General features: G+C 42.7%; 48 protein-coding genes and 4 tRNA genes (2 of these 52 only partly in view). 27 read left to right on the top strand and 25 right to left on the bottom strand.

Annotated features, from left to right (window positions below; translation table 11 throughout):
* From ppx to AK825_RS00995, 5 genes are all read left to right on the top strand, one after another.
* Positions 1–254, top strand: partial view of an exopolyphosphatase gene (gene ppx, locus AK825_RS00975; protein WP_068033936.1) — the 3' portion only. The gene continues 1285 nt to the left of window position 1, outside the view; the window shows 254 of its 1539 coding nt (coding positions 1286–1539); its start codon lies off the left edge, out of view; the stop codon is at positions 252–254.
* Between the two features lie 251 nt (positions 255–505).
* A complete protein-coding gene (locus AK825_RS00980) occupies positions 506–1309 on the top strand; it encodes an acetyl-CoA carboxylase carboxyltransferase subunit alpha (RefSeq protein ID WP_068033939.1) in 804 nt (267 codons plus the stop codon).
* A gap of 109 nt (positions 1310–1418) precedes the next feature.
* Positions 1419–2978, top strand: coding sequence for a tRNA lysidine(34) synthetase TilS (gene tilS / locus AK825_RS00985; RefSeq protein ID WP_068033941.1), 1560 nt, complete (start codon positions 1419–1421; stop codon positions 2976–2978).
* A 162-nt stretch (positions 2979–3140) separates the two neighbouring features.
* Complete coding sequence (proC, locus tag AK825_RS00990; protein ID WP_068033943.1) at positions 3141–3971, top strand: pyrroline-5-carboxylate reductase; 831 nt, start codon at positions 3141–3143, stop codon at positions 3969–3971.
* Between the two features lie 93 nt (positions 3972–4064).
* Positions 4065–4634 (top strand): YggT family protein, encoded by a 570-nt coding sequence (locus AK825_RS00995; protein WP_068033945.1) that lies wholly within the window; start codon positions 4065–4067, stop codon positions 4632–4634.
* A gap of 98 nt (positions 4635–4732) precedes the next feature.
* Here the strand turns inward: AK825_RS00995 and AK825_RS01000 are convergent, their stop codons facing one another.
* On the bottom strand, positions 4733–5533 hold the full coding sequence (locus AK825_RS01000; RefSeq protein ID WP_068033947.1) for a hydroxymethylpyrimidine/phosphomethylpyrimidine kinase: 801 nt from the start codon (positions 5531–5533) through the stop codon (positions 4733–4735).
* Between the two features lie 486 nt (positions 5534–6019).
* Here AK825_RS01000 and AK825_RS01005 point away from each other — a divergent pair.
* From AK825_RS01005 to AK825_RS01015, 3 genes are all read left to right on the top strand, one after another.
* Positions 6020–6109, top strand: a tRNA-Ser gene (locus tag AK825_RS01005).
* A 185-nt stretch (positions 6110–6294) separates the two neighbouring features.
* Positions 6295–6371: transfer RNA gene (locus AK825_RS01010), tRNA-Arg, on the top strand.
* A gap of 237 nt (positions 6372–6608) precedes the next feature.
* On the top strand, positions 6609–7262 hold the full coding sequence (locus AK825_RS01015; protein WP_068033949.1) for an RDD family protein: 654 nt from the start codon (positions 6609–6611) through the stop codon (positions 7260–7262).
* Between the two features lie 47 nt (positions 7263–7309).
* On the opposite strand, the gene AK825_RS01020 is transcribed toward AK825_RS01015, so the two are convergent.
* The 7 genes from AK825_RS01020 to AK825_RS01050 form a co-directional block, all read right to left on the bottom strand.
* Complete coding sequence (locus tag AK825_RS01020; protein ID WP_068033951.1) at positions 7310–8371, bottom strand: calcium/sodium antiporter; 1062 nt, start codon at positions 8369–8371, stop codon at positions 7310–7312.
* Between the two features lie 187 nt (positions 8372–8558).
* Positions 8559–8939, bottom strand: a complete 381-nt coding sequence (gene panD / locus AK825_RS01025) for an aspartate 1-decarboxylase (protein WP_025651868.1) — start codon at positions 8937–8939, stop codon at positions 8559–8561.
* Positions 8940–9182: 243 nt separating this feature from the next.
* Positions 9183–9764 carry an aminoacyl-tRNA hydrolase gene (gene pth, locus AK825_RS01030; RefSeq protein WP_068033953.1) on the bottom strand — a complete coding sequence of 194 codons (582 nt, stop codon included), beginning with the start codon at positions 9762–9764 and terminating at the stop codon, positions 9183–9185.
* Between the two features lie 216 nt (positions 9765–9980).
* Positions 9981–10667: a 50S ribosomal protein L25/general stress protein Ctc gene (locus AK825_RS01035; protein WP_068033955.1), complete on the bottom strand. Its 687-nt coding sequence runs from the start codon at positions 10665–10667 to the stop codon at positions 9981–9983.
* A 420-nt stretch (positions 10668–11087) separates the two neighbouring features.
* A complete protein-coding gene (locus AK825_RS01040) occupies positions 11088–12035 on the bottom strand; it encodes a ribose-phosphate pyrophosphokinase (protein ID WP_068033957.1) in 948 nt (315 codons plus the stop codon).
* A gap of 94 nt (positions 12036–12129) precedes the next feature.
* Positions 12130–12205: transfer RNA gene (locus AK825_RS01045), tRNA-Gln, on the bottom strand.
* Between the two features lie 210 nt (positions 12206–12415).
* Positions 12416–12491, bottom strand: a tRNA-Gln gene (locus tag AK825_RS01050).
* Positions 12492–12849: 358 nt separating this feature from the next.
* Here AK825_RS01050 and AK825_RS01055 point away from each other — a divergent pair.
* The gene (locus AK825_RS01055) at positions 12850–13251 is read left to right on the top strand and encodes an STAS/SEC14 domain-containing protein (protein ID WP_068033959.1); all 402 of its coding nucleotides are present in this window, start codon (positions 12850–12852) and stop codon (positions 13249–13251) included.
* Positions 13252–13348: 97 nt separating this feature from the next.
* Here AK825_RS01055 and ispE read toward each other — a convergent pair whose 3' ends face one another.
* From ispE to AK825_RS01070, 3 genes are all read right to left on the bottom strand, one after another.
* Positions 13349–14314, bottom strand: a complete 966-nt coding sequence (gene ispE, locus AK825_RS01060) for a 4-(cytidine 5'-diphospho)-2-C-methyl-D-erythritol kinase (protein ID WP_068033961.1) — start codon at positions 14312–14314, stop codon at positions 13349–13351.
* 28 nt (positions 14315–14342) lie between these two features.
* Complete coding sequence (gene lolB / locus AK825_RS01065) at positions 14343–14975, bottom strand: lipoprotein insertase outer membrane protein LolB (protein WP_068033963.1); 633 nt, start codon at positions 14973–14975, stop codon at positions 14343–14345.
* Positions 14976–15140: 165 nt separating this feature from the next.
* Positions 15141–17195 carry a tetratricopeptide repeat protein gene (locus AK825_RS01070; protein WP_227514093.1) on the bottom strand — a complete coding sequence of 685 codons (2055 nt, stop codon included), beginning with the start codon at positions 17193–17195 and terminating at the stop codon, positions 15141–15143.
* A gap of 605 nt (positions 17196–17800) precedes the next feature.
* Between AK825_RS01070 and hemA the strand changes: the two genes are divergently transcribed.
* The 4 genes from hemA (at position 17801) to AK825_RS01090 (ending at position 21985) form a co-directional block, all read left to right on the top strand.
* Positions 17801–19207, top strand: a complete 1407-nt coding sequence (gene hemA / locus AK825_RS01075; RefSeq protein ID WP_068033968.1) for a glutamyl-tRNA reductase — start codon at positions 17801–17803, stop codon at positions 19205–19207.
* A gap of 547 nt (positions 19208–19754) precedes the next feature.
* Positions 19755–20891, top strand: coding sequence for an aminotransferase class V-fold PLP-dependent enzyme (locus AK825_RS01080; protein ID WP_068033970.1), 1137 nt, complete (start codon positions 19755–19757; stop codon positions 20889–20891).
* A 159-nt stretch (positions 20892–21050) separates the two neighbouring features.
* The gene (locus tag AK825_RS01085; RefSeq protein WP_068033973.1) at positions 21051–21488 is read left to right on the top strand and encodes a YeeE/YedE family protein; all 438 of its coding nucleotides are present in this window, start codon (positions 21051–21053) and stop codon (positions 21486–21488) included.
* 77 nt (positions 21489–21565) lie between these two features.
* Complete coding sequence (locus AK825_RS01090; RefSeq protein WP_068033975.1) at positions 21566–21985, top strand: DUF6691 family protein; 420 nt, start codon at positions 21566–21568, stop codon at positions 21983–21985.
* A gap of 176 nt (positions 21986–22161) precedes the next feature.
* Here the strand turns inward: AK825_RS01090 and AK825_RS01095 are convergent, their stop codons facing one another.
* Entirely contained in the window at positions 22162–23826 is a 1665-nt protein-coding gene (locus tag AK825_RS01095; RefSeq protein ID WP_068033976.1) for an AMP-binding protein, read from the bottom strand.
* Positions 23827–24361: 535 nt separating this feature from the next.
* On the opposite strand from AK825_RS01095, the gene AK825_RS01100 reads away from it, so the two are divergent.
* Entirely contained in the window at positions 24362–26470 is a 2109-nt protein-coding gene (locus tag AK825_RS01100) for an NADPH-dependent 2,4-dienoyl-CoA reductase (protein ID WP_068038862.1), read from the top strand.
* 100 nt (positions 26471–26570) lie between these two features.
* Here the strand turns inward: AK825_RS01100 and AK825_RS01105 are convergent, their stop codons facing one another.
* The 5 genes from AK825_RS01105 to AK825_RS01130 form a co-directional block, all read right to left on the bottom strand.
* Positions 26571–27533 carry a hypothetical protein gene (locus AK825_RS01105; RefSeq protein ID WP_068033978.1) on the bottom strand — a complete coding sequence of 321 codons (963 nt, stop codon included), beginning with the start codon at positions 27531–27533 and terminating at the stop codon, positions 26571–26573.
* A 79-nt stretch (positions 27534–27612) separates the two neighbouring features.
* Complete coding sequence (locus AK825_RS14745) at positions 27613–27753, bottom strand: hypothetical protein (RefSeq protein WP_158511261.1); 141 nt, start codon at positions 27751–27753, stop codon at positions 27613–27615.
* 489 nt (positions 27754–28242) lie between these two features.
* Complete coding sequence (locus AK825_RS01120; protein WP_068033985.1) at positions 28243–28713, bottom strand: hypothetical protein; 471 nt, start codon at positions 28711–28713, stop codon at positions 28243–28245.
* A 39-nt stretch (positions 28714–28752) separates the two neighbouring features.
* Positions 28753–29253 carry a PAAR domain-containing protein gene (locus AK825_RS14935; RefSeq protein WP_082787126.1) on the bottom strand — a complete coding sequence of 167 codons (501 nt, stop codon included), beginning with the start codon at positions 29251–29253 and terminating at the stop codon, positions 28753–28755.
* A gap of 218 nt (positions 29254–29471) precedes the next feature.
* On the bottom strand, positions 29472–30491 hold the full coding sequence (locus AK825_RS01130; RefSeq protein ID WP_082787127.1) for a lipoate--protein ligase: 1020 nt from the start codon (positions 30489–30491) through the stop codon (positions 29472–29474).
* A gap of 444 nt (positions 30492–30935) precedes the next feature.
* On the opposite strand from AK825_RS01130, the gene AK825_RS01135 reads away from it, so the two are divergent.
* Positions 30936–31982, top strand: coding sequence for an ATP-binding protein (locus AK825_RS01135; RefSeq protein WP_068033989.1), 1047 nt, complete (start codon positions 30936–30938; stop codon positions 31980–31982).
* 138 nt (positions 31983–32120) lie between these two features.
* On the opposite strand, the gene AK825_RS01140 is transcribed toward AK825_RS01135, so the two are convergent.
* The gene (locus AK825_RS01140) at positions 32121–33719 is read right to left on the bottom strand and encodes a GMC oxidoreductase (protein WP_068033991.1); all 1599 of its coding nucleotides are present in this window, start codon (positions 33717–33719) and stop codon (positions 32121–32123) included.
* Between the two features lie 126 nt (positions 33720–33845).
* The gene (locus tag AK825_RS01145) at positions 33846–34157 is read right to left on the bottom strand and encodes a Trp family transcriptional regulator (protein ID WP_068033993.1); all 312 of its coding nucleotides are present in this window, start codon (positions 34155–34157) and stop codon (positions 33846–33848) included.
* Positions 34158–34400: 243 nt separating this feature from the next.
* On the opposite strand from AK825_RS01145, the gene trpB reads away from it, so the two are divergent.
* Both trpB and AK825_RS01155 read left to right on the top strand, forming a co-directional pair.
* Positions 34401–35627 carry a tryptophan synthase subunit beta gene (gene trpB / locus AK825_RS01150; protein WP_068033995.1) on the top strand — a complete coding sequence of 409 codons (1227 nt, stop codon included), beginning with the start codon at positions 34401–34403 and terminating at the stop codon, positions 35625–35627.
* A 270-nt stretch (positions 35628–35897) separates the two neighbouring features.
* Entirely contained in the window at positions 35898–36806 is a 909-nt protein-coding gene (locus AK825_RS01155) for a DMT family transporter (RefSeq protein ID WP_068033997.1), read from the top strand.
* Between the two features lie 31 nt (positions 36807–36837).
* Here the strand turns inward: AK825_RS01155 and AK825_RS01160 are convergent, their stop codons facing one another.
* Together AK825_RS01160 and AK825_RS01165 are read right to left on the bottom strand one after the other, a co-directional pair.
* Positions 36838–37401, bottom strand: coding sequence for a TIGR00730 family Rossman fold protein (locus AK825_RS01160; RefSeq protein ID WP_068033999.1), 564 nt, complete (start codon positions 37399–37401; stop codon positions 36838–36840).
* Positions 37402–37487: 86 nt separating this feature from the next.
* Positions 37488–38636: a hypothetical protein gene (locus AK825_RS01165; RefSeq protein ID WP_149038739.1), complete on the bottom strand. Its 1149-nt coding sequence runs from the start codon at positions 38634–38636 to the stop codon at positions 37488–37490.
* A gap of 481 nt (positions 38637–39117) precedes the next feature.
* Here AK825_RS01165 and AK825_RS01170 point away from each other — a divergent pair, with 481 nt between their 5' ends.
* The gene (locus AK825_RS01170; protein ID WP_068034005.1) at positions 39118–40230 is read left to right on the top strand and encodes an alkene reductase; all 1113 of its coding nucleotides are present in this window, start codon (positions 39118–39120) and stop codon (positions 40228–40230) included.
* 102 nt (positions 40231–40332) lie between these two features.
* Here the strand turns inward: AK825_RS01170 and AK825_RS01175 are convergent, their stop codons facing one another.
* Both AK825_RS01175 and AK825_RS01180 read right to left on the bottom strand, forming a co-directional pair.
* Positions 40333–41304, bottom strand: coding sequence for a pirin family protein (locus AK825_RS01175; protein ID WP_068034008.1), 972 nt, complete (start codon positions 41302–41304; stop codon positions 40333–40335).
* A gap of 320 nt (positions 41305–41624) precedes the next feature.
* Positions 41625–42905, bottom strand: coding sequence for an NAD(P)/FAD-dependent oxidoreductase (locus tag AK825_RS01180; protein ID WP_068034010.1), 1281 nt, complete (start codon positions 42903–42905; stop codon positions 41625–41627).
* A gap of 641 nt (positions 42906–43546) precedes the next feature.
* Between AK825_RS01180 and acs the strand changes: the two genes are divergently transcribed.
* The 8 genes from acs to pgsA all read left to right on the top strand — a co-directional run bounded on the left by acs (position 43547) and on the right by pgsA (position 52648).
* Positions 43547–45517 carry an acetate--CoA ligase gene (gene acs / locus AK825_RS01185; RefSeq protein WP_068034012.1) on the top strand — a complete coding sequence of 657 codons (1971 nt, stop codon included), beginning with the start codon at positions 43547–43549 and terminating at the stop codon, positions 45515–45517.
* A 227-nt stretch (positions 45518–45744) separates the two neighbouring features.
* Complete coding sequence (locus AK825_RS01190) at positions 45745–47013, top strand: NAD(P)-binding protein (RefSeq protein ID WP_082787128.1); 1269 nt, start codon at positions 45745–45747, stop codon at positions 47011–47013.
* A 99-nt stretch (positions 47014–47112) separates the two neighbouring features.
* Positions 47113–47538 carry an MgtC/SapB family protein gene (locus AK825_RS01195; RefSeq protein ID WP_068034014.1) on the top strand — a complete coding sequence of 142 codons (426 nt, stop codon included), beginning with the start codon at positions 47113–47115 and terminating at the stop codon, positions 47536–47538.
* A 206-nt stretch (positions 47539–47744) separates the two neighbouring features.
* Positions 47745–49130 carry an amidase family protein gene (locus AK825_RS01200; RefSeq protein ID WP_068034016.1) on the top strand — a complete coding sequence of 462 codons (1386 nt, stop codon included), beginning with the start codon at positions 47745–47747 and terminating at the stop codon, positions 49128–49130.
* Positions 49131–49207: 77 nt separating this feature from the next.
* Entirely contained in the window at positions 49208–50110 is a 903-nt protein-coding gene (locus AK825_RS01205) for a polysaccharide deacetylase (RefSeq protein ID WP_068034017.1), read from the top strand.
* An 85-nt stretch (positions 50111–50195) separates the two neighbouring features.
* Positions 50196–50483 carry a hypothetical protein gene (locus AK825_RS01210; protein WP_068034019.1) on the top strand — a complete coding sequence of 96 codons (288 nt, stop codon included), beginning with the start codon at positions 50196–50198 and terminating at the stop codon, positions 50481–50483.
* Positions 50484–50488: 5 nt separating this feature from the next.
* Positions 50489–51457 carry a GTP-binding protein gene (locus tag AK825_RS01215; protein ID WP_068034025.1) on the top strand — a complete coding sequence of 323 codons (969 nt, stop codon included), beginning with the start codon at positions 50489–50491 and terminating at the stop codon, positions 51455–51457.
* A gap of 510 nt (positions 51458–51967) precedes the next feature.
* Positions 51968–52648, top strand: a complete 681-nt coding sequence (gene pgsA / locus AK825_RS01220; RefSeq protein ID WP_068034027.1) for a CDP-diacylglycerol--glycerol-3-phosphate 3-phosphatidyltransferase — start codon at positions 51968–51970, stop codon at positions 52646–52648.
* Positions 52649–52752: 104 nt separating this feature from the next.
* Here the strand turns inward: pgsA and AK825_RS01225 are convergent, their stop codons facing one another.
* Positions 52753–53247, bottom strand: a complete 495-nt coding sequence (locus AK825_RS01225; protein ID WP_068034029.1) for a pyridoxamine 5'-phosphate oxidase family protein — start codon at positions 53245–53247, stop codon at positions 52753–52755.
* A 486-nt stretch (positions 53248–53733) separates the two neighbouring features.
* Positions 53734–54228 (bottom strand): pyridoxamine 5'-phosphate oxidase family protein, encoded by a 495-nt coding sequence (locus tag AK825_RS01230; protein ID WP_068034031.1) that lies wholly within the window; start codon positions 54226–54228, stop codon positions 53734–53736.
* 399 nt (positions 54229–54627) lie between these two features.
* Between AK825_RS01230 and purL the strand changes: the two genes are divergently transcribed.
* A protein-coding gene (purL, locus tag AK825_RS01235) for a phosphoribosylformylglycinamidine synthase (protein ID WP_068034034.1) crosses the window boundary here: on the top strand, positions 54628–57671 show its 5' portion. It continues 970 nt past the right edge of the window; only the first 3044 of its 4014 coding nucleotides appear in the window; it begins with the start codon at positions 54628–54630; the stop codon falls past the right edge of the window.

Raw genomic sequence — 57671 nt, forward strand, 5'->3', positions numbered from 1 at the left:
GCAACATTGGCGGTGATAATCTGGTCTATTTATGTCTATTTCTGAGGCTCGCAGTCTTGGCACACCATAGCCGTAGTGAATATGAGCTGCCGGATATACGGCTAGCAATAACTGCTCCCAACTGCTGGCAAATTACTGTCAGCACCGATAAAACACATTATGCTTTTTTGTTTTCAGACCTTTGCGTTGAAATTGAACAATTTGCAAGATGGGGTATTAAGCTTAGCGTTGTTGAAGCCACGTTACCAGCGTAGCCTGTATGTCTCAGGTAGCTAAATAAATACATTACAAAAGCGTTGTTAGCAGTAATGCCGCAGTATATAAATTGTGCTACTATAAGTTTTATTGAGTTTACAACTGTACCTTATTTCTAATTGCCAGTAACAGTTACTTATTGATAGCTTGTTAGGGTCATTTTAGTGAGTCATCAATTTAGCCTCAAATCAATTATTACATGTGATATTGCATCTTATAAATCAGATAAAACGACAAAAGGGAAACGTCTATGAGTACCGTCTGGGATAGCGTTCAGCTTGCACGGCATGCCAAACGTCCATTATTTATGGACTATGTTAATCAGCTGTTTACAGAGTTTGATGCATTGCACGGTGATCGTGCTTATGCTGATGACAAAGCAATTATTGGTGGATTGGCACGCTTTGATGGTATGCCAGTAATGGTCATCGGACAACATCGCGGTCGTAGTACGCGCGAGCGCATTGCTCATAACTTTGGTATGGCCAATCCTGAAGGTTATCGTAAAGTGATACGTCTGGTGAAAATGGCAGAGCGTTTTAACATTCCGGTCATGACTTTTGTAGATACGCAAGGTGCTTATCCAGGTATTGGTGCTGAAGAGCGCGGACAGGCGCAAGCAATTGCTGAGAGCATTGCGGTATTTTCAAGTCTAAAGGCGCCTATTATCGTCACCATTATCGGTGAAGGCGGTTCAGGCGGTGCGTTGGCAATTGGGGTTGGTGATAAAGTAAACATGCTGCAAAACAGTATTTACTCGGTTATTTCTCCAGAAGGCTGTGCCTCTATCTTATGGAAGACTGCTGAGAAAGCACAAGATGCCAGTGAAGCATTGAAGCTAAACGCCATCAATCTTTATCAAATGGGTTTGATAGATGCGGTCATCGAAGAGGGCGAAGGCGCACACCTTCATCCGCAGCCAGTGATGAATTCGCTAAAAGCGCTTCTTCTTGAGCAGCTAGATGAAATCAAAGATATGGACGCAGACGTTCGTTGTGAGCAGCGTTATGAAAAGCTAAAAACCTTTAACTCAGAAGTCATGTTGCCTTGCTGATTTAATATAAAGCTTTTCATATAAGATGCTTAACCTTAATGCTAAAATAAAAACGTGTCATTTTATGGCGCGTTTTTTTGTTTATAAATGTGAATAAATAAGACTGATTATGACTAGTAGTGCCATCTTGCAATATCCTATTGAGCCAGTAGCAGCGTTGCCAATTGATGATGATTTGGCCAAGGCCTTATTGGCCAGTATGGCTGAGTATAGAAGTCAGCTACACGGTCGGCGCATCTGGCTGGCATGTAGTGGTGGCCGTGATTCTTTGGCATTAGCAGCGCTATGTGTGCAGTTATATCGACAAGGTAAACTGCCGTTTTTGCCGCAATTATTGCATGTTAATCATGGGCTGCAAGCAGATAGCCGTCATTGGGCAGAGCATGTCGCTAAGTGGGCGCACATTCAGCAAGTACCTTGTCAGGTGTTAGTCGCCAAGGTAGACGGTCATGACGAACAAGCGGCGCGGCAAGCACGTTATCAAATTATGCGCGCCCATATCAATCAAGATGATGTTCTGCTCTTAGCCCATCATGCTGATGACCAAGCTGAGACGGTATTAATGCGCTTGATTCAAGGGGCAGGGGTCAATGGCTTGTCAGGTATGCAGGCGTGGCGAGTACAATCGCAAGGCACGCATCGCAATGTATTATGGCGACCTTGGTTGTCGGTACGTCGTGCCACCATCAGTCACTATGCTCAGCAGTTAAAGCTGCCTTATATCGATGATCCTACCAATGAGGCTGGCGATAATGTGCGTAGTGGCTTACGTCGCGAGGTACTTCCAGCGCTCACAGCTTACAACACTAATGCAATAGCCAATATTGCTCGTAGTGCACAGTTACTCGCGGACGCTCAGGCTATCGTGAGCGATCAAGCAAGGCAAGACTTGCAGCAAACGGCTATTGTTCCGCCCGCTACTGTTTCGAGTTATCCACCGTTTCAGCGTGTACTGAATATTGATGAGCTACATACATTGCCTGTTTATCGGCAACGGCAATTACTGCACACTTGGCTAACGCAAGATGAACCACTGCCACCGCCTAAGCAACTTGTAGATGATGTCTTAAGCTTAACTGAGCGTAATGATCACGACCATCAAACCCAATTAGACTGGCAAGGACGTACCCAACCATACAGCATCCGCCGTTATCGTCAGCAATTATATCGTCTTAGTAGCACTTGGCTCGAATGGCTAGCGTTACCACTTACTGGACAAACGCAAACTTTACCTCATTCAAGTTTGGCTCAAAACGTTTTTTCCAGAAATAGCTTGTCTCAAGATAAGTCAGCAACAGTTACATTGCGTACAGGGAAAGGTGTTGATTGGCAATTAGAGATTGCGCTCAATACCTTGATACAGTCTATAAGCGATAAGTTTATAAGCAATAAAGATGAGATTGATCTGAAGTTTGCGCCATTAGGTCGGCAACAGCGCGTTCAAACTGCTCTCGCCACGCGTCCGCAAGCAGGGAAAAAACTCTATCAAACGCTGGGAGTGCCTGTATGGCTGCGGGATAGCTTAGTGGTCGTTAGTGCTGCATCCGCTCAGAAAGATGAAGAGTTGCCGTTATTACTAGTATCGCCATTTGAAAGTTGGGTGCTAGGAGCTGATAAATCATTAGCGAACGCTACAAATGTTCTGAGCAAGCTATGCAAGAGTCTGTAACCATTAAGTGTTTGAACTGGTCCTAACATCACTGCTAGCGTCATCAATTTATCAAACAGCTCCCGTGGCAGTATGGTAGACTAAGTGTCATTTTAGATGTCACGATATACTTTAGAAAACTATACCTTTGAATAACTTGAGTTTTGTTAGTAGGGAATAATAATGTCAGTACTAGATAATAAAAAGATCAGTTTTATCGGTGGCGGCAACATGGCGCAAGCTTTGATCAGTGGGCTTATTGCCTGCGGTGTTAAGCCTGAGCTCATTACTGTATCAGCACCTAGCGTTGAGACCCGTCAGCAGTATGCCGATCAAAAAATGAACACGGTCGATGCCAGTGCAGATCCAAAGGCTGCTATCATTGGTGCTGACGTCGTCGTCCTAGCGGTAAAACCCCAAGTCATGAAAAAAGTCGTCAGTGAATTTGCTGATGCCCTAGATAGTCAACTAGTGATTTCAGTAGCAGCAGGACTATCGACTGATATCCTCTCTACCATGCTTGGTGGCTACCGCAATATTGTACGCGCGATGCCAAATACGCCTTCTAAAATACAAATGGGCGCAACTGGGTTATACGCGACTGATGATATCAACGAAGCACAGAAGCAGCTGGCAACAGCAGTTATGGAAGCTTCAGGTCTGGCCATGTGGGTAGATGATGAAGAGCATATGCATGCGGTGACCGCTGTTTCTGGTTCAGCACCGGCCTATGTGTTTTATTTTATCGAATCGATGATTGACGGAGCAGTTGCGTTAGGTCTGGATAAAGAGCAAGCATCCGCGTTAGCTATGCAGACTGTATTAGGCGCAGCCCAGATGACTATTGATAGTGATGACAGTCCAGCCGAGCTACGTCGTAAAGTCATGTCGCCGAATGGCACTACGCAAGCGGCTATCGAATCCATGCAGAGTAATGAGATTGGTCGCCTAATTGCTGAAGCAATGCAGGCCTGCTATGACCGTAGCCAAGCACTAAGTAAAGAAAATGAATAGTCTAATAAGAATTTAATTTAATAAAAAAATCCTTTAATATAAATAAGCCACGGCTGTAATGGCATTTAATAGTGGCACATTGAGTAGCGTTTCATGAACAACATGTTGTTGCAAATTTTTGATTTAGTCACCACTTTCGCCATGATGCTGGTGTTTATCCGCTTTATGCTGCAGTTTGCAGGGATGGATGCAAGCAATCCTATGATTGCCCCTGCTTATAAAGCCACGCGTATCGTAGACACGTTTGGACGCATTTTTCCGACGGTTGCTCAAGGTCGTATAAGCATTGCGGCGATTGTGCTGATGTTTTTAATCCGATTGATTGATATCTCTGGTAAAGCCGCGTTAACGCATAAAGGTATTGCGCCTGCACCGTTGTTTTTCGCTGGTACCACCAGTTTGATTTTAGACTTTTTACGTATGTGCCGCTATTTAGTTATTGGTTCTATTATTGTGAGCTGGATTGTGGTGTTTACCAAATCTGAGCATCCTATCATTGGTATCATCATTAATTTGGCTGAACCTATCTTAGCGCCGTTTCGCCGCATCACGCCAAACTTAGGCATGCTTGATTTATCGCCAATGGTTGCCTTTGTTGCTTTTCTTCTGCTCGAGATGTTTATCGGCGGCTTGGCAGCGAGCTTTATGCCAATGTTGGGCTAAGCAATATTTCGTATCCAATACTATTCTTAAAAATATTTACTATAAAAAAGACGCTCTCTTAATAGGGCGTCTTTTTTTATGCCTGTTCTCATTTAAGTTTACTTTTGAAAGGTGATAAAACGGTTCGGGATCAATTGTGCGCTGCTATCTTCAGGATGTGGACTATCTGCTGCAATCAGGGTTTGCGTAATCCAGCGGTCAGCAGCTTTGACCGCAGCAATCAGCTCGTCACCCATCGCTAAACGTCCAGCGATGAAGCTGGCTAGTGAACATCCAGAGCCATGAAATTCGCCTTCTAAGCGTGGCAAAGTACTTTGATGTACCATTTCACCGTGCACATACAAGTATTGCTCTATATCGCCACTATCAAAGTCGTGAGAGGTTTTAACCAATACAGCATGACTCCCTTGCGCACATAATTTTTGCGCAGCAATATGTAGATCTTGTTCACCGCTTAATGCGCGTAGTTCATGAGTATTTGGCGTGATTAGCGTAGCGTAGGGGAGCAGCTCTTTGAATGCTGTGACCAACGTTTGCTCATCGCCCAAGCTACCACCACTATTGGCAACTAACACAGGATCAAGGACAAAAGGCGTATCTTCATTGATAGTCTGCTGCGCAAATAAGCGCGTCAACATAGCAATGTTGTCTGTGGTGCCAAGCATACCCGATTTAATAGCGCGAACTGGTAAATCATTAAGTACCGTTGTTGCCTGATCCTTTACCAGTGTTGCAGCACAAGCGTCAAAGCCAAACACCTGTTGCGAGTTTTGCACAGTAATAGCAGTACAGGCGACTGCGGCATGTCCACCTGCTGCGCCGATTGCTTCAATATCTGCTTGTAGCCCTGCACCACCTGAAGGGTCTAATCCAGAAAAACATAACACCACTGGTCGCATAACGTTCCTTTTCGTATTTTATTATGATTATCAAATAAGACAGTCATTTGACTACTATCAAATGACTACTAAATAGTTAATGAGTATTTACCAATTATTATTAGTTGCTAATTACTATAGCTAGCCTAATCCTAAAAAGCCATAGTAGTAGGCTACATCTTCAATTACGAGTTCTTCGATTACGAATCCTTCAATTGCAGATGCTTTAGTTATAGGTGAGGTAGTTATAGATAAGCTACTTCAAAACCATTCAAAACACAGTTAAAAGCTTGAAATAAAGGCTTATAGACCCCTTAAAATGCCTATTATCCAAAATTAATCAGAAAGTGTCATGAAAATGACGGGTAACGCTTGCAATTCGTTTCGGCTTTGTTATAATACTCGCCCACGACATAAGACGTATCATTAGCATCGATACTATGTTTAGAAAGGATATTTGTTTAAAAGTATTTTTACAAATATCTTGATAAGTGTCTTAAATCGTTCGGTGAAGTGGGTGAGTGGCTGAAACCAGTTCCCTGCTAAGGAACCATACGTGTAAGCGTATCGAGGGTTCGAATCCCTCCTTCACCGCCATTTATTCGGTTTATTGTTAGATTATAATGCAGTATATCGATGTGAAATAGTTTTAAAAAACTGTAATAGAAAATACCCTATTTTAAGTAATAAAACATGTTGACATCAGCTGGATTATCTATATAATAGCCAACCTAATTTACTGTAAATGTTATTTAAAAAGCAGTGGATGATGTGCAAAATACGCGCCTGTAGCTCAGTTGGATAGAGCACTTGGCTACGAACTAAGGGGTCGGGAGTTCGAATCTCTCCAGGCGCACCATTTGCATACTAGCTTACTTGTTAATATAACTGCTAAGCTTAAAGAACATCTAAATCAATCGCCTGTCTTATGACAATTTGGCGATTTTTTTATGTCTGCTATTTTTATAAAAATACTATCTTTGTTTTCAACTAAAATTCTCTTTCTTTGTCGGTCTTCTCTTATCATAATGTACGATAAGTACCTGAATTACGGTACAATAGCAGCACTATTCATTGCTTGCTATGAGCTTGTATCATGTCAAAAAGTACGTCGAAAGCTGCCACTAAGTCAAAGTCTCAAAAAAATACTCCTCAACAACAGATGCCTCGTATTGAAGAGCCTACGATTGCCAAACCAATGGCACGTATCGTCGCTATTCTCTATGATGGGATGTTGATTTTGGCGTTATTGTTCTTAGTAGGGACAGTGCTAACGGTTATTGGGACGCTGCTCACCATGGAGACAGGGACGCAGTCTGAACAAGCACAATCGCTGCCGACATGGTATCAGAACTTTATTATGACACCATCCTTTATACTGACGCTAGTGGCCTTTTACGGTTTATTTTGGCGTCGAGGGGGTCAGACACTAGGCATGCAGACATGGCGACTGAAAACCGTCAATAACGCCGGACATCTGTTAACGTGGGGTCAGTCATTTAAACGTATTCTAGCGGCTGCTTTGATGCCGTTGATTTTTGGCATTATTGGTAGTCTGATAGGTGGCTCACGCGCTATTTTACTAACCAGCGCATTTTTGGGCCTAGTGTTTAACTACGTATTTTGCTTATTTAATCGCCGAGGCTTAGCGGTACAAGATATGTTGTCAAACACTATTACTTTAAAAATGCCAAAAGTAGCGCATGAAGGTTTGTGGCGCGGCTTTAGAAACCGTAAGCAAAATAAGTAGCTGAAAAATGTCATTGTTTGAGTAATAATTAATAAGTATACGATTGATTATATATTTGCTGTTTGGATTAGCCATACAGTATAGCCAACGAAGAATAGTATCATTGTGATGCCAGATGTACGGCCAAATTTGCGGTTGGAGATAAAGGCAAATACACACATTACAAAGAGCAGCGAAGTAATCAGCCCCATTACCAGTACATCACGAGATAAGATCATTGGATTGGTTGTAATCGGTGCAATAATTGCTGCTAGTCCTACTACCCCTAGCGTATTAAAAATATTAGAGCCGATAATATTACCAAGTGCCATATCGTGCTCACCATGACGAGCTGCGGCAAGACTTGCGACCAGCTCTGGCAAGGATGTGCCAATAGCAACGATAGTCAGCCCAATAATCAACTCACTCAATCCCCAAAATGTCGCTACCTCAACTGCGCCCCATACAATCGCACGTGAGCTCAAGACTAACATCAGCATACCTACGAACAAGCTCCCTAACCCGCGTGCTAAGCTTGGCTCTATATAGCCTGAGTCTGTAATTTTTGCTGTCGCGCCTTGTATTTCTGTTTCCGTACTTCTTATATCCTTGCTTTCTACTGCGACGTTGCCTTTGGCGAGATTGTTTTCTTCAGGGTTATCATTATATTCTAAGCTGCCCGTACGTAAGCTAAGCACGATTTGAACGCCTAAGACGATTACTAATAAGACTAATAACAATATGCCATCAGCTAGGCTTAGTACGCCGTCACGCAACTGCCATGCTGCTAGAGCAGTAATCAGCAGCAGCATGGGCATGTCGCGCGCTATGATGCTCTTATGGATGATGATAGGGCTTATGAGGACTGTCGCGCCTAATACCAGCGCAATATTAATAATATTTGAGCCATAAGCATTACCCAAGGCAAGCTCAGGACTACCGTCTAGTGCTGCCAATACCGATACCACCATTTCAGGTGCTGATGTCCCTAAACCTAAAATCAGAACCCCAATCAGAAAACTTGGTAGCCCCAGCTTTTTTGCTAATGCAGTTGCGCCATCAATAAAGACATCAGCGCTCCAAACGAGAATCGCTAAACCAACCAGTATTGCAATAACTGCCAACCACATGAGTACTTTCCTTTACGAATAATAAATGAGTAATTTGCTTTTAGTTGATATAAAAAAAGCCGAACCACCATTTGGATTCAGCTTTTATATAGAAATAAATATTTTTGACAGATCCAATACTAGAACACGCCCTAGCTATTGATAAAGATAAGTACTTTTGAGTACCAACTTTAACGACTATTAAGTATTAAGCCACTTGTACGGGGATAATATTGGCTGTGTCTTTGACCGTATTATCTTCATTGCAATAGACTAGTTTTGGCTGATAAGTCTCGGCTTCTACTTCATCAAAATGAGCATAGGCGCAGATAATGACGATATCGCCTAAGTCAGCCATATGGGCTGCAGCACCATTCAATGAGATGATACCAGAGCCAGCTTCAGCGCGAATAGCATAGGTGCGAAAGCGCTTGCCATTGGTCACATTATAGATGTCGATTGATTCATTTTCACGTAGACCAGCAAGATCTAGCAAGTCACCATCAATACCGCACGAGCCTTCATAATGAAGCTCAGCATGCGTGACGCGGGCACGGTGCAATTTGCATTTAAGCATATTAAGTAGCATGAATTGCTTCCTTAGCGTAACAAAAGTAATCAGTTAATGGGGACAAACAGATATAAATAAAAGGTCAATTCAACACCTTATTGGTTTATTTTGCACCATCTGCCCAAGTATAGAACGTAAAATAACATTATTAACTACTCCATCAAAACAGGTACTTACAATAAAACGTGTACTGTTTTTAACTAGTAAGCATCGAATTTTGAGCAAGAAGTAGTAAGTTTTAAACAGAAGGTATAATACCGTTCAGTCAGGCAGTTTAAAACCATTAATTTGCGAACGCGCGCGTTCAATATCACCATCCAATAATAAAGGTAGCGCCTCAAAAGCTGCAGTTAGCGCACTATCAATAGCGATTTGCTCATCAGGTGACGCTTTAGAGAGCACATGTCCGCTAACTTTAGACTTATGACCCGGATGACCAATGCCGACACGCAAGCGATGAAAGTCATTACCAATATGCGGAGTGATATCACGCAAGCCATTATGTCCGCCATGGCCGCCATCTGTTTTGAGCTTAATGCTGCCAGCAGGAATATCTAGCTCGTCATGGGCAATCAGTAACTCGTCATTATCAATGCCATAAAACTTGACCATTGGTATCACAGACTGTCCAGATTTATTCATAAAGGTCGATGGCATCAATAGGCGCACATCATGACCATGAATCTGCCCACGTCCTGTTACCCCGTGAAATTTTTTGTCAGGGGAAAGCGTAATATTGAACTGCTGCGCTAAATGATAGACGAACCAAAATCCTGCATTATGACGCGTAAACATATACTGCTGCCCAGGATTTCCAAGACCGACGATAAGCTTTATGGACATGAGAATACTCTGCTTCAATTCAATAAATAATCATGCACAAATAAGTGAGACTTGTATCATTCATTTGTTACATTCTGAAAAAATATAGTTTGCAATCCTAATATTCACAAACCGCACTTACAAAAACAGCAGGAGACATCAATCCCCTGCTGTTTTTTAATTAAACGAACCTTGTATTACATAGCAGACGTTAGGTCGCTATATAAAGGTTGTTTATTATTCGCCGTCTTTGTCTTGATTAGTAGCTTCTGCGCCTTGCTCAGTGGCAGGTACGTCAGCTGCATCAACATCTTCAGCGTCTTCGTCAACTTCTTCAACCGTTGGTGGCTGCATGTTAACGATAGTACGATCATGCGCGTCTTCCATATCAAGATCGAAGATAATAACGCCTTCAGGTAGTTTGATGTCTGATAGACGGAACAAGTCACCGATTTCCATACCAGATACGTCAACTTCTAGGTATTCAGGAAGCTGTGATGGTAGGCAAACGATTTCGATATCAGAAACTAGCGTAGATAAGACACCACCAGCTTTAGTGCCTGGCGCTTCTTCACGACCAGCGAAATGCACAGGAACGTTCATGTTAATTTTCTGACCTTTTACAACGCGCTGGAAATCAGCATGCATTGGGAAGCCTTTAGCTGGATGGCGTTGTAGGTCTTTGATAACAACTTGATGCGTTTCGCCGTCAACATTTAGAGTCAAAATGTGTGAGAAGAAAGCTTCGAATTCAAGTGATTTTACTAACTCGTTAATTTTGATAGAGATAGCTGTTGGCTCTTCACCACCACCATAAATGATAGCAGGAACAAGATTCTGCTTACGTAGGCGGCGGCTCGCACCTTTACCTTGTAGCTCAGCAGAACGATCAATTGCGTTTAGTTCAAAATGATTAATACTCATGGATATAATCCTATAAAAAGAATGAGGAAGTGTCTGGTCATAAAAAAGTGGATTTGCGACCAATCCACTAATAGGTGGTGATGGTTAAGATTTACAGTTAACAATAAAATTCGTAACCAGTAAATTTAGCCATTTGCTTATCGTAATGATTTTTATGACATTAATCATCAATTTAATCGTTACTCTTAAGCATGATCAGCACTTTTGAGAATGCCAACCAGATTAAAAGACAAATGGTTGGCACAGGCGCGCATTATACGTGGTTTTGTAGCAATAATAAAGACCTACGCGAAATGACTGTGCAATCCTAATAGGTAAAAAAAGCGCCAAGTGCTGACACTTGACGCTTTTTTTTAAACTTAAGCAGTGTTTTATAACGAGCATTGCCAAAAGAAAGTAGGGCAAGTACTCAGTAAAAACCTAAGCATCAAACATAGCGCTGATAGATTCTTCGTTATTAATACGACGTAAGCTCTCAGCTAGCATTGGTGCGATAGAGATCTGACGGATTTTGCTACAAGCTTTGGCCGCATCAGATAAAGGAATAGTATCGGTAACCACGACTTCATCTAATGCTGATTCAGAAATATTTTTGAGTGCATTACCTGATAGTACAGGATGGGTAATATAGGCTAAGACACGACGTGCGCCACTTTCTTTTAGCGCTTCTGCTGCCTTGCATAGAGTACCTGCAGTATCAACCATATCATCGACGATGACACAATCACGGTCACGTACATCACCGATAATGTGCATCACTTGTGATTCATTGGCACGCGCACGGCGTTTATCAATAATCGCCATGTCGGTATCGCCTAATTGCTTGGCCATAGCACGTGCACGAACAACACCACCAACGTCAGGTGAAACCACCATGATGTTGTCGTAATCTTGTTTTTTGAGATCATTCAATAGAACAGGGGTGGCATAGATGTTATCAACAGGAATATCAAAGAAACCCTGGATTTGATCTGAATGCAAATCGACAGTCATAACACGGTCAATGCTAACGATGTTAAGCATATCAGCGACGACTTTAGCCGAAATAGGTACACGAGCTGAACGTGGACGACGATCTTGACGAGCATAACCAAAGTAGGGCATCACGGCGGTAATACGACCCGCACTTGAACGACGCAAAGCATCGGCCATCATCATGATTTCCATCAAATTATCATTGGTAGGTGCACAGGTAGGTTGCATGATAAACACGTCTTTACCGCGTACGTGTTCTTTGATTTCTACAGCGATTTCGCCATCAGAAAAGCGAGTAACGTCAGCTTTACCAAGAGGAATGTGTAGGTGGTCGGCTACGGTTTTCGCTAATTCAGGGTGGGCATTACCCGTAAAAATCGCCAAATAAGGCATGACTGAAGTCCTATTGATTGACTCAAGCAGCGACCGCTAAGCAGTGTCTAACTGCTCAAATAAAGAAAAGTGTGATGAACGTTACAGCAGAAAATGGCAGGGGTAGCTGGACTCGAACCAACGGATGTCAGGATCAAAACCTGATGCCTTACCAACTTGGCTATACCCCTGTAATGTTTAGGCTTATCGAACGTTAGCTACTAATATAAAACATTAGCGTAACGCTACTACCTAGGAGACCGTCTAAAAAACGGCATTCCCTAACGGTGTTCGTTGCGAACTATACCGAAATTGGGAGGGTGTTGTCAATTACTATAAGCTAAGTAATTACTAATAACAGTACTTATTACCAATATAGATTGAGCAATACACTTAAAATATGGCAGGGGTAGCTGGACTCGAACCAACGGATGTCAGGATCAAAACCTGATGCCTTACCAACTTGGCTATACCCCTATTGTGGCGACCTATTATAAGTAATTTTTCAGATTTTGCAAGTCATTTGCGGCTTTTTCTGGCTTTTATTCGTAAAGAGCAAACTATGAAGTGAGTTCAGCAACTTAGTAGTGAAAATTGATAACAATTATCGGACGTAATTATTTCTAATTGTTTAATGAATTAAGTGCAGCCTACTTTGTAGTTAGAAAGGATGAGAAAATAGCGCCTTTCGCTTGTATCTATCCATCCGAGCAGGGTAGTCCTGTGGGTTTGGGTTGATGGCATTCCTAAACATATTTAGCGCACTACTATGAAAAAATTCAAGTAGTATGGATATGAATAGCGTCATCAACACGCATTAAACGAGGAGAATGACATGACTTATATTCTAACTCAGCCTAGTAAGCATCATATTGAATTGACCATCAATGGCAAAATTAGCAGTGATGATATGAAGCATCTACTTGATGAATGGATGCAAGCAACGGCTTCTATGAATCAGACTGACTCAAATACCGAACTACAAAATGCTACCTTGCTTTATCGCATTAATAGCTTTGCAATGCCATCGTTTTCGGCGGTAATGGATGAGATGAAACGTATGCCTGAGTTGTGGGCAACAATGAAGTATTTTGGCAAAATGGCAGTGATTAGCGAACAGCAATGGCTACAAAAGGTGGCTGAAATTGAAGGCTGGATGATACCAAATCTGGATGTCAAGGGGTTCAATCCTGACGAAGAATCAGCTGCTATGATTTGGTTAGGGATTCAAGATTAGCCTGTAGATTGAGCTTGAGTAGGGTGCGCCCATCGCACCATCTTTAAGCGATCCATAGCTTTTCGATGCGTAAAATGCATCCTACACAAGTTAGCGTTTAAGATGGTAAATTGTTTACCACATAGGCTGGACAAGGCGCATTTGCAACCCAATTCGCCAAAAGCTTTTTATCAGTAATCACACTTGCATCCAGTGGCAGGAATACCGCGCTACCAGAGCCAGTCATGCGTGCTGTACCCAATGCTACTTCTTCTAAGCCTTGCAAATAACGTAACGCTTCATTAACGGCAGGGGCGAGGCTTTTCACTACGGAAGTAAAGACATTGTGGTAGGGTGCAAGTAGATTTTGCGTATAATTCCTAGACTGATTTTGGATAGTCTGTATTAATAGTGGTGCGATATCACGCTGTAATTTAGGATGAGCGAATAGCTTAGCAGTATTGACGTGGGCATCAGGAGTCAATATTAAATAATGCTGATCTGGCAAATCAATGGCTGTCAGCTCCTCACCAATACCCATCGCAATAGCATCTTGCCCGAAAATAAAGATTGGCACGTCTGCACCAATCGTAGCACCAATTTTTATCAGCTCATTTTGAGTAAAGTTAAGCTGCCAAATCTCATTTAATGTCAATAAAGTAGTCGCGGCATTAGAAGAGCCGCCGCCCAAGCCTGCACCCATCGGCAAATGCTTGTCTAAGGTTATTTTTACTTGGGGTAGCTGCTTAGGGAGTTTGTTTGACTGTATGGCAGTCACTAGTAACGCACGTGTGGCTTTAAAGATTAGATTGTCTTCTATACTAGTAGTTATCGTTTCTGCGCCAGTTAACGCCAATAACTGACCACATAGCTTATTAACGTCTAACGAATCATCAGCGCTAATAGCCATCGCGTTATCTGCGACCAAAAAATGCAAATAATCGCCCCAATCGAGCAGGCGAAATACCGTTTGCAGATTGTGATAGCCATCAGCGCGCTTACCGGTGATATGCAAAAATAAATTAATCTTTGCAGGTGACAAACGGCTGATCACTTTATTGGCAGTGGTAGCATTCTTAATCATAAATAGCAGTCATCATTCTTTATATTTATTAACTACTTTGGTGGTTAATAGTCATGATAACTTTGTGGCCTTCAGGCTGCACAGCGCTAATCTTAGCAGGTAGTTTATCTGTACCCTTGTAAGTGAAGCTTGCCGTCCATTGACCATTGACCGAGCTGATTAACCTACCTTGCGCGTCTAGCTGTGGCGCAGTATCTGAAGGTGCTGAACGCCCAGATATCCAGTAGGGCATCTGCGAGATAGGCGCTTGCCAGCCAGTTGCTTTTTGTAGCAAGGTTTCAGGATTGTCAGCGGTTAACGTGCCTGTCTTTTCACTAACCAATGTTGCCGTTTGGCCGTTATATTCGATATTGGTTTTGCCAATGCCTAAGGCCCCAATTAACTCGATAGCAAAACGCTCGTTTTGCTGACCCCACGCATAAAAGGCGCTACCACCTTGCGCTTCGGCTGTCCCATTGGCAGGAGTCGTTACCCCAATTTTGCCGGTGATATTAAAATTATCGAGCTTTTGTACTTGTACGATAGGAGAGGTGGGTTTATTCGTCGCACTTGTACCTTGCAAAGACTGACAACCAGAAGTAATTAATAACGCAGCGGTAACTGCACCAAACGCCGCTAACTTTTTAGGTTTATGGCTTATTGCTGTTGAGAAGGCTGACATAGGTGTTCCTCAAAAATTTACAAAATTAAAATCAAAATAAAGCGATGAAAAAATACTACGCTCAATTTGTTACCCAGTTATGCCCTGTTGTTAAAGACTTATTGGCGGCATGAGTAACGATTGTATATAACACAAGCAGATGAATACCGTTAAATCGACGAAACATTAATAGAGCTGTACGCGATCGTTGACGTTATGTTGTCCGAATGAAAAGCGCTGTTGCAAGTCCTCTAATAATGCATTGACCTTATCGCTTTCGCCTAATCCTTGATAAGCGCGCAGCAAGAGTACGCCTGAACGCAACGTTGGCAGCACATCATAAGGGGTTTGTAAGTAACTAATTACTTGCCCATAGTTTTCATTAGCCAAAGCACTGCTAGCCAATACGTTTAGAGCTTGCAGATGCAGCTCATTATCGTAACGTGGATCATCGAAACGAACTTGGACAATCGCTTGTGCAAGCTCTAACCCTTGTTCAGAGTTTTGATCATTAGATAACAGCAATTGTGCGTAGCTGAGCTGGTAAGATAGGTTGCTAGGATCTAGTGCTTGCAAATGATTGAGCAAAGTACGTTTAACGATATAGTCATTGCGATCGTCAAGCAATTGGACCCGGGCGAATACTATCGTTTGGTTATTAGGGTACTTGCGACTGACGCGAGTCAATAGCTGTAAGGCTTCATCAGCCTTATCATGCTGCCATAGGATATTCGCTTGTAAAACATAAGTTTCAGGCGCGAAGACTGCAAATTGTTCACGGAGCTTGTCTAAGATTTTTATTGCAGCATCAATATTGCCATCTAGGAGCTCAAAGTCGACGACTTTTTTACGTGCAGCCAGTACCAAGTCTTCTTGCATGACGCTATTTAAGTAGGACTTGGCCTGCTCGAAGCGCTGCTGACGCTCCGCACTAATACCTAAATAATAGTAAGCTTGATCAAGATAGGTAGGAGTTTTTGCCAACATGTTAAGCAGTTGATCAGCGCTACGATATTCTTCAATATCTAAGCTGACTAAAGCAGCCAATAAAGTAATCTCTGCATCATCATTAAAGCGTTGATGGGCATCAAGTAGTAATTGCCACGCTTCTTGGCTTTGCTTTAAATCAAGCAAATAGCGAATTTCATATAGGTATAAACTCTTACTATCAGGATTACGCAGGCGTGCTTGGCTGACATAATTGATTACCGTCTCTGCCGGTTCGATCTTGCGCAAGATATCGGCTTTTAAGGTAATAAAGGGAACATAATCAGGCTGACCTAATAAGGCTCGATTGATATGGACAATTGCTATCTCAGGCTCATTAAACTGATAGAGTAAACCTGCTTTTAATACTGAGAGCGAGGCATTTTGTTCACTATTAATTGGCTGTAAGGCTTCTAGAAGCTCACGTTGATCTTTGTCTGTCGTTGGATAAATACCAATCAATATATCACTCAAATCGGTACGTGGATCATAGCGTAAAATACGGTTTAAGGACTCACCCGCCAAAGTGTAATCATGAGCTTTAAGCGCTAAATGCGCCACATAGAACCAAGCAGGAACATGGTCAGGGTTTTGATCTTGCCACATTTTGGCAAATTGTAATGAATCACCCACATTATCATGACGCAACGATAAACTAAGCGCGCGCTCAAATACCGCTGTCGCATCTTCTTTAAAAGACTGCTGTTTATAAAGCGTTAATGCACGCTCAATATTACCGCGATCAGCAGCAAATTCAGCGTCTAGTAGCGCATATAGGCTAGGCTCGCTAAGCTTTGGTTGTAATACAGTCGCTGGCGGTAAGCTAGCAATGTTGACTGTGCTATTTGGGTATTGCTCCTCTGACTTATCTTCTAACTCATCACTATCATCAAAACTATTATCAAAGCTATCAATATCGTCAGTATCTTCAATTATTGAGCTAGGCATCAATGGAGATGTTGTCACCTCGGCACTGTTTCTATGAAACACAGCATGTTGAGTGCTGTTGTTTTTGATAGAACTATCATTAGCATCATTAGCAATATCTACTATTACTGTCTCAGGTGTACATAACAATGACGGCGTATCGACGAAATTTGCATGAGCAGAAGTTCCCAAGCACAACCAAGCGGCTAATAATAAGGTTAGCTTGCGGCGCTGACGTAGACGAGACAAAATGCTGTCTAACAAATCCTGAATACTAAGCTGACTGTCATATGCAAGTTGCAGCGCGAGTTTTGATTGAAATAACAACCCAAAAAAAATCATAGAATAATGGTATTCACCAGTAAAAAAAGACACTTTATTATAAAAGCGGATGACTACAGTAAACAATAGTACTCATGTTAACTGAAAGCCAAAATAACCGCTATTAGCATCATGATAAGATGTTCAACTGCTCTAAAAAAGCAAACGTATTAAAAAGTCTGCCTTAATAGTAGCATACTGATTGTTGTTATCAGTTTGAGATTGGCTACCCTCAATTTTTACTTCAGACTGTCTACTAGGTTCGTCTATACAGAATAATAAGTCTCTATATTGGGTATCAATATAGTAGATATTAATGATAATAATTAAAAGCAGATATTGCGGTTGATTTGTTGTTCATGTGCCCAGATACAAGCAAACAGCTATCGCAGATAGGTGAGTGTTAAATAAAACCAGTAACAATGATATAATAAGCGGTTTTATATTCATAGCATCTGCTATATAACCTATTTAAATCAATAACGTCACGTCATTTATGCATCGGCTAACGTCCGACTGTGGTGTGTCTGAGCATGTTTTTGCCAGCTGCTTTTTGACACCTTGTGACAGTTGATGATATCAGTGAGCGTTATGTTTATGGTCTATCGATAATGAGATTAGTGGTCATTGGGGTTAATCACAAAACTGCACCAGTCGCTCTACGAGAGCGTTTGGCGCTTGTGGGTGAAGATGTGAACATCGCTCTTGAGCAGTTAGAGGTCTTTACTGATGGTAGCGTGATTGTTTCAACTTGCAACCGTACTGAAATCTACGCTCTAGTGCCTCAAACAACATTGCCTCACTCATCAGCCTCGCAAATTCCAGAGTTACAAGTTATCGATAATGATTTTGCATCAGATGATAACACGCTTAGTAGCGACACTATTGCCAGCTCCAGTGTTTCCTCAGCTGCCATTAGCGCTCACGTTATGCAGATTAAAACATGGCTTGCCAACTTTAAGCAGTTGTCGTTAACTGAGATTGATCCTTATCTATATGTGCATCGTGATACGCATGCGCTTACCCATTGGCTACGAGTCGCCGCTGGCCTTGACTCAATGATATTGGGCGAACCGCAAATTCTCGGTCAGATAAAACGGGCCGTGCATCTTGCGCAAGATGAAAATGCATTGAGCAATCAATTGGGCTGGGTTGTCGATCAGGTGTTTGCAGCGGCTAAACGCGTACGCAATGAAACCCAAGTTGGCGCTCAAGCTGTATCGCTCGGCTTTGCAGCGGCCAAACTGGTCACCCAAATCTTTGATGATTTGCCTAGTCGCACCTTATTGGTGGTTGCGGCAGGTGAGATGAACCGCTTAGTGGCGACCCATATTGCAGGGCTTGGGGTAGGGCGCATTATCATTTGCAACCGTAATCCTGAGCGTGCCGAGGCCTTGGCGGCTGAGCTACGTAATCCCAACCGCAGGGTGGAGGTTAGATCCTTACAAGAGCTGCCACAAGTATTGGCAGAGGCTGATATTGTGAGTAGCTGTAGTGGTAGTATGGATTTATTGATTGATAAAACGATGGCCATACAAGCGCTAAAACGTCGTCGTTATCGGTCGATGCTGATGATAGACTTGGCAGTACCGCGTGATATCGATTCAACCATCAGTCGGATAGATGATGTTTACCTCTATTCTGTCGATGACCTGCAACATGTAATCGCAGGCAATCTTGAACAGCGTAGGCAAGCGGCTGTCGATGCTGAGCTGCTAGTCAGCCAACTGGTCGTTGAGATGGAGCGAAGCTTCCAAGTACGGCAAGTAGGGAAAGATATTCAGCATTATCGGATGTCCACTCATACCCAAGTTGATAAGCTGCTGCATGAGTCTATTGCCAAGCTTGAGCAAGGGGATGCGAGTGCTGAAGATATCATTACTGAACTATCACGGCGTCTCACCCAAACGTTAACCCACGCGCCATCGAAGCTTATGCGTAAGGCCGCCCGCGAAGGCGATAGTGAATTACTAGACTTTGTGGTATCGGGTCTGCATGATGCCTATCGTAAACGCTAATAAGCGGCTATTAGTTGCGAGAAAATCGTAAATTGCGCAGGCTATATCGTTACATGAACAAACCGTTGTCAACCGTCATTATCAGTGCTAATATCAAGCTGTCATATTGGTATTAAATGATAATAAGGCGGTCTTCGCTATCAGTATTACCGCGCTTATTTTAGTTTAATATGTTTTGCTTTGACAAGTTGTCAGTGACCATTATTACTCGCCTACCGCCGCGTAGCACCTATAATGGCGCAAACGTCATGTATGATTTCGTTTTTCATAAAACCTAAGATGTACAAGACACAATCACCAACGGCAATAGCGCTAGGATAAAGTGCTATATCGTCAATCCTATGTCATACCCTCTATCATTATTTGGTATTCATTAGTTGATATCTGTTATTCAGCGATTACTCAACCATGATTCAACATTGTTACCTAGTTAGTTATATCTATATTAGCGCCTAAACTTAGTAGCTAAGTTTTGCTGTAACCAAGCTTTGTCACAACCAAAGCTTAATAACATCTAAATAATCTAACAACAAACAAGGAATGTCCCATGACTGCATTACGTCAAGATATCGACCCAGAAGGTTTATTAGAGTATTCAGTGGTTTATACTGACCGCGCCCTCAATCATATGTCCAAAGTCTTTCAGCAAGTAATGAATGACTTATCTAGCGAGCTCAAATCAGTTTATAATGCTGACGCAGTCGCCATCGTTCCAGGCTCTGGTACTTATGGCATGGAAGCAGTTGCCGCCCAGTTAGCAAAAGATCAAGACTGTCTAATCATCCGTAACGGTTGGTTCAGCTATCGCTGGACGCAAATTTTAGAAAAAGGCAACATTGCCAAGTCGTCTACGGTTTTAACCGCTGATCGTACTGAAGATACCGATGCGCCAAAACCGTTTGCACCCGTCGATATCGAAACCGCCGTTGCTAAAATTAAAGAACAAAAACCAGCGATCGTTTTTGCTCCGCATGTCGAGACATCAGCCGGTATCATCTTGCCAGAAGATTATATCAAAGCGTTAGCAGATGCGACTCATAGCGTTGGCGGCTTATTAGTAATTGACTGTATTGCTTCAGGTTGCGTCTGGTTGGATATGAAAGCGTTGGGTATTGATGTGCTTATCAGCGCCCCGCAAAAAGGCTGGAGCAGCACTCCTTGTGCCGGTCTCGTTATGCTAAGCGATGCTGCTGTTAAAAAAGTAGACAGTACCGAATCAAATAGCTTTAGCCTTGATTTAAAGCAGTGGTTAAATATCATGCGCGCCTATGAGAATGGTGGTCATGCTTATCATGCCACGATGCCGACTGATAGCTTGCGTCAGTTCCGCGATGCGATTAATGAAGCGAAAGAAATTGGCTTTGATAAATTGTGCGACGCGCAGTGGGAATTAGGCAAACGCGTCCGTAAAGTGCTAGAAGATAAAGGCATTGAGAGCGTCGCTGCCGATGGCTTTAAAGCTCCTGGGGTGGTCGTTTCTTATACTGAACGTGACGATATGCATAAAGGTAGCGCCTTCGCTGAAGCTGGCATGCAGATTGCCTCTGGCGTACCATTGAAAGTGGGTGAGCCTGAGAGCTTCAAAACCTTCCGTTTAGGATTATTCGGCTTAGATAAGCTGACGGATATTGACGGTGCGGTACAGCGTTTTGAGTCAGTGCTTGACGAAGTATTGGCTAAATAATACCTCTATCTAATAAGATACTTCTAGCTAAAAAATACTGAGCCTTTGTAATACTGGGTTCAGTATTTTTTTACCTTTTTATTATGTTTTATAATATAATGTATTTTAATAAATCGTAAACCAAGTAAATACTTAATAAAAACTGATAGGTAATGCGTTATGAGTATACAAGTAGACTGGCAAGCATTTACTCCAATCTCCCTAGTAGGTGGTTTAATGCTAGGGGCAGCGACCGTCATCCTGCTACTGGGTATTGGACGTATTGCAGGTATAAGTGGTATTTTTTCAAGCCTGCTTAAACCTAAGCGCGTCGAGATGTGGCAGGTATTATTCATACTTGGTCTCGTTGCCTCGCCATTGCTGTATAAGCTGGCAAGACCGCTCCCTGATGTGGAAATTAGTACTTCTTTGCCATTATTAATCGGCGCAGGTTTGCTGGTTGGCTTCGGTACGCGTCTAGGCTCAGGTTGTACGAGTGGCCATGGTATTTGCGGTAATGCGCGCATGTCACCACGTTCTATGGCGGCAACGGCAACTTTTATGTTCTTTGGTATCGTGACCGTCTATATCGGTCGACATGTACTAGGGCTACTGTAAATGTTAAACGGTATAAGTAGCGTATTGCACAGACGGCGCTCAACACTATTAATAAAAGATAATAGCGAGATACAACAATGCTAAAAAATATAATTGGATTACTGGCAGGGTTATTGTTCGGGTTTGGATTACTGGTATCAGGTATGACCGATCCTGTGAAAGTACAAGGGTTCTTAGATGTCTTTGGTGCGTGGGATATTTCTCTAGCACTGGTGATGGGTGGTGGTCTTGCGGTGGCGATTGTCGGCGTACAATTGGCCAAGCGTCAACAGACCAGCTGGATTGGCCCCTTAATTGATATGCCCAGCAAGACGGTTATCAATAAAAAGCTATTAATCGGGGCGATGTTATTTGGTATCGGTTGGGGTTTGGTGGGTATTTGCCCAGGGCCAGGTATTGTACTGCTTGGTACCGGACAGTGGCAGGCTTATGTATTTATTCCAGCGATGATAATAGGGATGCTGGTTTATCAATGGCTTGAGCCAAAGCTTAATTAGCATGGGCTTGGTTGATAGCTCTCAAAAATATTATAAGAAATAATAGCCTTACTTATTATAGAGTCAATGCAGTGTTAACAACAAAAGGTCAGCCTAAATTCAATTAGGCTGACCTTTCTTATAACTTCAATTTAATAGCCAATAACTTATAATGTTACTGGCTATTAAGTTATGGGTTATGTTGCACTTGGAGTAACTTTTGGGGTTTCATGAGCCAATGACTTAGCCGCTTGACGCAGCTCAAATTTTTGTACTTTACCCGTACTGGTTTTTGGAATTTCAGCAAAGATGATGTATTTAGGTACTTTGAAACCCGCTAAATGCTGTTTGCAATGCTCCATCACGGTATCGCGCTGCAAGGTGCTGCCTTCATGAATCTCGATAAAGGCCACTGGTACTTCGCCCCATTTATCATGCGGGGCGGCAACGACAGCACAGCTTTGAATCGCAGGCAACTTATACAAGACGTTTTCGACTTCGATACTAGAGATATTTTCGCCACCTGAGATGATGATATCTTTGAGCCTATCCATAATTTTGATATAGCCGTCAGGGTATTTGACACCCAAATCACCGGTACGGAACCAGCCATCAGCAAACGCTTCTTCGGTCGCCTTACGGCTCTTTAGGTAGCCTTTCATCACCATGTTGCCGCGTAATGCCAGCTCGCCCATTTCCTCACCATCAGCCGCAACTGGTTCAGTCGTGCCTTGTTTAAACACCTCAAAGCCAGTCATTAGATGCGAAGTCACGCCTTGACGCGATTTTTTCTGCGCACGTGCAGCAACATCAAGCTCATCCCACTCTTCTTGTTCAGCGCAGACAGTGACTGGTCCATATACTTCAGTGAGACCATAAACATGAGAGATATGAAAACCCATGGCTTCCATCTCTGCCAGCATGGTTTCAGACGGTGGCGCCCCAGCGACCCAGCCCTTAACTTCATGTTTAATTGCTTCTTTATACTCAGGCTTGCCACTTGCGATCATATTATGTACGACAGGCGCTGAGCAATAATGAGTCACTTTATGCTTAGCAATCAGCTGCAAAATCAAATTGCCGTCAATTTTACGCAAGCAGACGTTGACGCCAGCACGCTCAGCGATAGTCCACGGAAAGCACCATCCATTGCAATGAAATAGTGGGAGCGTCCATAAGTACATTGGATGTTTGGGCATATCCCAATCTAAAATGTTGGATACAGCATTGAGAGTGGCACCGCGATGATGGTAGACCACACCTTTAGGCTTGCCTGTGGTACCAGAAGTATAATTGAGCGCGATAGCTTCCCATTCGTCTGCTGGCTTTTCCCAATTATCTAAGCTGTCTGAGCTGGCAACCAGCTCCTCATAGCTCATCTTGCCAAAACGCTCGACATCGACAGCAGCATCTGTCGCATGAATGACGATTAAGTTTGGAAAAGCTTCATCTATAATCTCAGCATGCTCAGCAAATTCGCTATCTAAAATTAACACTTTGGCTTCTGAATGCTGCAAGCAAAAGGTAAGGGCATTGATATCGAGTCGCGTATTTAGGGTACAAAGTACGCCGCCTGACATCGGTACACCAAAGGCACACTCGACCATCGCTGGGGTATTCGGCATCATGACCGCGACCGTATCATTCTTATCAATACCAAGCTTACGCAGGCCATCAGCCAATTGTCTGCAACGATCATAAGTTTGTTGCCACGTTTGGGTAAGATCATTTTGCTCTAAATCGTCATAGATGATAGCGGTCTTGTCAGGATAGACTTGCGCACTACGGATAATAAAATCAATTGGGGTAAGCGGTTGGTAGTTGGCTGCATTTTTGCCGAGACCCGTGTGAAAGTCGGTCATAGGGATAGTCCTTTATTTTTATCGTATTATGGATTTAGCGGTTTTTTATATTGGATTTTGCATGTTAATAGTTATCTTTACTAACATTTAACCCGTTTATTATAGACAACTGTACTTAGAAAGCGAGCTTGTTTTGTGGCCTTTACTTAACTATGCGGCATAAACAAAAGGCATGGCAAATAATGTTATGAACATGGTGTTGTAAACATACTGTTCACTCGTCAGTCGCTTGTCTGCGTAGCTGATAATAATAGCGGTGTGTTACGATAGAATTAACACTGAATCATTAAATATTTAACATTCTTAAGCCTAATATACCTCATACTCAATGACATGAATACAAGAAAGCCGAAAGTAGACTGTACTACCGTATGGGAAATTAGGTTGCCGATGACATCAGATTATTGTGAGCAAGTTATAACAGTACAACCCACTAATTCATAAGGACAATGATATGAGCGCCAGCTCCAATATTGCAAGCCCAGAAGATTCAAACACTAAGACCTCTGATCGTATTGCTAGCACTGACACAACTATGGATGCTACCAATGCGGCTAAGCATTACCCCCATCTATTTGAGCCATTAGATTTGGGCTTTACTACCCTCAAAAACCGTGTGGTTATGGGCTCTATGCATACGGGACTTGAAGATCGTTTTTATAACTACGGTAAATTGGCGGCGTATTTCGCGGAGCGTGCCAAAGGTGGCGTGGCAATGATGATTACTGGTGGTATCTCGCCCAATCGTGAAGGTTGGTTGTTGCCTGCTGGCGGCACCATGAATACGAGAGCCGACGTCATCAACCATCAGCGTGTCACTCGTGCGGCGCATAAATATGATAGCAAAATCATCATGCAAATATTGCACAGTGGTCGCTATGGTTATCATCCTTTTGCCGTATCAGCCAGTCCCATTAAATCACCAATCTCGCCATTCAAACCGCGTAAGATGAGTATTAAAAACATCGAGCAGACGGTGAAAGACTTTGCGCGTTCAGCTCGTCTTGCCAAGCAAGCGGGATATGATGGTGTCGAAATCATGGGCTCTGAAGGCTATCTACTTAATCAATTCTTATCACGTCATGTGAATAAACGTACTGATGAATACGGCGGCAATATTCAAAATCGTATGAAGTTTGCGGTTGATGTGGTTAAGGCTGTTCGCGCGGCAGCTGGTGAAGATTTTATTATCTTATTCCGTTTGTCAGTTATTGACTTAGTTAAAGACGGCAATGTCATGGATGAAGTCATCACTGTGGCTAAAGCGCTAGAAGAAGCGGGCGTGACTATCATGAATACTGGTATTGGCTGGCATGAAGCGCGCGTTCCGACGATTGTCACTAGCGTACCACGTGCTGCCTTTGTTGACTTTACCGCTGAAATTAAAAAGCACATCAGTATCCCGATGATGGCGGCCAACCGTATCAATATGCCAGACACCGCTGAAAAAATTGTCGCTAACGGTCAGGCCGACTTGATTCAAATGGCACGTCCGTTTCTCGCTGATGCCAACTGGGTTAATAAAGCTAAAAATGGCGAAGCTGACCGTATCAATACTTGTATCGCGTGTAACCAAGCTTGCCTCGATCATACCTTTGAGAATAAACGCTCAACTTGTCTGGTCAACCCGCAAGCGTGTCATGAGACCGAGCTGGTCTATAAGAAAACTAAAAAGCCGCAAAAAGTCGCGGTCATCGGTGGCGGTGTTGCTGGCATGTCAGCTGCTCATGTTGCAGCGCTACGTGGTCATGACGTCACTCTATTTGAAGCAAAAGACATCTTGGGTGGGCAGTTTAACTATGCCAAAGTCATCCCTGGTAAAGAAGAGTTCTTTGAGACTATCCGCTACTACATCAATGAGCTTGAGCATTTAGGCGTCGAGATTAAACTTAATACCAAAGTCGATAAAGCAATGCTTGAGAAAGCCAAATTCCATCATGTCATCGTCGCTACTGGCGTGGTGCCAAGAAGCTTAGCAGGTAAGCTTGAAGGTGCTGATTTGCCACAAGTAATGAGCTATGCAGAATTGCTATCTGGTGAGAAGTCAGTCGGTGATACGGTCGCTGTCATTGGCGCTGGTGGTATTGGCTTTGACGTCAGCGAATATCTCACTGCGCGTCATGGTCAGCCACTCGATGAGCTAGCTCCTGAAACGCTCAAAGATCCAAACTATCGTCCAAAGGCGCAGTCGATTAGTGAATGGCGCGAAGAATGGGGTGTCACTGCTAAGCCTAGCTATCAAACTGATGGCGGCTTGATTAAGCCTGAGGGAATCACGCCTATTCGCCAAGTGTACCTCATGCAGCGTACTAAAGGACGCTTGGGTCGCGGCCTCAACAAAACCACAGGTTGGGTACACCGCGCTCATGTCAAATCGCATGGCGTCATCCAAGTATCGGGTGCACAGTACGAAAAAATCACTAACGAAGGTATTTGGATAACTAATAACCAAGGTCAAAGCCAACTGCTACGTGTCGATAGCGTGGTAGTCTGTGCTGGTCAAGAGTCAGTGGTAGAGCTGATGCCAAATGTCGGTGATGCACCCGATGCACAATACCATCTAATCGGTGGCGCGAAACTGGCGGCTGAGCTGGATGCCAAACGTGCGATTCGTGATGGGGCAGAGGTTGCGGCGGCGATTTAGGGTTTTAGGTTTTAAAACATAGTAGTAATAATGAAACGGTAGGGGAGAGATTTCCTACCGTTTTTTACTTTTTCCTTGAAGTGGTTATCGCAATTATATTTTATTCAAAAATTTCTATGTCATAACCAAATGCTAATAATTCTTGCATTCTGACTTGTTCAAAATTTTGAATCGGAGAGTTCTTGTGCTGTAGAAATGGATTAAACACACTAGTTCTGCAAATCTGATACTTCTGTTTATAAGATCTTTCATAACTTCTAAAGTTATTCTCAAATTTTATGCTTTCAATAAAGCTAACAATAAAATCCTTGAATATTTGAGGGCTTTGAAAAATATCTAAGTCCATCGACTCAATTTTAAAATAGAAGTCTATTAAGTATTCGTTACATATTTCATTTTCTGAATTATCGATAATGCGAAAGTTGTTATTATGATAATAATATGAGCTGTTAATTTCTGTTAGCTTTTTTATATCTATGAGTTTTCCTCCACCCCCAGTATTATTTACTTCTATGGAGACGGTTATTTCTGTTAATTTATATGTATCCTTTTCAAAAGGTAGTGAACTTATAGATTCTTCCAACAAGTCAATTTCATTTGAAGTACGATTGTCTTTGTGCAAGAATTCCATTGTAAAAGTATGTACTTTGAGAAGATTAAAAACTGGTATCTTGGCTTTGGCTTCTAACAAATAAAGATTAAATTGCTCTTCATTAATTTTGAGTTGGGATTTTAGCGCCTCTGATTGCTCTTTGAGAGCTTGTTCAGAACCTTTTTGAGCTTTTATAGATTCTTTGAGTTCAAGACGTTGCAGCCTAAGTTCTTGACTTTGGATTAGATAAGCTTCTATAAAACCATAAAATGCTAATATAGAAAATATGCCTGACAAAAATGCACCAATGTCGCCGAGTGATAATGAACCTACTGTATTATCAGGAGAGCAATTTAGCCAAAATAAAAAAATGACTCCACAAATAACAAGCCATCCTATAGCGATAAGTTTAGCTCTCTTCGGTATTTTTATTTTCAGATCATTATATATAGAGTCTTGATTGTCCGACATTGTCAGTCACCTTAATAGGCTGTTATAAGGAAATATAAATATATATTGTATAAGAATTATGAACCATCAATTCTACAATCTAACCTTCCATCTTTCTAACCAACCACTGCTCAAAAACACCAATTTGCGCTGACAACTTAGGATGCGCTTTTGCTCGTCTATTGAATTTACCTGCAATATCATCTAGCGTGAAATCAGTCTTCGCGGTTGGTATAGTCATAATCACTTTCATCAAAGTTTAAAAAATCTGCGATATTATTCAGTTCAGAAAGTAACCAACTTTCCTTTGTAATCAATTCTTGTTGGTATATTTCAAGATCTTTATTTGGTTCTAGGTCTACAGTCCATATAAATAAAATAATAACGAAAGCAATAAGTGAAATATCAGATAATTTATATTTTTTACCTCTTATTTTCACTGATTATTTTCCTACATACTCAATAATATTTTTCAAAACTAGGTTATTTAATCTGTTTTAAATATTCCAAGTAGTTAACTAATTGCTCTCTATATTTCTCATTCGATTTAAATTTTGGAGATTCAATCCACTTATTACGATTATGAATAATGGATTCTAAGGTAAAGTCCTCATAACCAGACTCCGCTTCACAACAAGGACATATTTCATATAATGGGAATTCACCGTCAAGACCCCATGGCAAGAAATCCTCATCATAGTAACCGCATATTTTACAACTGTGTAACTCTCTATTGAGCATGAAAATATTCCAAATTAGTTGAGTAGGGATGTGTGGAAGCATCAGGCTTGAAAATTGTTCGAGGTGCACCATCTTTCGTTTTGACGGCAAATGTGTTTGTTTTCGGATTATATAGAACCGTATCACCATTCTTTCTGGTTTTATTTAAAGTTCCACGCGGAGGGTCACTGACAAATTCTTGAGCATGACGATAGTAGTCATTTTGAGATTTTAGCTCAGGAAATTCTTTGCTATGTTTACTCCAATGCTCTGCTAGGTTTGTATTAGGAGCTCTTTTCTTAGTAGAAGTCCAGTCGAAACCTTTTTCAGAGTCTCTGTAGATATTGTTATTACTTACCGCTCGTTTTCGAATCACGTACTGTCCAGCTTTAACGCTAGTCTTAGCAGATAGAGCACCCCAACCTAGCGGAAATGACATAATGTCAAAAACCAATCCCGCTTCATCTCCAATTTTTTGCACACCTTCATGGTATTTCGCACGATCACCATTGACATCTATTCATAGAGAATTAAGACGTTCTTGATAAATTAGCTCTTCAGGAGTACCTGCTCCTGCCCAAAGCCCACTGTCTTTCAATGCTTGTTCAGTAGATACGTCAACCCAAATCCCTAACTCCTCATCAGACATTTCATCTTCAGAATCTTTATTGTCAGAAGCTGCAAAGCTAGCAAACATACTATCTGGATCCGACTTCGCAAACACCAAAGGCGTTGGCTGCTCAACCCCAAACACCTCAAAATCCGATTCACAAAACGACTGTTGAATAGCAATCAGCTTAGCGCCGCAGCTGGTCACATCGCCGCCACGTGCGATGGGTGCGCCATCGACGATAAAGGATGCATCACCACTAACAATGGTGGTGACCTTTTTGCATTTTTTACAGATGACTTTGTCGCCTTTACGCGAGACAGGGATGCCGTTATGAGTGGTGTGCGGTGAGCCGGAGATTACCGTCCCACCATGAGAGGTCTTTGCGCCAACGGTGATATAGGCTGCCATAGTGCTACCTTGCTTAAATGCCCGAAGTTTAGATTTTAAAAAAATCTATTATTTGCGTGACATTATAGATGGCTATAACGCTAAATATCAAACTTAAGTTTGTTTAAAGGTATAAATTATATGGTAAGCTCAATCGGCGTGAACTATGAAGGCTTTTGAGTAATTGACTGCAAGAGGAACTTGACTCTCTTTATTCATTATTAATAACAAGCAAAAATCTAACCTTCCATTTCGCTAGTCAACCACTCAGACACGTCATCAATATGCGCTGCCAAATCAGAATGCGCTTTGCTGAGCTCAGCAAGCTTGGCTTTTACTTCATGTCTATCATATTTAATATCAGTCAACGTATCTTTTAATAGATCAATTAATTCAACGTTTAGCGCATCAGAGAAGATGACCACCTCGCTAATGACTGCGTGCTTTACATCAAGGTGCAAATCAATAATGCCCCAATCAAAGCGCGTCTCAATGTGATGAGTAAATTCAGGGGTCTTGCCAAAGCGCCAATCCCAATCCGCCATTTGTTGATAGTATTTATTCAGGTTAGGCTGCTTGGCGAGACTGGCTTCATCCAATTCTTCTACTGGCGCAGTGTCCCCATAATCAGTGTCACGATAGTATTCGCAAAACGCCTCGATAATCGCCTCGGATAAAGTCTCGTGATTGATGTCTTCATTAAATTCAACTAAGTTCGCCACGCGAGAACGCACGGACTTAATGCCTTTTGCTTTGAGTTTAAGCGGATGCGGATTGAGATAATCGCCCAGCTTTTGCATATTGGCATTCACCAATAACGTACCATGATGAAAACTGCGATCCGCCGCATGTTTAAAGGCGCTACCTGATATCTTTTTATCACCGACTTGCATATCATTACGACCGGACAGCTCAGCGTCTATGCCCAGTTTCTTTAACGCATTAATAATGATGGTAAAGTTCGCTTCTTGGTCATAGTCGTCTTTGGGCGATAAAAAGGTAAAGTTGGTATTGCCCAAATCATGAAACACCGCGCCACCGCCACTCTGACGCCTTGCCAAAAACACATCGTCTTCTTCCATCTTATCGATTTTGCATTCTACCCACGGATTTTGCGAGCGCCCAATGACCACGGTCTCGCTATTGCGCCATAAGAATAGCGTGTGCGAGTCGGGATTGAGGGTATTAAATATCCAATCCTCGGTGGCGAGGTTAAACCAAGGGTTGGTAACGCTTGATTTTAAGATGCGCAGTTTCATTATTTATCCTTTTTATTATGGAGATTGTTGGTAGAAGCTATTGTTGCTGATGAGGGGCTTTAATTCAATGGCTGTGTGGTAGGGAGGATGGTTTTAGGATTTGAATATTGAGGTAGAGCAGAGTGTTTTAGTTGGATGTTGAGAAGACGATTTATAAGTTTTCGAGTAATGGTTAGTTGTTGGAGCCAATCCTGCTATCCGCTTGTATCTAACTTGTCGATGGCGTGCGGACTAGTTTGTCTGGTGGCGTTCCAACATTCGAGCGACCACCCCCAGCCATAGTCCGCAACGCCATCGTCGGCGTCAGGATACCGCTACTATCAGGGCTAAACCGCTCCCCAAGTTGACCGGTGATATTTTAAAATCTCACTTACTCTTATGCTACTATTAGGACTAAACTTAAGTGAATAAAAATTCATTTGAAGACTACCTTGGTGAAAATAGATGTCAAATAAAAAGATATTAAAATTAAATGAGTTGTTAGTACTTAATGTTGACGTCTTGACTAAAAGAGTTAGTAACAGAGAAAGTGAACGTAGAGAATTTAAGCTAAAATTTGACAATGGTAATTTACCAAAGCTAGCTCGAACTATGGCGTCTTTTGCTAATAGAGAGGGTGGAGTTTTATTTTTTGGCATTAGAAATCAGCCTAGAGAGCTAATAGGCGTAAAGGAAAATGAAATACCTGATGATGTTGTATTTACTAACTTCTTAAAGGAGTATTTTGAGCCTGAAATTTTGTTTGAATCAAAAACTATAGATTTACTTGGCAAGGATATTCATTGTTTGATTATAAAACCATCAATGAATAGACCTGTAATTTGTAGGAAATCAAAATCTCTAGTAATACAAGGCAAACCACAGAAAGAAATATTAAGAGAAGGTGCCATTTATTACCGCTACTCTGCTTCATCAGATGAGATTAAATACGGAGACTTAAGGATTATACTTGATAATGAAAAAGAGAAATTCTTTAAGTCTATGATAGATAATATTACTCTTTTAAATAAGGTTGGAATGGATAGAGCCGCTATTATTGACGCACAAGAACTGTCCGAGAATGATAACTCTGCATCTGTATTTCTAACGAATGATACAGCGCGAAACCTAAACTGGATAGATAGCGGTAGGTTTGTCGAGGATGAAGATGATGGAGAAAATGCTTATTATGTGGTAAGGAAAGTTGAGATAAAACATGGTGTAGAAATAGCTAAACCAACAGATTTTGCAATAACGCATCAGTTAACAAAATCTGCATTATGTAATGTCGTAAAAATAAGTACAAATCATATTGAAGCAGTTATATGGAAATTAGGAATCAAAGACAATCCTAGATATCATATATCTTCAAGTCACGGAAAAAATAAAATACATAAGTTCAAAAAAGAATGTGAAGATACTATCTTAGATGCTTATCCCTTAGATATGGAAAAACGTCTTGAAGCAATAAAAAAAGTCGCCGAAGAATATAAGGCTGCTTTACGTAAATAACAACAGTCATCTTGAGACATGGTTTAGGCTAAACGAGCAGATATAAGCTGATGGCAGAATTAGCTCCACCAAATCTATAACCAAAAAAAACGCTACTAAAAAGCGTTTTTTTACTTCTAACCTCTACAGCTTTAACACCTACCCAAAATCTTCCCTCAAAATACTCGCCATATTACGCTCGGCAAGTCCCGTGATAAAGACATACGGATTGACCCCAGCGCTACCAGGGATTAACGCGCCATCTTGCACGTATATATTTTTATGCCCTTTGACGCGTCCAAATTCATCAGTTGCCAAGCCTAATACACAACCGCCAAGCGGATGATAGCAGAAGTTATCGCCGAAGCCTTTGGTGAATAATAAGCTTGAAGTCGAGCCACCATTTACTTTGGCGAGTTTTTCGATCAGCTCTTTAGCAGCGTTTACCGAGTACTCATTTTGCTCACGTTTCCAGTTAAGTTTGACGGTTTTTGTGGCTTTATCATAGTAATAATTGCCGCGTTCTGGGTTGTCAGTGATGGCAAGATATAGCGTTGTCCACGTCTCAAGTCCCAATGGCAATGGCGCGAGTTCGGCGAAGATTTTGTACTTAGAGCCACCTCTATCGCCGTCCCACATATTAATGCCTTTGACGGGAATGGTAGATTGGGTAGTGCCCGCGGCATGGACGAAATTGCGTCCCGTCATGATGTTACCGTTTGGCCCCCAATGTTGACCAATATGCTCGTTTAAGTGATTAAGCTTGCCTTCCGCTTGGCTTTTGAGTAGCAGCTCTAAGGTGCCAGTACTGCCAGCGTTTAGAAATAGTTTGTCGCAGGTGTAATGCTCAATTTTATCAATGCCGCCAGTAGTATTAATGACATGTACTTCTAATCTGAGTTGATCATTATCGAGCGCTTGTATGCTATTTACTTTGCGCAGGGTTTTGACCGTAACGTTACCCGTCGCTTCAGCGTCTTTTAGGTAAGTTAAGTCGAGTGAGAACTTGCCTGCGTTATTGCCGTAAATGACTTCACCGCCGAGTCCCGATTTATAGACTTCACCTTTGGCTTCACGTTGCATATAGTCAAAGTCGTAGCTGTTACCGAAAAACTCCGTTTTCATGCCTGCTTTTTCTGCTTGGCGTTCAGCAGCGCGGGTAAATTCGTAATGCTCGGATTGATTAAAAAAAGATTCAGGAATTTGACTGACTTTTAATTCCTCCATCGCCTTTGGAAAGTAAGTGTTGTACATCTCATCAGAATCAATCCAAGGAAACACTGCTTCAAAGTGCGCGCGCCTCGGCTGAATGGCAATCGCGCCATTGACGATAGAGCCGCCGCCATAAGCGCGTCCGGCGAATACTTTCATCTCATCATATTCGATTAAATCCAAAACGCCGGGGTATTTCCTGATAGGGATTGGAATCGGGATAGGGGCGTTTGGCATATTGCTAAACCAGCTTGAGCGTTTATCCGCAGTAATCATTTTGCAAAAAGTATCGTGCTTGGGCGTTCTATCCCAGCGCATACCCATCTCAAGTATCAGCGCTTTATGCCCTTTTTCGCTTAATCGCAGGGCCGATACTGCGCCGCCGTAACCACTACCGACGATAATATTAGGAAAATATCCAACTTGGGTGACGGTAGTAGGCAGTTTTGGCTGCTTGGCAAGCGTTTGGCAACCAGTGATCGCCGCGGATGTACTGACTGCCGCTACACCTAAGCCCATTGATTTAATAAACTGTCGTCGTTGCATATGTTTTCCGATTTTGTAGCTGATTTTGGAATGAGTTTTCTATAAGCAACACTTTAACGAACATAAGTTTCTTTATTATTACGCTGACAGAATTTATTTGACACTTGTTAGTCATTTATTAAGGTTTTATAGCTTAAGCCCCTCACTAATATCAGGTAGCAATTCATTAATTTGATGTTGCCCAAATACCTTAGCACCTCTTGAAACGGTTGCAATGCCGACGCCAAGCTTTGCACTAATATCTCTTTGCGTTACGCCTTGCTGTAGTAGGGCAAATATGGTTAAGCGATTGGCCAGCTCTTTTTGCTCTTTTTCTGTCATGAGCGCATCGAATATCGCTGATAGACGTTCTGTATTATCAGTTTCAACCAGTAGCTTTATTAGATAATCATAAGCTTCGCTCGTCTGATTATTCGCTTTCTGGGTTTCTTTTGACATGTTTACTCCTTCTTAATCAAATCAAATTCGCTAATAAGAGATAGCTATAAATACTTTCAGATCAATTCTAGTTATTGACCTTAAACAGGACTTAACTTAAAATACGTTTCAGTGTACTAGAACATAGATACAATGGCCTTATTATAACGCCACAAAAATAATTTGCTTGGATAATTTTTCAAATACTAAAACTTCACATACTAAAATTTCAAATATCACAATTTCAAATATTAGGGTTTAACGATGACAACAGAAAATACGACAGACAGCTATGGCCTACATCAATCTATTTTGCCGAGTAGCGAGGGATTATATGGCGAGTTCGGTGGCAAAATAGGCCATCCAGAGCTTGCCAAAGCTATGGAAGAAATCGAAGTAGGATTTCGTGAGATTATCAAAGACGAAGATTTTATCGCTGAGATGAAGCGTTTGCGCGAGACTTACGTCGGCAGACCAAGCCCGATATTTCACGCCAAACGTTTAACCGAACATTGCGGTGGGGCACAAATTTACTTTAAGCGTGAAGACCTAAATCATACTGGCGCGCACAAAATTAATCACTGTTTGGGTGAAGTGTTATTAGCGAAAAAGCTCGGCAAAACCAAGGTCATTGCCGAAACGGGCGCAGGGCAACACGGGGTTGCATTAGCAACCGCAGCGGCACTGATGGGCTTGGAATGTGAGATTCACATGGGTGTGGTCGATATTGAAAAGGAACATCCAAACGTCAGCCGTATGAAAATTTTAGGCGCTAATATTGTACCTGTATCACGCGGCGCAGGGACGCTGAAAGAAGCGGTCGATAGCGCTTTTGAGACGTATCTTAACGAGCTTGATAGCAGTATGTTCGCCATTGGTTCAGCGTTAGGCCCTGCGCCTTATCCTGAGATTGTCAGCTATTTTCAATCGGTCGTTGGTCGTGAAGCGCGCGGTCAGTTTTTAGAGACCACTGGTAAATTGCCTAATAAAGTGGTGGCCTGCGTCGGTGGCGGCTCTAATGCTATCGGTATATTCAGTGGGTTTTTGGGTGATGAGAGCGTTGAAAAAGTAGGGGTGGAGCCTGCTGGTGAGGGCTTAGATACGCCAAATCACGCAGCTACCATGACGCTGGGTGTGAAAGGTGAGATTCATGGCTTTAAATGCTATGTCTTGCTGGATAAGGATGGCGAGCCAGCCCCCGTACACTCGATTGCCTCTGGTTTGGACTATCCAGGCGTAGGCCCGCAGCATTCACTGTTACGTGATATGAAATTGGCCACTTATGAGTCTGCGACAGATGCAGAATGTCTAGAGGCCTTTATGGCGCTATCACGATTAGAAGGTATCATTCCCGCTTTAGAAACCGCCCATGCCATTGCCTATGCGATGAGAGTGGCCAAAGATATGTCACCTGATGACACTATTTTGGTCAACTTATCAGGGCGCGGTGACAAAGACATTGATTTTATTTTGGATAAGGTAAAGTTATAAATAATTAATTACCGACAAATACATAAAACAGCATCTATCAAGCGATTAAAAAGTTATCATCGTGGCGTTTTTAACGACATAATGTTTTTAATAATATAACTTTTTACGACTTAGCATTCTTCAAAACTTATAGTCGGTTCAATTTAAAAGTGGTACAAGGCAACCGAGTGCAGATGTATATCTAATACTTCAATCGAGGTTAACGCTGTCACACTTTTATAGTGGATTGACTATAGAAAATGTAGTCTAAACGCTTAATAGGATTAACCAGTGACTAAACGCGACCTCATCATCTTTTTTACCCTCTCTTTTATGTGGTCGCTATCTTTTATATTTTATCGCGTTGGTGTGCCTGAGTTTGGCTCGATAGCATTTGCAAGCCTACGGGTGTTATTTGCAGGGTTGACCATGCTGGTTTTCGTTTTGCTCAGCTCAGAAAATCGACGCGGCATTCGCGAAAACTGGAAGCTACTGGCCGTTGTTGGTCTATTCTCTACTGCCATTCCATTTGTGCTGTTTTCATTCTCAGCACAGACAGTGAACGCGGGTGTATTAGCGGTGCTGAATGCCTCTGTACCGATGATGAGTGGCTTTATTGCCAGTACGTTTTTTAATGATAAGCTCTCAAAAAAACAAATCCTTGGCTTGTTTATTGGCCTTGTAGGTGTCGTCATTTTGATGAGTGAAAGCTTGTTTGCTGGTAGTGATCAAGACTCAAGTCTGATGGCGGGATTATTGCCGATGGGCTATGCTCTATTGGGCTGCGTCGGTTATGCGACCGGGGCAAATATTACCAAAAACTATTTGCAAGGCTTATCACCGATTGCTATCACTGCAGGCTCGACCATTATTGCGAGCATGGTCATGTTACCCATTGGCCTGTATGCGTTTCCGTATGGTAAGAGCATTAGTCTACAAGCTTGGGTATCTGTCATCTGCATCGGGGTGTTTTCGACGGCAATCGCACTGATTTTTATGAACCAGCTCATTAAAAATATTGGTCCAATGCGAGCTACGAGTATTACCTTAGTCATTCCGATTTTTGCGATATTTTTTGGTTATGTATTGCTGGGCGAAGCGTTAGATTTGGGCGCAATTATTGGCTCAATAGTGATATTAATTGGTACGTATTTGTCTTTGAACTTGTCATTAACTATATTTAAGAAAAAGACGGTTTAGTTATGGAGCGTTAGACTGCTTTTACTTAGCGTTAAGTTGTCCATTTAGGTTTAGGTGGCGTATAAGCTGCCATTTTATCAAAGAGTTCTATGATATCGTCTGATATTATCAGCATATCCAGATACTCTTGCTTCATAAAACCACCAGTAACCATGGTCTCAAAAAAGGTAAATAGGCCATCAAAATAACCGTTCACATTTAGGAAGCCACAAGGTTTATTGTGCAGTCCTAACTGGCCCCAAGTCCAGACTTCCGAAATTTCCTCTAATGTTCCAGGACCTCCAGGTAAAGCGATAAAACCATCGGCAAGATTTGCCATAATGGTTTTGCGATCATGCATGCTTTTTACCAAAATAAGTTCGTTGACCCCAGTATGAGCCAGCTCCTTATCTGCCAAATGATCTGGAATAACGCCGATGATATGCACACCAGCAGCGATGGCTGTATCGGCCAGTGTACCCATCAGCCCGACCTTACCGCCTCCGTAGACGATATTCAGCTTCTTGATTGCCATTACTTGAGCCAACTCAATTGTTTTTTCTACATGCTTTGGATCTGATCCTTGTCTTGATCCACAAAAAACAGCAATACGCATTAGGTTCCTTAAGTTTTTTTGCATAAGTTTTTTTACATAAGTTTTTTTGCATGAATGTTCTGTTTATCGATATTTGAGCAGTGTAATTATTGCCCAGTCTCGACTACACAAGTGACGCCATGCAAACAGTTTCTATCTTTAACTGTATCACGCAGCGAAGGTATGTCTAACGCTTTATTTAATTGATAATGCGTCACTTCCCATTGATTTATTTTATGACCGTTTTCATCTTTATCAGGTACAGGGTATAACTGATGACGTTCGCTATCTGACTGCTCCATAAATACTAAGAGTTTTTGTACGTCTTCAGCCAGTTGACTGTCAGTACGCTTGGCCAGTTGCATCATCAAGCGTTCATCTTTTAAGAGATAGAATTTACGTATATCGTCATCGATCCATCGAACGTTCTCTGAACCAAAAAAGAGTAGATAGCGGTACGTATCTAACAAAGCGTTGGCATCATCATAGAATCTACTATCTGGGTAACGGCTTATAAAATCTTCCCAAAATACAGCACGTTCAACCAATTCTTCAAAAGATATGGCAATCGCAGTATCGAACCAAAATATCTCTTGGTTGTCTTGCGCCATCCGCTGGATAAATTCACTTTGGTCATCTGGTAGATAGGGGGTGAACATATCAGCCATTGCCGAAAGGTCGTGATGAAATTCAAAATGATCTTCGCCCATATATCGTACACTAACGTCAGCTCTGCTCCTTACCAAACTAATAAGGTATCGGACACGAGGATTGACCTGCTTTAATTGTGCTACCGTCAATTTTCCATCTTGTTCAACATTTTCCATTACGGTGAAAAATGCTTCATCATCCATAGAGCTATCAGCACTCAAAAAACGTCCATACATCGCTTGGTAGTATTCTAGCCATCGCAGTATCTCAGCGTTGTCAGCCACTGGCAAGCAAGCATCTATTTGGCGCTGAACTGTATGAATATCTTCGATTTCACTCTTATTATCAATAGCATTTATCGTGTCATCGAGCTTGGTACAAATGAGCTGCACTTTTAATGTTTTTTCAGATAACTTTACCAATGCTTTAGTGAGTGCTTTTGGCGTTTTTGCTTCCACGAGAGGTTGGGTACTTGGTGACTCTACAGATTGTGCTGACGTTGAAGTCGCATCTGATGAATCAGTTTTATCTGAAGGGGGCTGGCAAGCAGTAATGCCGAGCAATAAGCTTATACCTATGATGAGTGTTGTTTTGTTCATTTGCACAGACTGCATCCTTTCAGTACTCAATAGAGTACTAATCTTAGTTTTTTGAAAAAGTCTTTTGCCTATTAAATATGCAAAACATTAGTTTAAATATGAAATCTAATAGTTCAATAAAGAACTATTGTTTACTTATGAGTATTCTACTCTTTTATAGTCTTTTGAGATAGCCAATGTAGCCCTCTTTAAGAATTAGATAAATGTGGAAAGGTGTTTTTGTTTGTAAAGCTTGCTTGAATAATAGTAGATATCCCCTATAAAGAGAACGGTCGTTCAATATAGCTTCTTATTTGAATATAGTTTCTTATTCGACAGGTTCTTATTTGATAGATACTTATTCAATAGGCACTTACTTATTGACTAAGCAAACATACATTTTGTTGACCTAATGACTCATAAAGATTTCATAGTTATCAGTAAATTACTTTATAGTTATGAATACCACTTTTACCCATATTTTTTATAACAACAAACAAGGCATACCATGGCTTACGATAATTTATTTGAACCAGTAAAAATGGGCACTCAAACCCTAAAAAACCGTATTATTATGGCACCACTAACTCGTCTGCGCGCTGTTGAGCCAGGCGATGTACCGACTGCATTGGCAGGCGAATACTATTCGCAGCGTGCGGCAGGAGCAGGCTTAGTCATCGCAGAGGCGACGCAAGTCTCTTTTCAAGCAAAAGGCTATGCAGGTGCGCCTGGTATCCATACTAAAGATCAAATGACCGCATGGAAAGCCATCGTAGATAATGTCCATGCTAAAGGCGGAAAAATCGTCGTACAGCTATGGCATACGGGTCTTGTGGCGCATGAAAGCGTACAGCCTGATGGCAAAGCACCTATATCAGCATCAGACGTCGAAGTCGGTGCTCGCACCTCTTTACGTGATAGTGACAACCAAGCGATTCGCGTTGAAACGACGCCACCACGCCCAGCCACCGCTGATGAAATAAAGCAAGTCATCAAAGATTTCGCTCATGCTACTAAGACGGCACGTGAAGCAGGCTTTGATGGCGTAGAGGTTCATGGTGCACATGGCTATCTATTGCATCAATTCTGGGTTGAGCAAACCAACAAGCGTGATGACGAATACGGCGGAAGTCGTGAGAACCGCGCACGCTTAACCCTTGATGTCATTGACGCTTGTGTTGAGGCTTGGGATAACGATCACGTCGGTATACGTATTTCGCCACAAGGCACGTTTAACGCTGTAGAAGCAGGCTACGATGAAGATGATAACATCTGGCTGGTTGAACAGATTAACAAACGCGGTTTGATGTATCTCCATCTATCTGAGCCTGATTGGGCAGGTGGTACGCCATATAACGATGGTTTCCGTCAGCGTATTCGTGATGCCTTTGACAATACGATTATCGCCGCAGGTGGTTATACTGCCGAAAAAGCAGAAAGAAACGTACGCGAAGGGTATATCGATGCAGCCGCCTTTGGTCGTGATTTTATCGCCAATCCTGATTTGGCAGAACGTATCCGTCAAGATGCTCCGCTCAATGAGCAGCATCCAGATAGTTTCTATGGTGGCGGCGCTGAAGGCTATACCGATTATCCGTATTTGGATCAAAAACAAGCATAAGTGTATGCTTAGTTTTAAATGTTAAGACAATAAAGAGCCGCCTTACTATGACAGTAAGGCGGCTCTTTTTGAGCTTGTATTAATGGTTAAACGTTTTAGTTATTAGCCAAAGTTACCTGTTTGATAATCACGGAAGGTTTGTTGAATCTCATCTTGGGTGTTCATGACGAATGGACCATAACCTGCTACTGGCTCGCCAATAGGTTCACCGCTCATAAGTAACAGCTTAGCAGGTACAGAGTCGTTGCCGTCCACTTGATAAGTTAACGTAATGGTATCGGTAGTACTTGTATTGATGCTACTTGTATTAATAGTATTCTGCTCATCTGTAGCGTCTATTCCAGTAGGCTCAGCAAACTGAACCAGCTTGCCCGCGTCAACTAGAGTATCGTTGATGAGTAGCTTACCTTGTTGCACCAATATCATAACATTATGGGTGTTCGGCACTTGTAGCGTCGTTGATCCTTCGCTATCAAGCGCAATATCCCATAAGTTGATTGGCGTAAAGGTAGAGGCAATACCGGCTTCCCCTTGCAACTCACCTGCGATAATAGCCGCTTTACCAATTGCATTGTCATTGCTGTCGGTTAACTGAACGACTGCCATCTCATCACGTTTAAGCGTCTGATATTTAGCATCAGTTAGCTTGTCTTTTTTGGGTAGATTGACCCACAGTTGCACCATACTAAAGACGCCGCCATTCTGTCCAAAACTTGGCGAGTGAAATTCTTCATGAATGATACCGCGACCAGCGGTCATCCATTGCACATCGCCTTTTAGGATATCACCGCGACCGCCAGTTGAATCCGCATGGCTAATCTCGCCTTCATAAGCGATGGTTACCGTTTCAAACCCTTTGTGCGGATGCTGACCGACACCATGTGGCTGGGTCTCATAATTTGGATTGGGCGCAAAATTCATTGGTTCGCTATAATCCAGCATCAAAAACGGATCGCTATGAGCGTAATTAAAGTCAGGTGTGCCGTTAGAGTAGTTGATAAAGGGCTTCACATAAAAACCGTCACCGACCCAATGCGAAGGTTTATCGCCGTGAATGTGTTTAATTTGACGCATATTTCACCTCGTAATTTTATTTATTTGAAGTATTATTAGACTAACTACTATTAATAATATCTACATCTATGAAGTAATATATGGTGTATATCTACACAATTATCAAGAGGCTGTCATTAAGAAGCTATAATCAAAATCAACTCAAGGTTAAGCGCTGTTTCTGCTTAAATCACTTCTTATAATGGGTTTACCTTAAAACCGATACAGTGTGACTAGGATGAGTTTTTCGTAGCCTCTGTGATAGCAGCAAGCAAGGGAAATTTATACCAGTCGCACGTAGTGATTAACGTATCGATTTTATTTCGAACTGACTATACTAATTAAACCACTTCACCGCAGGCAAAGCCGCTTGCCCAAGCCCATTGGAAGTTATAGCCGCCAAGCCAGCCAGTGACATCGAGCACCTCACCGATAAAGTATAGACCGTCCTGAAAGTTGCTCTGCATCGTTTTTGAAGACACCTCATCGGTTTTTACGCCGCCGCGCGTGACCTCAGCCGTACGATAACCTTCCGTGCCAGAGGGTTTGAGTTGCCAACCATTAATAGTAGCCCCAAGCTCGCCTAGGCGCTCATCTTTAATATTGGCAAGCTCTTTGTCTTTGATATCGTCCCACAGTGTCGTTTGTAGGGCCACAAGTAGCTTTTTGGGTAAAGCGTTGTCCGTATAATCAGCCAAGACGGTACGGATAAGCTGCTTGGGGTGTGACTTTTTATGAGAGAGTAGGAGGGTGGTGATATCGGTATCAGGCAGCAAATTAATACTGATGTATTCGCCCGTCTGCCAATAATTGGACAGCTGGAGCATGGCAGGACCAGATAGACCGCGATGGGTAAATAGGAGCGGCAGCTTAAACGAGATGCGCTCGTTACTGGCAATCACCGGCAGGCTAATGCCAGACAAAGCACGGATGAGCTCACCCGTCTTATCAGTGAAAGTAAAGGGAGCAAGGCTGGCATCGGTGGACATAAGCTGATGCCCAAACTGCTGCGCTAGCTCGTAGCCAAGACCACTCGCACCCATTGTTGGAATAGATAAGCCACCAGTCGCAACGACTAACGATTCACAGCTGTATTTGGTTTGCGAGGGTTTAACGTCATTGGCAATATCTTTTTTACTGAGTTTTTTGGTGGTCAATAACTCAAAGCGCGCGCTGTTCTTGTTCGCGTTGTCATCGTTAATACTGACATTAACCTTATCAATTTGAGTATTAATGCGTATCTGCACACCTACTGAAGCGCATTCATCAAGAAGCATGGTCAAGATATCTTGCGCTGAATCATCGCAAAACAGCTGACCGTGCTCACGCTCATGATAAGCAATTTTGTGTTTCTCAACCATGCCAATGAACTCCCAGCTGGGATAACGGCTCAGAGCTGACTTACAAAAATGCGGATTGGCACTAATAAAGTGTTCAGGCTCGACGAAGTAATTGGTAAAGTTACAGCGTCCACCACCCGACATCAGGATTTTCTTGCCGACTTTATTGGCATGATCGAGCACCAATACGCGACGGCCTCGACGACCAGCGGTGAGCGCGCAGTATAGCCCTGAGGCCCCTGCGCCAATAATGATGACATCGTAATGGGTGTTATTGTCCATGGCGGTTTTGGTCCATAAAGCGCTGCTTTTAAACAAACGTAAAGATAAGGTAGAAGCAATGATATAGTCAGATCAATATAAAAAAGATACAGTGGTATTGTGACAAGTTTTTCTTGCTTACTGTGCCTACACCGACAGAGGCTACAAAAAATTTGTCCCAATCCCGCGACATACTATCGTGTATCCATTTTATTTAGTATCGACTATAGGAATATGCTGATATAAGAATCATTAAAAAAAATGTATTTGGTGTGGCTATTGTCCATATTTAACCTAGGGTTACAAGGGTTAAATGCTTATCAAATTTTTGCCCTGCAAAAGTAATAGAACGTATAAATGCATAAGTAAACAGCTGTACATTGGAATTGTTGTAATTAGTAGTTGGTGTCTTGCATCACTTGCCCTTATTTGTCAAACTAGAATCAAGGCGTCACTCATTATGGAAGATGATAGCCTGTTGTCTGCAACCACCGTCGTTACTGATTAGCTGCCGATTATCACTGTCTGATAGTAATGTTATCGCTTCAGTTTCAGTCAGTCTATTAGATAGTTTTTTCTTTTATTCTCGGTATTTTTTATTCTCAATATCTTTTATTTTCGATATTTTATGCAGACAATAATAATTAAAAAAGGAATATTTTATGACTCAGAAATCTTTTCCTATTACGGCTGAATTTATCGCCGCTGCCAATACCACCGCCGAGCAGTACGCTCACGACTACAAACGATCTGTTCAATCACCTGAGGCTACTGATGCATTTTGGGCCGAGCGTGCCGAGCTGATTGATTGGATAAAAAAGCCGACTATCATTAGCAACGTCAGTTATGATTTGGACGACTTTCGTATTAAATGGTACGAGGATGGTGAGCTAAATATCTCAGTAAACTGCCTTGATCGACACCTCAAAAACAACCCCTATAAGCCCGCCATTATTTGGGAAGGGGACCATCCTTCTTTACACAAGATTATCTCCTTTAAAGAGTTGCACGCTGATGTTTGTCGCTTAGGTAATGCTATGCGCAAGCTTGGGGTCAAAAAAGGCGATCGCGTTACCTTATATATGCCAATGATACCTGAAGCGATGATAGCGATGCTGGCATGTACGCGTATCGGTGCGGTGCATTCGGTCGTGTTTGGTGGTTTTTCTCCTGAGAGCTTAGGTAACCGTATCGTTGATAGCCAATCCAAAATCGTGATTACGGCTGATGAAGGTCTACGCGGTAATAAGCATACGCCCCTTAAAGTCAATGTCGATCGTGCGCTCGATATGGATGGCACTGATAGCGTTGAAAAAGTCATTGTCGTGCATCGGACGGGTAGTTCGATCCCAATGAGTGGTCGTCGTGATGTTTGGTATCACTCTTTAATTGCTGGTGAGCAAGAACAGTGCGAGCCTGAAGTCATGAACGCCGAAGATCCATTATTTTTGTTATATACCTCTGGTTCGACCGGAAAGCCAAAAGGCGTACTGCATACAACTGGCGGTTATATCACTTATGCGCTATCAACCTTCCGTGATGTCTTTGATATCAAAGACGATGATGTCTATTGGTGTACAGCGGATGTCGGCTGGGTGACCGGTCATACTTATTCCACTTATGGGCCGCTTGCCAGTGGCACGACGACGGTAATGTTTGAGGGCGTGCCTGAATATCCAACATGGGCGCGGATTGGTCATATTATCGATAAGCATAAAATTACGGTTTTATATACGGCACCGACTGCTATCCGCTCGATGATGAAAGAGGGCGATACCTTTGTCCGTGAGTCTAATCGCTCAAGTCTACGCTTGCTCGGTACCGTTGGAGAGCCCATTAATCCTGAGGCGTGGGATTGGTATTATGATGTCGTTGGCGGTGGTCGTTGCCCAATCGTAGATACATGGTGGCAGACTGAAACGGGTGGTATCTTGCTCGCCCCAATACCGGGTACGGTAGCGCTTAAACCGGGTGCCGCGATGAACCCTCTATATGGCATCATACCGCAAGTAATCGATACCGATGGCACGGCACTCGAAGGTCCCGCTGAGGGCAATCTCGCTATCAGTAACAGCTGGCCGGGACAGATGCGTACTATTTATAATGACCATGAGCGCTTTTTGGAAACCTACTTTACTGAGTATCCGGGCTATTACTTTACTGGTGATGGGGTACAACGTGATGAAGATGGGCACTATTGGATTACTGGCCGTGTCGATGATGTCCTCAATGTTTCAGGGCACCGTTTAGGTACTGCAGAAGTTGAAAGCGCGGTAGATGCTCATCCTTCTACTGTTGAAGCAGCCGTCGTTGGTATGCCCCATGAGATTCGCGGTGTGGGCATTGCAGCTTTTATTATTCTCAGTATGGGCGAAGTCGCAAGCGATCAGCTAAAAGCCGAGCTAAATCGCCATGTGCGCACTGAGATTGGCCCAATTGCTAACTTAGATGCTATCTATATCGTTGAGGCGTTACCCAAAACGCGTTCTGGTAAGATTATGCGTCGAATATTGCGTAACCTTGCCGCAGGGCAATATGTCGGACTAGGTGATCTATCTACCCTTGCTGATAGCTCAGTTATCAACAAGATAATTGACGTGGTCAAAGCTGAACGTGAGGCCAAGCGTGGTTAGTCAATTCACAGCCATCATCACTGTATAAATAAATGGGCTAATTATTAATCGTCACAAAAGCTATGCTGTTTCCAATAGCATGGCTTTTTAACATCAGTGATAGTCATTAATATAAATGCTGCTAAACAAGAATAAAGCTGATGCTTTTTGCTTAATGTTTTGCTCAATATTTTCGTTTAATAAGATTTTTAATTATTGCTCAATTTCTAATAAGGCCTACTGTTCTTATGACTGACCATATTTTGCCAGCTACTGATACGTCTACTGATAATAACTCAAAACAAATTAACAATGACAACAGAGCTGGCCTGAACACTGAGCCGAAAATAGCTATCATTGGTGGCGGTTTGACAGGTCTATTTACAGCGACATTGTTAGAGCGTGCTTTTCTTAAGCAACAAACGAAATCAACTGTGAATTCTTTAGCACCGCAAATTACTATCTTTGAAAAATCACGTAGCGTTGGTCGTTTAGCCACGCGCTATCGCACCGATAGCAAGACTAATAAAAACTGGCAATGGGCGTTCGGTGCGCAGTTTTTTACGGTAAAAACATCTAGCTTTCAGCAATTTATCGCGCCTTGGCTAAACTCGGAATTACTGCAACCGTGGTGCGCTCAAGTAGTGAGTTTGACGCCAGCTAATGTCCATATTCAAGATGCTCAAGCTCAAGATGCTAATTCACCTAATATAGAGAGAAAAGAGCAATGGGATACCACACATGCGCGTTATATTAGCACCCCTAAAATGACCAGTTGGGGGCGCGTATTGGCTGATAATTTACAGCATACAACTATAAAATTTAAGACCCGTGTCGCTCCAATTAACAAAGTGCAAATGGATAGCGTACAAGATAATAAAGCTATAAAAACTGAGCTGTTTGATGAAACTGGCAGCAGTCTGGGCTGGTTTGACTGGATCATTTGTACTGCGCCAAATGGTCAGGCAGTAGAGCTGATGGCAGATAGTGGCTTTACAGAGCAAGCCAAAATTACCGAACCGCAAATGCTGGCTTGCTATACGCTCATGCTAGGCTGGGACAACTTAGAGCAATTACCAAAAACGTTAAGTAATGACATTCAATCAGCATGGGATGTGGCTTATGTAAATGCCTCAATACTCGATAGAATATTTATCGAGCATCAAAAGCCTGCTCATGATGACCTACTTCCAAGTGTCACTATTCACGCGCGCAACGACTGGTCCGAAGAGCACGTCGATGATGATATTGAAACGGTTAAAGCGCAATTGCTAGCAGCCGCACAGCAAGCACTAAATTGGCATAATGATCATGCACCCAGTCAAATAGATTGCCATCGTTGGCGTTATGCGGCAACGGTGATTGATGTGAAAAATAGAAGCACTAATGAGGCGTTAGGAATATTGATCGATACCCAACATCAATGGATCGCCAGTGGTGATTGGTGCGGGCAAGGCAATATCGAGAGCTGCTATCAGGTGGCAAAAGAGACGGTAAAAGTACTTTGCGCCTCCTAAAATGCAAATATTATTCTAATCACGTAGATAGTAAAATATCCAATGCACCCATTGTTAGAGTTTAAATGCGTTTTCTCTAAAAAGGGAGGGTAGTAAACCATGTTTGGATTCGATTTAGATTTAGACTTAATGGGATACCATTTTTTTCAACTGAGTATTGCCTTTATATTATCACTGCCCATTGCGCTTAATCGTGAGATGAAAGATAACGGTGCAGGACTTAGAACCTTTCCATTGGTGACTATTGCCTCGTGTGCCTTCATGTTGGTAGGTATGGATATTTATGAGGCTACTGGCGAAGCGAGAATCATGTACGCCATCATTACTGGTATGGGCTTTATCGGTGGTGGTGCTATTTTTAAAAATGAGAAAGGCTCAAAAGGGACAGCAACGGCAGCCAGCTTATGGAATACCGGTGCTATCGGTATCTCTGTTGCTTACGGTCGTTACGAGATAGCTATCATCTTGTCTGTAGTTGGTTTTTTAATACTTCAATTCTCGGAGCCATTTAAAGTTAAAAAATAATTGATAGTAGCCGAACATCAACGTTTGCTAACTCTATAAATATGGTGACCAACTCAATTAAAAAATAACTTCTTCAAGACTAATCAATACAGAATTTTTATTATCGAATCGCATTATTTTGCTAAACAATGTCAATTGACTATCTTCTTTTTTTGACCTATGGTTAGTAATACAATCTCAAAAAAATCAATAACATGGAGTGCATTGTGGACAAACGGATTGTGAGCAAAATTACCAAAGATTCTGTTTCAGCGGTAGACATGGCAGCCCGCCTCGAAAAAGGTAGCCTTTGTCCGGTTGAGCTTGTTGAAGAGACGTTTGCAAACATCCGATCTTCTGATCCCGCTATTTTTACAGAATTGCTCGAAGAACGAGCGCTAAAAGAAGCCCATGCTTCTAGGCAACGCCGCCGCGAAGGCAATCCACTTAGTGCGTGGGATGGTATCCCTATCGCATGGAAAGACCTCTTTGATATAGAAGGTCGGGTGACCACTGCAGGGTCAGTGGTGCTTAAATCCAACGCACCTGCGACTCGTGATGCTGATGTGGTTGCCAATGCCACTCGAGCTGGCCTTGTATCAATCGGCTGTCTTAATATGACCGAATTTGCCTATTCGGGCCTTGGTCTCAATCCACATTTTGGTACTCCTAAAAACCCACATGGTACGGGCCCAGATCGCATTCCTGGCGGCTCGTCTTCTGGTTGCGGCGTTGCTGTCGCCCGCGGACTAGTGCCACTGGCCATCGGCAGTGATACTGGGGGTTCGATACGTATTCCGGCTGGGTTAAATGGCGTAGTCGGCTATAAAGGTTCTAGTACAGCGTTTCCAAAAGGGGGTACGTTTCCACTCTCACCGACATTGGATACCTTTGGTCCGCTTGCTGCTGACCTAAAAAGCTGCATCGGTGTGGCAGAAATTCTAAACGGCCGAGCGGTCGCAACGCCCAAGCCAACACCTATCAATCAACTCAACTTCTTTATTCCTACCAATGTTGTTTTTAAAGGTGCGCAAGAAGCTGTGATTCAGAATTTTGAAGCAGCTGCTCGCGCGCTTGAGCTGGCAGGCGCTACGGTCACTCGCGGAATATGCAGCGAGTTTGACGAAATAGGCACGCTTGCTCGGGAACACGGCTACCTAGTTGGGCCAGAAGCCTTAGATCTACACTGGGATCTGGTGCATTCTGAGCGTGCGGCGCAAATGGATCCACGGGTTCTTGATCGCATTCTTGATGCTGGAGATATGTCTGCTCGTGACTTGCTTGTCATTTTAAGAGCGCGCGCCAGATTGATTCAGAAAAATCGTCAACTGTTAGGCGATCAAATTATTCTATTCCCCACCACGCCTATTACTGCGCCCGAACTTAAACCGCTTGAACAAAACGATGACTTATATATTTATACCAATGCGTTAATGCTGCGCAATACTGCGCTTGGTAATTTTCTGGACTGGTGCGGCGTTGCCTTACCAAATGGCATAGATGAAAACCAGATGCCTACCAGTATTTTGCTATCGATGTCTGGTGGTCGAGAAAGCGATCTATTAGCTGCGGCACTTTCTATCGAAAATTTATTAACTCAAAACTTATCATAACCATCTAACGAAGGAGTAAAACAGAGCTAAAACCCCAAAGGAATAAAACCAAACTAAAAATATCAAAGGAATGAAATATGTCTAAAACTATCATATGTGGATTCGGCACGGACGTTGATTCAGTGGCCGGTCAAATCGGCTCGTACGGCGGCGGCGAAAGCCCGTCTGACATTCAGCGCGGTGTCTGGGCCTCTGAAGTTGGCGTCCCACGCTTATTGCGTCTGTTTAAAAAATACGATCTACGCACCTCGTTCTTTATCCCCGGTCATAGCCTCGAGACATTCCCTGACATTGCCAAAATGATTGTCGATCATGGTCATGAAGTAGGGGCACATGGCTACTTACATGAAAACCCCATTGCCATGACCCGCGCTCAAGAAGAAGCGGTCATGGAGAAATCAGTTGAGCTGATTACCAAGCTGACGGGTCAAAGCCCGCGTGGTTACGTGGCACCGTGGTGGGAGATGTCAGCCGCGACCCCTGAGATCTTAGCAAAATACGATTTCAAATATGATCATAGCCAAGGCTACCGCGACTTCCAGCCGTTTTATGCTCGGGTGGGTGATAAATGGAACGTTATCGACTACTCTAAAACAGCAGAAGAATGGATGCATCCCATGACCCATGGCGACGAGATTGATCTGGTCGAGATTGGCGCCAACTGGTATATGGATGATTTGCCACCGATGATGTTTATGAAAAACGTCCCCAACAGTCATGGTTTCGTCAATCCACGTGATATCGAAGAGATGTGGCGTGATCAGTTCGATTGGGTTTATCGCAATATGGACTATGCAGTATATCCGTTCACCATTCACCCTGATGTGTCAGGGCGTCCGCAAGTGCTGATGATGCTTGAACGTTTAATCGACTATATTAACAGTCATGAAGGTGTGGTTTGGATGCCGTTTGAAGACATTGCTGAAGATTTCCGCAAGCGCTTCCCGTTTGAAGGTGGTAAGCGTCCAGAAGTCATTTAAAAGCGCTTGAAAATAGCGGTGTTTAACATTGGCTTTGGCGTCTTTAGCAGTATTGTCGCCAAAGTCAGTAATAAGGAGAAGAATCATGTGTAATGCATGTGGCAACCCAGCAGCTCCAGGGCATTGGACGGAAGCGGGCGCACAAAAGGGTGGTATCCGCCTCAGAGCAATGTTTCACCGAATATCGATATTAAAGCGAGTACTAAAACCTTATGGGTTCTCAGTTTATGCGGATGGGGTGATCCCGCAGATACAGCTGATATGTCCAGGTGGGGCCCGCGTCATGGTCAACAACTTAACTGAGCTGTGGGCTGAAGTAGAACGCCGTCAAGGTTTTGCAATCGACCCCTTAACAACGCATGCAGTGGCTTGAGTTTAATGCAAATATTTCAAGACAACCGTCTCGATATCGTTCTACTAAGTGGCTATCTGGGTTCAGGTAAGACCACGTGGCTGCGTCATGCGCTTTTTACTAAGACGTTTGGTCACGCTCAAGTCTTCACCCAAGAAGCGGCAGAACAACCTGTTGACGACCTGCTGTTGGGTGAGGCGATGAGTGTCAAAGTGCTGACCGGAACCGCGGGCACCCCAAAAGGCAAAAAAGAATTAATATCAGCACTACTTGCGGTCGCCGAGTCTCGAACAAACGGACGATCAATCGGTTTGACTACTGCTCAGCCAGACACGCTTATAATAGAAACCAGTGGCTTAGCTGATCCCGAAGAAATTATAGTCGCTATCAAAGAGCATCCCATTCTGGTGTACCATTTTGCGCTCAAAGAAATCATCATTATGGCTGATGCGCTACATTTCCACGTGGCACTAAAGACTGACGCTTTATGTCGTCAGCAAATCTTGTCGGCTGATCGCGTTGTGATTGCAAAATCAGAGGAAGTATCCGAGCAGTCTTTATCCAACCTCGTTTCAACCATCAGCAAAATCAATCCAGCCGCACCAATTTCATTATCCGCATTCGGTGTCGAAAGCTCTGTTCCGCAACTCCCTCCACCTACTGAAATCTACGAATCGACTCTCGTTAATATGGGAACACCAACGACTGTGGTTTCGCTGCCGATTCCCAAAGAAGTAGACTGGGTCGAATTTACCGTTTGGCTATCGGCGTTGTTGCACGCTCGGGGTGATACGATTCTACGAGTCAAAGGCGTTTTACAGACAGATGAAGGTGCGTTATTACTGCAATCTGTACGTAAGGTCATGCAACAGCCGGAGATTCTGCCGTCTGAGAAAGGCGACTCTAGGCCTGGAGATATTGTGTTTATAGGGGAGGGTATGAATCAGGAGGCTTTGCTCATGTCTTTATTTTCCTTTCTTGGAAAAGAAAGTTAGAGGCAGCTTATAGATTGATATAAACTTTGAAAAATAACTGCTAGATTGACAAGAAAATTATCATGCTATGATATCAGCTAACAAAATTTTAGGACAAAAAAAGACCCACAGAGGAAACTGTGGGCTGAGGAAAACTGGCAATGTAGATAGGCTACAGATACAGTCTTTGTTTATTATTGTTATTAGAACTTTGGTACAGCTTTCATTTATAAACCTGAGTGTACAACTGTTTTCGTAATATATTCATAATAGCGGAAGCTAAGTGTTTTTTGTTACTCCAGTTACATGACATTACGTTTAAGAGTGTTTTGATACAATGTCATACTTTGAAACAGTTTTATATCATGATGAACATGCTTAGAGTTTTCTACTCAGAATAATTTCGAGTCATTTGAACAATAATTAGATAATTGGTTAGTATTTATTAACTTGCAGAAGATGGCATGACGAGAAGGGCGAAAAATGCTAAGCTAGCAACCATTCTTATGTCTATATCAAACTAGGCTTGCCATGACCGAAAGCACACAACTGCATACGCAAAAACCGCTACAGCCGCAAAATAATAAAAGTATTTTTAATTTACCCAATAATCTTACTATTGCGCGTATTTTGATGATTCCATTATTTGTAGCGATTGCCTATTGGCCCCCAGCCATGGGTATTGGCATGCCTGCGATTTCAAATAACGTCATCGCACAGGTAGGGATGAGTGAGTTCAGCGATAGCTTATTGCGACATTTGCTATTGACGGCCGTCTTTATTATTGCCGCTATTACCGATTGGCTTGATGGCTATTTTGCTCGTAAGCTCAACGTAATGTCAGCATTTGGGCGTTTTTTAGATCCCGTCGCTGATAAGCTGATGGTCGCAGCAGCACTTATTATCTTAGTGCAATGGCATCCCAATATTATTATGGCAATAGCAGCAATTGTGATTATCTCACGTGAGATTGCAGTATCAGCATTACGTGAATGGATGGCAGAGCTGGGCAAAAGCACCAGTGTGGCAGTATCCTACGTTGGCAAGCTCAAAACAACCTTTCAGATGATAGCTATTACGGTGCTCTTATTAAACTGGGAATCACTTGAGCTTATTGGTTATGGTCTGATGGTCGCAGCGGTGATTTTAACCTTATGGTCAATGTTCATTTATCTAAAGGCAGCATGGCCTTATCTTAAGCAGAGCGGTTGAACCCATAGTATTACTACTTTTCGAATAAAACTTAGACTAACAAAAACGCCAGGCGCATCTAGCCACTGGCGTTTTTTTATTTATCACACTGAACTGTTAAGACATTACAGCTCTATCGAAAAATTCTCACCTAAGCTTTTCTCAATAGCGGTATCTGTTACCGCAGCGGCTGTCATTTTAAAGGCACTAGCAATGGCATTACCGTTAGCCCAGTATTCAGCACCATGAGGGACGACTTTAATCAGCTGAACTTTAGGATCTTCTTTGCCTTGTTCAAAATAGGCGTTGTACAGCACTGACCACAGCTCATCAAGTTTTTCTTTATCCTCTACCAACTCAGCTTTGCCAGTGATAGATAAATAATTTTTATCATCTTGACTGACATAAGCCAAATTCACTTCTGGGTTTTTCTTAATATTATCGACCGTCTCAGAAGGACTATGACCGATAAACCAAATCTCTTTGGCGCCGATACTGGTTTCAGTGGTATTCATGGGGCAAGAATGTAGATGGTCCTCATGAGTACGAGTAGTCATCATTGTATATTTAATATCGTTTACCATCGCTTGGAGTTTATCCATCTGCTCTTGTTTACTCATAATAGTTATCCTTTACTATTTAAAATTTCGGAGTTTAAAAGTCATTAAAAAAAGCTACTTCAACATAAATCAAAACGTTATAGTCAGTCCTAAATAAAATAAATACAAATATTACAACTCGCTACTGGTATAAATTTTCCTTGCTTGCTGTGCCTGCGCAGACAGAGGCTGCACAAAATTTATCCTAGTAGCACTGTGCTTATTCTATAGTGAATCAACTATATGAACATTACTTGTCTTCAACGACAGTTCTTATAAATCCATAACCAGTTATTAATATAGCTAAATCAGCTAATAGAACTATACAGGCAGTCTGTAATGCGCTGTGAAGGTTTGTAATTTTGTATTTATAGGCCATCTTATTGAACAGTATCATCGAAGTTCGGTATATAAAAAACGCCAATAAACGGATGCTTATTGACGCTTGAAATTATTGAATTACTTTATGGGTTCATCCTAGATATTTTTTTACTGCATATTTTTTTACTACAAAGATACTGAGAACTGCTCGCCGATATTTTCAGCAGTTTTGCCGTCTTGTAAGGCAGCAGCAGCCATTTTAAACATATTGACAGTGGAGCTACCGCTTAACCAGCACTCTACACCATGTGGTACGACTTTGATTAACTGCACGTTCTCATCTTCTTTACCATGCTCAAAGAATGCATTGTAAACTGGTGACCATAGCTCATCTAATTTGTCTTTATCAGTTGGCAACTCTGCATTGGCACTGATAGAGACATAATCTTTTTCGTCTTGAGAAGCATAAGACAGACCAATTTTTGGGTTGTCTTGAATGTCTTTTACCACGTCCGATTTTTTATCACCGATGAACCAAATCTCTTTACCACCGATGCTTGCCTCGCTAGTCGTCATTGGCCAAGCATGAATATCACCTTTACTGTTTACAGTACTCATCATGGCAAATTTTACGTCTTTAATAACCGCTTGGATTTTGTCGATACTCTCTTGTTTACTCATGATACATCCTTATATTTTTAAAATTATGATGGTTTTAAATTGATGGGGTGCTTCTTGTTTTGAATTACAAGTTGTTTTGAATGACACTCGCCGTTAATCGTTATAATTATTAGCTGGTTGTAGAATAACGATAGGCACCCGTCCAGTTATATAGGTTGCCCGTAATACGATGTGAGCGTTTGTAAGGTATACACGTGTTAAGTAAAAAATGTGTCAAATCAGTCAAAAGCTTGCTGCTATAAAAAGTCTTAGTATAAAAAACATATTTGCATTCAATTTATAGGAGCTACAGGCAATTTATCGCGGTTTATACCTGCTTATTATGGGGCTTCTTGTTATAATACGCGGACCATTTACTTTGCATGGCAGAGATGCCTTGATCTTACGGATTATGCCTTTATGATGACTATCGCCGGACAACCGTTTCTTACCGATTTTCAGACGCAGCAACTCATCAGTCAGTTTCAGCAAAAAACCGAGCTAAATGTCAGCCACATCAATACTCAGCAAGTTTATGTGCTATCACGAGAACTAAAAGGTGATGAGCAGAAAAAAGCGCTGGACCTGTTTGGTATTAAAGAAGATACCCAACTTGCCGCCCCGCAAGACAACCAACTACAAGTCATCGTAGGCCCGCGTTTTGGTACGATTTCGCCGTGGGCAAGTAAAGCGACCGATATTTTTAATAACTGTGATATTAAGATTAACCGCGTCGAGCGCGTCATCGTTTATACGTTGACCATTGATGGAAAAGCAGACGGCAAAGTAGGTGCTACGCTACCTAAAGCCGCTGAGCAATTATTGTTTGATCGCATGACCCAAAGCTTGGTTTATGATTTAGACGATGTGAATAAATTGTTCGATGACGAGCAACCAGCGTCGCTCAATCATATCGATGTGATTGGACAAGGTCAGTCAGCGTTAGAAGCAGCCAATACAGAGTTTGGTTTTGCGCTATCGAGTGAAGACATTGATTATCTGATGAATGCGTACGTCAATGAGCTCAAGCGTAATCCAACGGACGTTGAGCTAATGATGTTTGCCCAAGCAAACTCAGAGCATTGCCGTCATAAAATTTTTAACGCTGAGTGGACGGTGGATGGTGCAGTACAGCCAAAGTCATTGTTCCAAATGATTAAGAATACTTATAAGGCTAATCCACAAGGCATTTTATCTGCTTATAAAGACAACGCTGCGGTGATGGCTGGGGCAGAGGGGATGCGTTTTTACTCGATTCCTACCGACGCTCAAAATCCTAATTCTGCGCATCCTTACGATTTCCATCAAGAAGAAATCGATATCTTAATGAAAGTCGAAACCCATAATCATCCAACGGCGATAGCCCCTTATGCGGGTGCGGCGACAGGTGCGGGCGGTGAGATTCGTGATGAAGGCGCAACGGGTCGTGGTGGTAAACCAAAAGCCGGTCTGACTGGTTTCCATGTGTCACATTTACATATCCCAGAGCTTGCGGAAAAATGGGAGCAGTCAGGTCAACTGAGTACTCAGGCTTATGGTACGCCGGATCGTATGGCAACCAGTCTTGAGATTATGACTGAAGCGCCACTCGGCTCAGCCAATTTCTCGAACGAATTTGGTCGTCCAAATCTATGCGGTTATTTCCGTAGTTTCCAATTGGATACTTCAGCGGCAAAAGACGGCAGCCAAATGCGCGGCTATCATAAGCCCATCATGCTGGCTGGTGGTTACGGCAACATAAAACGCAACCTCATTGAAAAAAATTCGATTCGCCAAGGTGATTTATTAATCGTTCTTGGTGGTCCAGCCATGCAAATCGGTCTTGGTGGCGGTGCGGCGTCTTCAGTCGATAGCGGTTCATTAGATGAAGGCTTAGACTTTGCTTCTGTGCAGCGTGATAACGCTGAGATGGAGCGTCGCTGTCAAGAAGTCCTTGATCGCTGCTGGGCACTTGCTGGTAACGATATTGACGCAAGCAACAACAGTAAAGACGGCAACCCAATCGTCTCATTACATGACGTCGGGGCAGGTGGTCTATCCAATGCCATGCCAGAACTGGTCAATGACCATGAAATGGGCGCGGTGCTCAATCTACGTAAGATTCCGTCGTTAGAAGCGGGCATGTCACCAATGGCGATTTGGTCAAACGAAGCGCAAGAGCGTTACGTATTGGCGATTCGTCCTGAAAGCAAAGATCAGTTTGATGCCATCTGTGCTCGTGAGCGTTGCCCATATGCCATCTTAGGGGAAGCTACTGAAGTGCGTCAGCTCGTCGTTAATGACGAATTGCTGCCTGAGCAGCCAGTCGATATGCCGATGCAAGTATTGCTCGGTGGTACGCCGCAGATGCAGCGTAGCTTTAACGTACAAGCGAACGAGTTGCCACCGCTTGAGCTTAATGACTTTGACCTAAAAGAATCTATCAAGGATGTATTACGTCATCCTACCGTCGCGAGCAAATCATTCTTAATTAGCATTGGTGACCGTTCTATCACAGGTATGGTCGTGCGTGATCAGTATGTTGGTCGCTATCAAGTGCCAGTGTCAGATTGCGCAGTGACGGCATCAGGCTTGATTGCGTTAGATGGTCAGCCAATGAGCGGTGAAGCGATGAGTGTTGGTGAGCGTACGCCAGTTGCTTTGATTAATCCAAAAGCTTCTGCACGATTAGCCGTTGGTGAAGCGATTACTAACATTGCAGGCGCGCGTATCGCTAAGCTATCTGACATCACCATGTCGGCGAACTGGATGGCAGCGTGTGGCGATGATGCGGAAGATGCCGCGTTATTCGACGCGGTATATACCGTTGGCGAAGAGCTGTGCCCAGCACTCGGTATCGCTATCCCCGTTGGTAAAGACTCGCTATCGATGCGCGCCAATTGGACAGATAGCAATGCTAAGCAGGATAGCCAAGACAAATCAGTGGTTTCACCTATGAGTCTAGTTATTACCGCTTTTGCTCCTGTTGTTGACGTGGCAAAAACCCTAACGCCTGAACTCATTAACGGTGATAGCGCGTTTTATCGCATTGACCTCTCTAGAGGCAAACTACGCTTAGGCGGCTCTATCCTCGCGCAAACGGCAAGCCAATTAGGTAATGACTGCCCAGATTTGACCCAGCCAAGCGACTTGGTCGACTTCTTTAACTTTATCCAAGCGGGCAACGCGCAAGGCATTATCAGCGCCTATCACGATATCGGTGATGGTGGTTTGCTTGCGACCATCGCTGAGATGCAGTTCACCAGCCGTCAAGGCATCAAACTGTCATTGAACGACGAGAATCTGCTCGGTCAACTCTTCAGTGAAGAGCTGGGCGCAGTCATTCAAGTCTTACCAGAAAACGTCGCCGCTTTAATGCAATTGGCAGAAGAATTTAATGTCAGCGATATGCTTAGCCTCGTTGGCCAAAGCTCAGAAGAAGACAGCTTAATCATCCAAACGCCAACACTCATGGGTGACGATAC

Source organism: Psychrobacter sp. P11G5, assembly GCF_001593305.1.
Taxonomy (GTDB): Bacteria; Pseudomonadota; Gammaproteobacteria; order Pseudomonadales; family Moraxellaceae; genus Psychrobacter.

Bases quoted from the DNA above. Each gene is read 5' to 3' on its own strand.
- AK825_RS01015 (WP_068033949.1), top strand. From the start codon at position 6,609: ATGTCAAAAAGTACGTCGAAAGCTGCCACTAAGTCAAAGTCTCAAAAA.
- trpB (WP_068033995.1), top strand. From the start codon at position 34,401: ATGACAACAGAAAATACGACAGACAGCTATGGCCTACATCAATCTATT.
- AK825_RS01020 (WP_068033951.1), bottom strand. From the start codon at position 8,371: ATGTGGTTGGCAGTTATTGCAATACTGGTTGGTTTAGCGATTCTCGTT.
- proC (WP_068033943.1), top strand. From the start codon at position 3,141: ATGTCAGTACTAGATAATAAAAAGATCAGTTTTATCGGTGGCGGCAAC.
- AK825_RS01105 (WP_068033978.1), bottom strand. From the start codon at position 27,533: ATGTCGGACAATCAAGACTCTATATATAATGATCTGAAAATAAAAATA.
- AK825_RS00995 (WP_068033945.1), top strand. From the start codon at position 4,065: ATGAACAACATGTTGTTGCAAATTTTTGATTTAGTCACCACTTTCGCC.
- AK825_RS01190 (WP_082787128.1), top strand. From the start codon at position 45,745: ATGACTGACCATATTTTGCCAGCTACTGATACGTCTACTGATAATAAC.
- panD (WP_025651868.1), bottom strand. From the start codon at position 8,939: ATGCTACTTAATATGCTTAAATGCAAATTGCACCGTGCCCGCGTCACG.
- AK825_RS01195 (WP_068034014.1), top strand. From the start codon at position 47,113: ATGTTTGGATTCGATTTAGATTTAGACTTAATGGGATACCATTTTTTT.
- AK825_RS01225 (WP_068034029.1), bottom strand. From the start codon at position 53,247: ATGAGTAAACAAGAGCAGATGGATAAACTCCAAGCGATGGTAAACGAT.
- AK825_RS01085 (WP_068033973.1), top strand. From the start codon at position 21,051: ATGAGTATACAAGTAGACTGGCAAGCATTTACTCCAATCTCCCTAGTA.
- AK825_RS01040 (WP_068033957.1), bottom strand. From the start codon at position 12,035: ATGCCTTATTTGGCGATTTTTACGGGTAATGCCCACCCTGAATTAGCG.
- AK825_RS01095 (WP_068033976.1), bottom strand. From the start codon at position 23,826: ATGACCGACTTTCACACGGGTCTCGGCAAAAATGCAGCCAACTACCAA.
- pth (WP_068033953.1), bottom strand. From the start codon at position 9,764: ATGTCCATAAAGCTTATCGTCGGTCTTGGAAATCCTGGGCAGCAGTAT.
- AK825_RS01135 (WP_068033989.1), top strand. From the start codon at position 30,936: ATGTCAAATAAAAAGATATTAAAATTAAATGAGTTGTTAGTACTTAAT.
- AK825_RS01100 (WP_068038862.1), top strand. From the start codon at position 24,362: ATGGATGCTACCAATGCGGCTAAGCATTACCCCCATCTATTTGAGCCA.
- AK825_RS01215 (WP_068034025.1), top strand. From the start codon at position 50,489: ATGCAAATATTTCAAGACAACCGTCTCGATATCGTTCTACTAAGTGGC.
- AK825_RS01180 (WP_068034010.1), bottom strand. From the start codon at position 42,905: ATGGACAATAACACCCATTACGATGTCATCATTATTGGCGCAGGGGCC.
- AK825_RS00980 (WP_068033939.1), top strand. From the start codon at position 506: ATGAGTACCGTCTGGGATAGCGTTCAGCTTGCACGGCATGCCAAACGT.
- tilS (WP_068033941.1), top strand. From the start codon at position 1,419: ATGACTAGTAGTGCCATCTTGCAATATCCTATTGAGCCAGTAGCAGCG.
- ispE (WP_068033961.1), bottom strand. From the start codon at position 14,314: ATGATTAAGAATGCTACCACTGCCAATAAAGTGATCAGCCGTTTGTCA.
- AK825_RS01160 (WP_068033999.1), bottom strand. From the start codon at position 37,401: ATGCGTATTGCTGTTTTTTGTGGATCAAGACAAGGATCAGATCCAAAG.
- AK825_RS01170 (WP_068034005.1), top strand. From the start codon at position 39,118: ATGGCTTACGATAATTTATTTGAACCAGTAAAAATGGGCACTCAAACC.
- AK825_RS14935 (WP_082787126.1), bottom strand. From the start codon at position 29,253: ATGGCAGCCTATATCACCGTTGGCGCAAAGACCTCTCATGGTGGGACG.
- AK825_RS01205 (WP_068034017.1), top strand. From the start codon at position 49,208: ATGTCTAAAACTATCATATGTGGATTCGGCACGGACGTTGATTCAGTG.
- acs (WP_068034012.1), top strand. From the start codon at position 43,547: ATGACTCAGAAATCTTTTCCTATTACGGCTGAATTTATCGCCGCTGCC.
- AK825_RS14745 (WP_158511261.1), bottom strand. From the start codon at position 27,753: ATGACTATACCAACCGCGAAGACTGATTTCACGCTAGATGATATTGCA.
- AK825_RS01140 (WP_068033991.1), bottom strand. From the start codon at position 33,719: ATGCAACGACGACAGTTTATTAAATCAATGGGCTTAGGTGTAGCGGCA.
- AK825_RS01230 (WP_068034031.1), bottom strand. From the start codon at position 54,228: ATGAGTAAACAAGAGAGTATCGACAAAATCCAAGCGGTTATTAAAGAC.
- pgsA (WP_068034027.1), top strand. From the start codon at position 51,968: ATGACCGAAAGCACACAACTGCATACGCAAAAACCGCTACAGCCGCAA.
- AK825_RS01035 (WP_068033955.1), bottom strand. From the start codon at position 10,667: ATGAGTATTAATCATTTTGAACTAAACGCAATTGATCGTTCTGCTGAG.
- hemA (WP_068033968.1), top strand. From the start codon at position 17,801: ATGAGATTAGTGGTCATTGGGGTTAATCACAAAACTGCACCAGTCGCT.
- AK825_RS01080 (WP_068033970.1), top strand. From the start codon at position 19,755: ATGACTGCATTACGTCAAGATATCGACCCAGAAGGTTTATTAGAGTAT.
- AK825_RS01145 (WP_068033993.1), bottom strand. From the start codon at position 34,157: ATGTCAAAAGAAACCCAGAAAGCGAATAATCAGACGAGCGAAGCTTAT.
- lolB (WP_068033963.1), bottom strand. From the start codon at position 14,975: ATGTCAGCCTTCTCAACAGCAATAAGCCATAAACCTAAAAAGTTAGCG.
- AK825_RS01000 (WP_068033947.1), bottom strand. From the start codon at position 5,533: ATGCGACCAGTGGTGTTATGTTTTTCTGGATTAGACCCTTCAGGTGGT.
- AK825_RS01210 (WP_068034019.1), top strand. From the start codon at position 50,196: ATGTGTAATGCATGTGGCAACCCAGCAGCTCCAGGGCATTGGACGGAA.
- AK825_RS01090 (WP_068033975.1), top strand. From the start codon at position 21,566: ATGCTAAAAAATATAATTGGATTACTGGCAGGGTTATTGTTCGGGTTT.
- AK825_RS01130 (WP_082787127.1), bottom strand. From the start codon at position 30,491: ATGAAACTGCGCATCTTAAAATCAAGCGTTACCAACCCTTGGTTTAAC.
- AK825_RS01055 (WP_068033959.1), top strand. From the start codon at position 12,850: ATGACTTATATTCTAACTCAGCCTAGTAAGCATCATATTGAATTGACC.
- AK825_RS01175 (WP_068034008.1), bottom strand. From the start codon at position 41,304: ATGCGTCAAATTAAACACATTCACGGCGATAAACCTTCGCATTGGGTC.